This is a genomic window from Bacillus siamensis KCTC 13613, from assembly GCF_000262045.1.
Classification (GTDB): domain Bacteria; phylum Bacillota; class Bacilli; order Bacillales; family Bacillaceae; genus Bacillus; species Bacillus siamensis.
On record NZ_AJVF01000016.1, the window covers coordinates 57,672 to 100,606 of the forward strand.

The 42,935-nt window shown below is 47.0% G+C and carries 44 protein-coding genes and 1 pseudogene; 23 read left to right on the forward strand and 22 right to left on the reverse strand.

All coding sequences use genetic code 11. The features are described from left to right. Positions 1-478: 478 nt before the first annotated feature. Both rlmD and Y79_RS0105305 read right to left on the reverse strand, forming a co-directional pair. Positions 479-1,879, reverse strand: a complete 1,401-nt coding sequence (rlmD, locus tag Y79_RS0105295; RefSeq protein WP_016936752.1) for a 23S rRNA (uracil(1939)-C(5))-methyltransferase RlmD — start codon at positions 1,877-1,879, stop codon at positions 479-481. 144 nt (positions 1,880-2,023) lie between these two features. Next, positions 2,024-2,887 (reverse strand): DNA-3-methyladenine glycosylase family protein, encoded by an 864-nt coding sequence (locus Y79_RS0105305; protein WP_016936754.1) that lies wholly within the window; start codon positions 2,885-2,887, stop codon positions 2,024-2,026. A gap of 106 nt (positions 2,888-2,993) precedes the next feature. Between Y79_RS0105305 and corA the strand changes: the two genes are divergently transcribed. The 3 genes from corA to Y79_RS0105320 all read left to right on the forward strand — a co-directional run bounded on the left by corA (position 2,994) and on the right by Y79_RS0105320 (position 5,575). Next, a complete protein-coding gene (gene corA, locus Y79_RS0105310) occupies positions 2,994-3,953 on the forward strand; it encodes a magnesium/cobalt transporter CorA (protein WP_016936755.1) in 960 nt (319 codons plus the stop codon). A gap of 63 nt (positions 3,954-4,016) precedes the next feature. Continuing rightward, entirely contained in the window at positions 4,017-4,664 is a 648-nt protein-coding gene (locus Y79_RS0105315) for a hypothetical protein (RefSeq protein WP_029575236.1), read from the forward strand. A gap of 50 nt (positions 4,665-4,714) precedes the next feature. Next, positions 4,715-5,575, forward strand: coding sequence for an NAD(P)-dependent oxidoreductase (locus Y79_RS0105320; protein WP_016936757.1), 861 nt, complete (start codon positions 4,715-4,717; stop codon positions 5,573-5,575). 34 nt (positions 5,576-5,609) lie between these two features. On the opposite strand, the gene pdaA is transcribed toward Y79_RS0105320, so the two are convergent. Continuing rightward, positions 5,610-6,401 (reverse strand): delta-lactam-biosynthetic de-N-acetylase, encoded by a 792-nt coding sequence (pdaA, locus tag Y79_RS0105325; RefSeq protein ID WP_016936758.1) that lies wholly within the window; start codon positions 6,399-6,401, stop codon positions 5,610-5,612. A gap of 101 nt (positions 6,402-6,502) precedes the next feature. Then, positions 6,503-6,688, reverse strand: coding sequence for an SE1561 family protein (locus tag Y79_RS0105330; protein WP_003155558.1), 186 nt, complete (start codon positions 6,686-6,688; stop codon positions 6,503-6,505). 145 nt (positions 6,689-6,833) lie between these two features. Here Y79_RS0105330 and yfkAB point away from each other — a divergent pair, with 145 nt between their 5' ends. Together yfkAB and Y79_RS0105340 are read left to right on the forward strand one after the other, a co-directional pair. After that, a complete protein-coding gene (gene yfkAB, locus Y79_RS0105335; RefSeq protein ID WP_016936759.1) occupies positions 6,834-7,955 on the forward strand; it encodes a radical SAM/CxCxxxxC motif protein YfkAB in 1,122 nt (373 codons plus the stop codon). Between the two features lie 6 nt (positions 7,956-7,961). Further along, positions 7,962-8,795, forward strand: coding sequence for a mechanosensitive ion channel family protein (locus tag Y79_RS0105340; RefSeq protein ID WP_016936760.1), 834 nt, complete (start codon positions 7,962-7,964; stop codon positions 8,793-8,795). Between the two features lie 28 nt (positions 8,796-8,823). Here Y79_RS0105340 and Y79_RS0105345 read toward each other — a convergent pair whose 3' ends face one another. Both Y79_RS0105345 and cax read right to left on the reverse strand, forming a co-directional pair. Next, positions 8,824-9,618 (reverse strand): YfkD famly protein, encoded by a 795-nt coding sequence (locus Y79_RS0105345; protein ID WP_095242108.1) that lies wholly within the window; start codon positions 9,616-9,618, stop codon positions 8,824-8,826. Between the two features lie 70 nt (positions 9,619-9,688). Continuing rightward, positions 9,689-10,768 (reverse strand): calcium/proton exchanger, encoded by a 1,080-nt coding sequence (cax, locus tag Y79_RS0105350; RefSeq protein ID WP_255034265.1) that lies wholly within the window; start codon positions 10,766-10,768, stop codon positions 9,689-9,691. A 134-nt stretch (positions 10,769-10,902) separates the two neighbouring features. On the opposite strand from cax, the gene Y79_RS0105355 reads away from it, so the two are divergent. After that, entirely contained in the window at positions 10,903-12,081 is a 1,179-nt protein-coding gene (locus tag Y79_RS0105355; protein WP_016936763.1) for an MFS transporter, read from the forward strand. 185 nt (positions 12,082-12,266) lie between these two features. On the opposite strand, the gene Y79_RS0105365 is transcribed toward Y79_RS0105355, so the two are convergent. Genes Y79_RS0105365 through Y79_RS0105375 form a run of 3 tightly spaced genes read right to left on the reverse strand, consistent with a single transcriptional unit; the run spans position 12,267 to position 13,931 of the window. After that, on the reverse strand, positions 12,267-13,106 hold the full coding sequence (locus tag Y79_RS0105365; RefSeq protein WP_016936765.1) for a YihY family inner membrane protein: 840 nt from the start codon (positions 13,104-13,106) through the stop codon (positions 12,267-12,269). An 11-nt stretch (positions 13,107-13,117) separates the two neighbouring features. Beyond that, entirely contained in the window at positions 13,118-13,444 is a 327-nt protein-coding gene (locus Y79_RS0105370) for a hypothetical protein (protein WP_016936766.1), read from the reverse strand. Between the two features lie 13 nt (positions 13,445-13,457). Beyond that, entirely contained in the window at positions 13,458-13,931 is a 474-nt protein-coding gene (locus Y79_RS0105375; protein ID WP_016936767.1) for a low molecular weight protein-tyrosine-phosphatase, read from the reverse strand. Between the two features lie 155 nt (positions 13,932-14,086). Here Y79_RS0105375 and Y79_RS0105380 point away from each other — a divergent pair, with 155 nt between their 5' ends. The 5 genes from Y79_RS0105380 (at position 14,087) to Y79_RS0105400 (ending at position 18,735) form a co-directional block, all read left to right on the forward strand. Further along, positions 14,087-14,302 carry a DUF1128 domain-containing protein gene (locus tag Y79_RS0105380; RefSeq protein ID WP_003155571.1) on the forward strand — a complete coding sequence of 72 codons (216 nt, stop codon included), beginning with the start codon at positions 14,087-14,089 and terminating at the stop codon, positions 14,300-14,302. Positions 14,303-14,635: 333 nt separating this feature from the next. Then, positions 14,636-15,829, forward strand: coding sequence for an MFS transporter (locus Y79_RS0105385; RefSeq protein ID WP_016936768.1), 1,194 nt, complete (start codon positions 14,636-14,638; stop codon positions 15,827-15,829). Positions 15,830-15,856: 27 nt separating this feature from the next. Beyond that, positions 15,857-16,618, forward strand: coding sequence for a type I 3-dehydroquinate dehydratase (aroD, locus tag Y79_RS0105390; protein ID WP_016936769.1), 762 nt, complete (start codon positions 15,857-15,859; stop codon positions 16,616-16,618). 64 nt (positions 16,619-16,682) lie between these two features. Next, positions 16,683-17,567, forward strand: a complete 885-nt coding sequence (locus tag Y79_RS0105395) for a shikimate dehydrogenase (protein WP_016936770.1) — start codon at positions 16,683-16,685, stop codon at positions 17,565-17,567. Positions 17,568-17,703: 136 nt separating this feature from the next. Next, positions 17,704-18,735, forward strand: coding sequence for a LacI family DNA-binding transcriptional regulator (locus tag Y79_RS0105400; protein WP_016936771.1), 1,032 nt, complete (start codon positions 17,704-17,706; stop codon positions 18,733-18,735). Between the two features lie 20 nt (positions 18,736-18,755). On the opposite strand, the gene Y79_RS0105405 is transcribed toward Y79_RS0105400, so the two are convergent. Next, positions 18,756-19,271, reverse strand: coding sequence for a type 1 glutamine amidotransferase domain-containing protein (locus Y79_RS0105405; protein ID WP_016936772.1), 516 nt, complete (start codon positions 19,269-19,271; stop codon positions 18,756-18,758). A gap of 222 nt (positions 19,272-19,493) precedes the next feature. On the opposite strand from Y79_RS0105405, the gene Y79_RS0105410 reads away from it, so the two are divergent. The 3 genes from Y79_RS0105410 to Y79_RS0105420 all read left to right on the forward strand — a co-directional run bounded on the left by Y79_RS0105410 (position 19,494) and on the right by Y79_RS0105420 (position 25,864). After that, positions 19,494-23,786 carry a multifunctional 2',3'-cyclic-nucleotide 2'-phosphodiesterase/3'-nucleotidase/5'-nucleotidase gene (locus Y79_RS0105410; RefSeq protein ID WP_155816718.1) on the forward strand — a complete coding sequence of 1,431 codons (4,293 nt, stop codon included), beginning with the start codon at positions 19,494-19,496 and terminating at the stop codon, positions 23,784-23,786. A gap of 180 nt (positions 23,787-23,966) precedes the next feature. Beyond that, positions 23,967-25,106 (forward strand): YibE/F family protein, encoded by a 1,140-nt coding sequence (locus tag Y79_RS0105415; protein WP_016936774.1) that lies wholly within the window; start codon positions 23,967-23,969, stop codon positions 25,104-25,106. After that, the gene (locus Y79_RS0105420; protein WP_016936775.1) at positions 25,103-25,864 is read left to right on the forward strand and encodes a YibE/F family protein; all 762 of its coding nucleotides are present in this window, start codon (positions 25,103-25,105) and stop codon (positions 25,862-25,864) included. The genes Y79_RS0105415 and Y79_RS0105420 overlap by 4 nt, the downstream gene beginning before the upstream one ends. Positions 25,865-25,903: 39 nt before the next feature. Here Y79_RS0105420 and Y79_RS0105425 read toward each other — a convergent pair whose 3' ends face one another. Next, positions 25,904-26,569, reverse strand: coding sequence for an NAD(P)H-dependent oxidoreductase (locus Y79_RS0105425; protein WP_016936776.1), 666 nt, complete (start codon positions 26,567-26,569; stop codon positions 25,904-25,906). A 202-nt stretch (positions 26,570-26,771) separates the two neighbouring features. Here Y79_RS0105425 and Y79_RS0105430 point away from each other — a divergent pair, with 202 nt between their 5' ends. Genes Y79_RS0105430 through Y79_RS0105440 form a run of 3 tightly spaced genes read left to right on the forward strand, consistent with a single transcriptional unit; the run spans position 26,772 to position 27,736 of the window. Further along, positions 26,772-27,032: a spore germination protein gene (locus Y79_RS0105430; RefSeq protein ID WP_007408496.1), complete on the forward strand. Its 261-nt coding sequence runs from the start codon at positions 26,772-26,774 to the stop codon at positions 27,030-27,032. 14 nt (positions 27,033-27,046) lie between these two features. Next, on the forward strand, positions 27,047-27,289 hold the full coding sequence (locus Y79_RS0105435) for a spore germination protein (protein WP_003155595.1): 243 nt from the start codon (positions 27,047-27,049) through the stop codon (positions 27,287-27,289). A gap of 15 nt (positions 27,290-27,304) precedes the next feature. Then, positions 27,305-27,736: an Hsp20/alpha crystallin family protein gene (locus Y79_RS0105440; RefSeq protein WP_016936777.1), complete on the forward strand. Its 432-nt coding sequence runs from the start codon at positions 27,305-27,307 to the stop codon at positions 27,734-27,736. Positions 27,737-27,745: 9 nt separating this feature from the next. Here the strand turns inward: Y79_RS0105440 and Y79_RS0105445 are convergent, their stop codons facing one another. Further along, positions 27,746-28,123: a DnaJ family domain-containing protein gene (locus tag Y79_RS0105445; RefSeq protein WP_016936778.1), complete on the reverse strand. Its 378-nt coding sequence runs from the start codon at positions 28,121-28,123 to the stop codon at positions 27,746-27,748. Between the two features lie 247 nt (positions 28,124-28,370). Here Y79_RS0105445 and ltaS point away from each other — a divergent pair, with 247 nt between their 5' ends. Further along, complete coding sequence (ltaS, locus tag Y79_RS0105450; RefSeq protein WP_016936779.1) at positions 28,371-30,308, forward strand: lipoteichoic acid synthase; 1,938 nt, start codon at positions 28,371-28,373, stop codon at positions 30,306-30,308. A gap of 40 nt (positions 30,309-30,348) precedes the next feature. Here ltaS and Y79_RS0105455 read toward each other — a convergent pair whose 3' ends face one another. Beyond that, positions 30,349-30,792, reverse strand: a complete 444-nt coding sequence (locus Y79_RS0105455) for a YfmQ family protein (protein ID WP_016936780.1) — start codon at positions 30,790-30,792, stop codon at positions 30,349-30,351. Between the two features lie 128 nt (positions 30,793-30,920). Continuing rightward, a complete protein-coding gene (gene nagE, locus Y79_RS0105460) occupies positions 30,921-32,297 on the reverse strand; it encodes an N-acetylglucosamine-specific PTS transporter subunit IIBC (RefSeq protein WP_016936781.1) in 1,377 nt (458 codons plus the stop codon). A gap of 165 nt (positions 32,298-32,462) precedes the next feature. Here nagE and map point away from each other — a divergent pair, with 165 nt between their 5' ends. The 4 genes from map to Y79_RS1000000120665 all read left to right on the forward strand — a co-directional run bounded on the left by map (position 32,463) and on the right by Y79_RS1000000120665 (position 34,131). After that, entirely contained in the window at positions 32,463-33,212 is a 750-nt protein-coding gene (map, locus tag Y79_RS0105465; protein ID WP_016936782.1) for a type I methionyl aminopeptidase, read from the forward strand. A 56-nt stretch (positions 33,213-33,268) separates the two neighbouring features. Continuing rightward, positions 33,269-33,580: a DUF3243 domain-containing protein gene (locus tag Y79_RS0105470; RefSeq protein WP_003155607.1), complete on the forward strand. Its 312-nt coding sequence runs from the start codon at positions 33,269-33,271 to the stop codon at positions 33,578-33,580. 81 nt (positions 33,581-33,661) lie between these two features. After that, positions 33,662-33,817 carry a hypothetical protein gene (locus tag Y79_RS1000000121195; RefSeq protein WP_003155608.1) on the forward strand — a complete coding sequence of 52 codons (156 nt, stop codon included), beginning with the start codon at positions 33,662-33,664 and terminating at the stop codon, positions 33,815-33,817. 179 nt (positions 33,818-33,996) lie between these two features. Further along, positions 33,997-34,131 carry a YflJ family protein gene (locus Y79_RS1000000120665; RefSeq protein ID WP_003155609.1) on the forward strand — a complete coding sequence of 45 codons (135 nt, stop codon included), beginning with the start codon at positions 33,997-33,999 and terminating at the stop codon, positions 34,129-34,131. 40 nt (positions 34,132-34,171) lie between these two features. On the opposite strand, the gene Y79_RS0105485 is transcribed toward Y79_RS1000000120665, so the two are convergent. Beyond that, positions 34,172-34,831, reverse strand: coding sequence for an MOSC domain-containing protein (locus tag Y79_RS0105485; protein ID WP_016936783.1), 660 nt, complete (start codon positions 34,829-34,831; stop codon positions 34,172-34,174). Positions 34,832-34,898: 67 nt separating this feature from the next. Between Y79_RS0105485 and Y79_RS0105490 the strand changes: the two genes are divergently transcribed. Beyond that, positions 34,899-35,171 carry an acylphosphatase gene (locus Y79_RS0105490; RefSeq protein WP_016936784.1) on the forward strand — a complete coding sequence of 91 codons (273 nt, stop codon included), beginning with the start codon at positions 34,899-34,901 and terminating at the stop codon, positions 35,169-35,171. Here the strand turns inward: Y79_RS0105490 and nosA are convergent. The 7 genes and pseudogenes from nosA to Y79_RS1000000120670 form a co-directional block, all read right to left on the reverse strand. Continuing rightward, complete coding sequence (gene nosA / locus Y79_RS0105495) at positions 35,165-36,256, reverse strand: nitric oxide synthase (protein WP_016936785.1); 1,092 nt, start codon at positions 36,254-36,256, stop codon at positions 35,165-35,167. The genes Y79_RS0105490 and nosA overlap by 7 nt on opposite strands. Positions 36,257-36,379: 123 nt before the next feature. After that, a complete protein-coding gene (locus tag Y79_RS0105500) occupies positions 36,380-37,174 on the reverse strand; it encodes an MBL fold metallo-hydrolase (protein ID WP_016936786.1) in 795 nt (264 codons plus the stop codon). 51 nt (positions 37,175-37,225) lie between these two features. Beyond that, complete coding sequence (locus Y79_RS0105505; protein WP_016936787.1) at positions 37,226-38,524, reverse strand: Mg(2+)/citrate complex secondary transporter CitM; 1,299 nt, start codon at positions 38,522-38,524, stop codon at positions 37,226-37,228. Between the two features lie 193 nt (positions 38,525-38,717). Further along, positions 38,718-39,680 (reverse strand): tripartite tricarboxylate transporter substrate binding protein, encoded by a 963-nt coding sequence (locus Y79_RS0105510; protein WP_016936788.1) that lies wholly within the window; start codon positions 39,678-39,680, stop codon positions 38,718-38,720. Positions 39,681-39,692: 12 nt separating this feature from the next. Next, positions 39,693-40,373, reverse strand: a complete 681-nt coding sequence (locus tag Y79_RS0105515) for a response regulator (RefSeq protein WP_016936789.1) — start codon at positions 40,371-40,373, stop codon at positions 39,693-39,695. After that, positions 40,370-41,974, reverse strand: a complete 1,605-nt coding sequence (locus tag Y79_RS0105520; RefSeq protein ID WP_049628085.1) for a sensor histidine kinase — start codon at positions 41,972-41,974, stop codon at positions 40,370-40,372. The genes Y79_RS0105515 and Y79_RS0105520 overlap by 4 nt, the downstream gene beginning before the upstream one ends. Positions 41,975-42,400: 426 nt before the next feature. Further along, positions 42,401-42,935: pseudogene (locus tag Y79_RS1000000120670) on the reverse strand (collagen-like protein); the annotation flags it as partial.

Here is a 42,935-nt window from a genome sequence, read left to right on the forward strand (position 1 = left end):
TCAGTTTCCTTTTCTGCAATATTTTTACTGAGTGTCCATCTAAAATCATTATATTATGAAGCAGCAGATGTGCCAACTTCTTTTCTCACCACTTTCATAAGTCTGTATGTGAACTGTTTTAATTCCAACCTTCAATGATTATCATCGAACGATAAGTGTTAGAGTTTTAACTGTTATAAAATTCTTTTTTGAAACGATCAATTTTTATTATTGGCTGCCGATATAACGGATTTGAGAACTGGATAGAGTTATGCCGGCACGTTCGGAGTAGTAAAATCTCTTCCCTCTTACTATGTACTTTTCCTGCCGAACCCTATTCCCATACTTTTATACTCGAAATTAGCTGTTTTCATTCGCTTATCTCACGTTTTTTCAACTCTTTTCGTCAGTTAAAATAATAATCCGCACATGAAAAAGATCCGGAAATCGGCAATGTTCATTCTGCCGAAATCCAGATCTGATGAGAAATTGTTTAATTTTAGTGAGACGATTTCAACACAAGCTTCGCCACAGCTTCCACATGAGCCGTCTGCGGAAACATATCCACAGGCTGAATATATTCGACGCGATAGTCTTTCGACAGCGCCTGCAAGTCTTTGGCCAGTGTGGAAGGATTGCAGGATACGTAGACGAAGCGTTTCGGTTTTACTTTTTTGATGGTGTCTAAAAATGTTCTGTCACAGCCGGTTCTCGGCGGGTCGACGATGACCACGTCAGGGCGGAAGCCTTCTTTCGCCCATTTCGGGAGCCAGTGTTCGGCTGTTCCTGTGACATATGCCGCGTTTTTGATGCCGTGTTTTTTAGCGTTCTTCTTCGCATCATCAATTGATTCTTTAATGACGTCCATGCCGCGGATCTCTTTTGCACCGCTTGAGACCCACATGCCGATCGTACCGACGCCGCAATACGCGTCAACGACTTTCTCTGTTCCGGTCAGCTGCGCCGCTTGTTTCACTTCGTCATACAGCTTGACCGTCTGCTCAGGGTTAAGCTGAAAGAAGGCACGGGCGCTCAGTTCAAATGACACGTCGCCAAGCACTTCTTGAATGGCATGGCTTCCGGCCAGCGCTTTTGTTTTGTCACCGAAAATGACGGATGTGCGCGCGCCGTTGATGTTTTGAATAATCGATTTCACTTCCGGCAGACGATTTTGAATGGCTTTGACGATTTCGTCTTTATTCGGCAGTGTCTCCTTCGCAGTGACAAGCACGACCTGCACTTCGCCTGTTTCAAAACCGACTCTCGTCACGATCGTGCGGACATCGCCTTTTTTGGTCCGTTCGTTATAAACAGATACGTTGTGTTTTTCCAAAATGCGGCGGACGATACCCGTTGTTTTGTTTGTCGCCGGATGCTGGACAATGCATTCCTTGATCGGAACAATTTTATGGGAGTCAAGTCCGTATAAGCCGGCAATGATGCTGCCGCTTTGCGAGCGTCCGACTTGGAACTGGCTTTTGTTCCGGTAATTCCACGGGTTGTCCATTCCGATCGTTTCTTTAATGTTCATTTCTTCGGCATTGAATCTCGTATGACGTTCCAAAGATTGAATGACGATATCGCGTTTTTCGCGAAGCTGCTGGGTGTATGCCAGATGCTGAAGCTGACAGCCGCCGCATTGGTCATAGACCGGACATGGCGGTGTGACGCGGTGTTCAGACGGCTTGCGGATTTTTTTGATGCGTGCTTCTGAAAATTTCGGCTGCACATTTGTCGCTTCGGCAACGACTTCTTCGCCGGGCAGAGCGCCGGGAACGAAGACAACCTTTTTCTTAAAATAACCGACGCCCTCTCCATTAATGCCTAGACGTTTAATGGTCAGCGGAAATGTCTGTCCGATTTTCAATTCGGCAGGCGCCTTTTTTTGATGTTGATTCACGTTTTTTTCTCTCCGTTTCTATATAAAGCCTTCCTCATGGGAAAACGGCTGATTTGAAATACCGCATCTTTTCAGTATAACATGCAGCCGGCGGTTCCTTCATGTTTTTCATTGGAAGTTTCCAAAAAATGATCAAAGCGGTTTTCATTCAATACTTCTCCACAAGTATAAGGACGCATAGCTTAAATACGGCGCCCATTCGCTGCTTACCTGGAGCATCATGTCTTTTGACGGTTTATCCTCAAGGGCGAAGCGGCGTTTGACAGCGTTTTGCAGGCCGATGTCCGCCAAAGGAAACAGATTCGGGCGGCCGAGGCCGAACATGAGGACGTTTTGGACGGTCCACGGCCCTATGCCTCTGATGGTGATCAGCTTTTTCATAATGTCTTCATCCGATAGATGGGAAAGTTCCGCCAGATTGAGCGCCCCGTCTGCAATCATCCGTGAAATGTCAATCGCATATTCCGCTTTTCTCATACTGAACTGGAGCTCCCGCAAGTCCTGATAATCAAGCGCCGCAATCGTTTTCGGCTCGGGATAGCACCAGACGCCGTCTTTTTGTTCGCCGAAGGCATGGACGAACCGTTCCGTTAACGTAAAAGCGAAGGACAGGTTGAGCTGCTGGTGGATGATGCATTTCATAAGACAGTTGTAGACGTCATATTCTAAGACGAGCGGGGTTCCCGCATGCTCCTCAAAAAGCGCCGACAGATTTGTTTTTGAGAAATGATCAAGCACCGGCTGAAGCGGCTGCTCCCACTGAAAAATGTGTTTGATCCGTTCAATCATCTCCTCGCGGTCACTTTCTCCGCTGACGAGAAAAACCGGGTCTGCGGCGGTGCCTTCCGCTTGAACCGTGATGACGGACAGTTTGCCGTCCCGTGTTCTGAGCGGCACTTTGATTGATCTTGCTTTAAGATCGACCGCATTCAGCGGATCGAGTGACAGCCTTTCAAGCACTTTATCAAAATGATACGGCGGCGTGACCGAAACCGTTTCCTCCCACATATGCTCCACCCCTTTTTGTCCAAGTATATCATGAAGCGGCCCGGCGGCAATTCGTATACTTTTCTTCATAACGCCGCATGATATAATGGCAGGCGGAGGGTTGTTTATGATACATATAACCGCAATCACAACACATAATGAGATATTAGATAATATCCCCCTATCACGTACAGAACAACCGGACATCGCATGGTACTGGGTTGATTTTTTCGGCGCCGAGAATGATGAAACCGAGCTGCTGCGGGATTATTTTCATTTTCATCCGCTTGCGATCGAGGATTGCTTTCAGCACATGCAGCGGCCGAAAATCGATCACTATGACGGCTACCGTTTTTATGTGCTCCACGCTTTAAACCCGGACACACTGGAAATGGAAGAGGTGGACATCTTTCAGTCCGACCGTTTCATCGTCAGCTTCCATTTGCACGAATCGCCCGGTGTCTCAAGGGTGAGAGAACGGTTTTTCGCTTCTCCGGGATTAGCCAAAAAAGGGCCCGGACATATCACTTATATGATTATGGATCAGCTTGTCGATGAATATTTCCCTGTGCTGTACAAAATTGAAGACCGGCTGAATGAGATTGAAGACAGCAGAACACATAAATCTTACGGCACTTTAATGAATGAAGTGTTTGAATTGCGGACTGATCTTTTGAACCTGAGACGGACGATCATTCCGATGCGCGATTTAATGTACCGGATTTTGAGCCTTGACCATGTAAAAGAAAGCCGTGAAACGAAGGCGTATTTCAGCGATATTTATGACCACCTGTTAAAACTGGCTGAGCTGATCGAGTCAAACCGTGATATGACGTCAGATCTGCGGGACAGTTACGTAACGCTGAATTCAAACCGGATGAACGCCATTATGATGACATTAACCATCGTCTCGACCATCTTTATACCGCTGACGTTCATCGCGGGGGTGTACGGTATGAATTTTGATAACATGCCCGAGCTTCACTGGAAATACGGATATTTTATCGTTTTGGGCGTCATGGCCGTTCTTGTGGCCGCCATGCTGTTTTGGTTCGCCCGCAAAGGCTGGTTTAATATTTTCAAGTAAGAACGGCTGCCGGCTGTTCTTTTTTTTGAGAAAACATGATATGTTGGAAAAAAACGTAAAGAGGTGTGCGCCGTTATCATGCTTTCTCACAAAACCATTTCTTCTGTCCTCCTGCTTTTTTGTGTCATGTCCATTGCCCCGCTGTATAACGGCTGTACGATGTCTGATTACATCTTTGAATCGCTCGGCTTTTCTCCCTGGTCTGAAGACGGAGCCCATATCTCCGTCATTCCCGGGGTCGTCCTTTACTTTGCGGCGTTAATCTGGTGTGCCGCCGCGTTCAGACGGACGCTTCCCGCGGCGGGGCTGTTTTTGATGTTTCTCAGTATGGGGGTCGCTTCCGGTATCAGTCCCGCCACCGAATATGCCGCTTTTTCCTTAAAACAATTCGCGCCCAAAAAAGAGGCTGTCGAATATTTGAAGCACCGCAGCGAATGCAGCCATTTCATTGAGGGAAAAAGAGCGAGCATGAGCTGTACGCTTTATGTCAATCACTACGGAAAAGGGGAACAAGCCATTTCTGTCACGCCGGACTTATCTGAGGACATAAAAGGCGTCACATTCAAATCAAAAACGTTCACTGTAAAGCCCCGTTCAAAAACAATCATCAAGACGCGGTTTACCGGATTTCATAAGGGGAAAGCCGCATCAGATTCCGGCTGGTCATCAGACCCAGAACTGAAAGTGGCAAGCCTGTACACAGCACAATAAACATTTTGCATGTATAATAGCGGAAAACATTACATTGGAGGGACTGTCAAATGAAGATCGCCATCGCGGGACTCGGCAATATGGGCCGCCCCATCGCCGAAAATATCATGAAAGCCGGATACAGCCTGACTGTATATAACCGGACGAAGGAAAAAGCGGCTGATCTGCTGGAAAAAGGGGCTGAATATGCCGAAACGCCCCGCCAGGCAGCTGAACATGCGGACATTGTGCTTTCAATGCTGTCAGACGATGAAGCCGTAACAGGCGTGACGTTCGGAGCTTGCGGCATTATTGCCGGGTTATCTGAAAACGGCATTCATATTTCAATGAGCACCATCAGTACGGCGCTGTCAGAACAGCTTTCCGCTGCACATTCGGGCAGAGGCCAATCCTTTATTGCCGCTCCCGTCCTCGGCCGGCCCGATGCCGCTGAGAAGGCCGAGCTTCGCATCATCACAGCCGGACCGGCAGAAGCGAAGAAAAAGGCCGAGCCTTTGCTAAAAAGCCTGAGCCAGCAGATATTTGACGTCGGTGAAGAAACAAAGACCGCCAATGCCGCGAAAATCAGCATCAATTTCTTGCTCGTTTCTATGCTGGAGGCGCTATCAGAATCATTCTTAATGATGGAGAAGTACGGTTTAGAACGGAAACAATTTTTAGAAATCGCCAGCGCGCTCTTTGGCTCTCCTGTCTATCAAAATTACGGTACCATTATGGCTGAGCAGGCATTTGAGCCGGCCGGCTTCAAAATGTCTTTAGGGCTGAAGGATACCAATCTGGCGCTCACCGCCGCGGAACAGGTTTCCTCAAAACTTCCTCTTGCCGAGCTGGCCAAGAGCCATTTTGAAAGCGGGATCGAACAAGGCTTCGGGGATCTGGATTGGGCCGCTTTGATTAAATGTCTGAAATAACAAAACACCTCTCCTTATAACGGAGAGGTGTTTTTTACAGACGCGGCAGCTTCATTTCTTTCTCAAACATCAGATCATCGATGCTTTTAAACGTGTATCCTTCTTTTTTCAAATCGGTAATCGCATCGTCCAAAGCTTCTGAATTGTCCTTGGAAACAGTATGGAGAAGATAGATCGCGCCGGGATGCGCCTGTTTTATCATGTGATCATAGGCGTATTTTTTCCCTTTCTGCTCGTTAACCTTCCAATCGACAAATGCGACGGACCAGAAAACGGTTTGGTAGCCGAGGCGCTTCGTTTCTTTCAGGACATATTCGCTGAACACGCCGCGCGGCGGACGGAGATACAGATTGTCCCGCTTTCCGGTAATGTTGTAAACAGCTTCCGTGACGGAATCGAGTTCATCTTGAATCTGATCGCCCGTTTTTGTCGTCAGATCAGGATGATGAAAAGAATGATTGCCGATAATATGGCCTTCCTTTGACATCCGTTTAATCAAATCAGGCTGCTCTTTCACAAAATGGCCTGTGACAAAAAAAGTGCCTGTGACATGATGTTTCTTTAAAACATCAAGCACTTTCGGGGTATACCCATTTTCGTATCCGTTATCAAACGTTAAGTAAATGGTCTTTTCTTTCGTATTGCCTAAATAAAAGGCATCGTATTTTTTGACAAGATTGTCCAGCTGTCTGCCGGCATCCGGCGGCTGATGATTGACGCTGCGTTTAAATCCCCAGTTTATCCGTTCATTCGGCACGGCCTCTGCACTGTTTATGCCTCCCGCAAGTAAAACAGCCATGCAGCAAATTGAACAAAACCATTTCATGCCCAGCACTCCTTCTGCATTTTTCCTTATTTTGCAGTAGGCTCACCCCTTTTATACAGCCGCATTATGGAAAGAGAAAAACCCCGGCGGGCTGCCGGGGTTTATTCCCAATCCTTTTTGAAGCGTTCGTATTTTGCTTCCAGATCATCAAGCATGCCGATGAGCCGGTCTATATCTTCAACGTCCGTTGATTCAGGGTCTAATGAATCAATGACATTCATAAACATATCGAGTCTGTTCTTTAAGTAATCGAGCTGCTGATCTTTGCTGTTTACTGCATTCCCCATACTTCCACTCCATTCATTTTTTATAATGGTAGCGTATTTTTTGCCGTTTTTCAATGGTTCCGCTACTTGCGATCTTGGCAGATCAGGTCTAAAATTAACACTTGGCAGACGTTAGTATGCCCATTTATAAAGGAGTTAGATAGTCATGACACAAAACACAGCACTGCGTCCGATCACACCGGAGTACGATCCTTGGGAAGCGTACATGGATGTCGACCAGTATGGAGATATGAAACTGACGAACGTTGAATTCACAACGACGACCTTGTGCAATATGAGATGCGAGCACTGCGCCGTCGGGTACACGCTTCAGCCGAAAGATCCGAATGCGCTGCCGATTGACCTTTTATTAAAGCGGCTTGAAGAAATTCCGCTGTTACGCTCGATCAGCATTACGGGCGGCGAACCGATGCTTTCGCTGAAATCGGTAAAGGAATATGTCGTCCCGCTTTTGAAATATGCGCATGAACGCGGCGTGCGCACACAGATCAATTCAAACCTGACGCTTGATATCGGCCGCTACGAACGGATTATTCCTTATTTAGACGTTCTTCACATTTCCCACAACTGGGGAACGGTCGAGGACTTTGCCGATATCGGATTTGCGATGATGGAGAAGAAACCGACATTTGAACAGCGGGCGCGCTATTTTGACAAAATGATTGAAAACAGCCGCACGCTGGTCGAAGCGGGCGTGATGGTTTCAGCGGAAACGATGCTGAATAAACGCACGCTTCCGCATATTGAACATATTCACCGGCAGATTACGGAAGAAATGAAATGTCAGCGCCACGAAGTCCATCCGATGTATCCGAGTGATTTCGCCAGCGCGCTTGAATCACTCAGCCTGAAGGACATGAGACAGGCCATTCATCATCTGCTCGATATTCGCGATGAAGAAACATGGATGCTGTTCGGCACGCTCCCGTTTTACGCATGCAGCCCTGATGAAGAAGATCAGAAGCTCCTCCGCCGCCTGCGGGAAGCGAAAAACGTTACGGTGCGAAACGATCCTGACGGCCGCTCCCGCCTGAATGTCAACATCTTTGACGGAAATATCATTGTCACGGATTTCGGTGATACACCGCCGCTCGGCAATATTAAAACTGACAGCCTTCCTGAAGCGTATGACAAGTGGAGACAGACGAAGCTGAGCAAAGAGCTGAACTGCCGCTGTACAAACGTCCGATGCCTCGGACCGAACGTCCTTGTCAAAAACAGTTATTATCAGGAGACAGATTTTTCATTACGAAAAGCCAGAGGATAACAGAAGATGGAAACGACAATTACGGATATTTTGAAAAGCAAAGTGGTTGAGATCATCATCGTCGCTCTCGTGCTTTACGCCGGTGTCTTTCTGATCAACCGCTTTGTACAGGTGTTATTTAAACGCACAGATTTCTTGGAGGAACGGAAAGGGAAAACGATTGAGAGCCTCGTCCGATCCATCACCCAGTATACGGCGACGATCGGATTTATCTTTTACGTCATTTCTTTATTCGTTCATGATTTCGGCAGAATTTTAGCCGGAGCGGGCGTTGCCGGTATCGTCATCGGTTTCGGCGCCCAGTCTTTAATCAAGGACATTTTGGCCGGTGTCTTTTTAATATACGAACGCCAGCTGCATAAAGGCGATTACGTGACGATTAATAATCTCTTCAACGGCACAGTCGAAGAAATCGGGCTCCGTTCCATGCAGATCCGTGAGTTCTCCGGCAAGCTGCTTACCATTTCAAATGGTGAGGTGAGACAGCTTCAAAACTATAACATTGATTTTATGAGGATTACCGAGTCTGTCGTGATCAGTTACAAGGAAGATCCTGAGCGGGTATACGCCGTCTTAGAAAAAGCCTGTGACATGCTCAATGATGAACTTCGCGATTCACTGAAGCGGGATGAATTTCTCAATGCTGCGGAACCGTTTCAAGTGCATGGAATCATGAGCCTGAACAAATTGACGAGAGGCATTGAATTTACCGTCAAAGGCATGGTTCAAGACACAGAATACTTCTCGGCGAGCCTTGCGGTGAGACGCGTTCTTGCCCGGGAACTGTACAACAACAATGTGCAATTGCTTGAGGAAATGAATCATACACAAAAAAGCTGATTCCCAAACCGGAATCAGCTTTTTTTATTTATCTCGGCTGCGCTGTCATTTGAAAACCGAATGTGACATGATCCTGCACCGGAATCCAAGCGCCGATTCCTTGCGAGGTCACATTTTTGACGACAAGTTTCCGCTTGCTGCCTTTCAGCACCAAATACACTTCGCCGTATGTTACTTTTCCTTTCTCATTAACGGCCGGGGCATAGGCGTGCAGGTAGCCGAGCCGCTGCGGAGAAATTTTATAAATCTGATCGCGTTTTGTGCCGGCGCCGATGACCGTTTCAAACGCGAGCGGCAGTTTTGTTTTCTTCATCGCTTTTTGCATCATCATGCTTTTCACGTCTTCTGCGTTCGGCACTTTCGCTGTGAGCCCGCCTTTGATTTTGTATTGCTGTTCTTGGGCGTATGAGATTTCCGCGGCTTGCTGCCCGCCCCGGTTATCCGCTCTGTTCGTGTTGATTTTTTTATATTCCCAGTTGGCGACCGTTTCGTTCGATTGATAACCGAGCGCCCATTTCCCGAGAAATATTGTCGCCCGGTATCCGATGGCAAGCGGTGAACCGGAAACCGAGGATTCATTCAGCATCTTTATCAGATGCGGATTTTCGATGTTGATCTCTGATGTATCTAACAATTCCTTTGCCAGTTTGCTCGGCTGAAGCATCGGCTGGTCCTGTGAAGCATTCGGATACGTATTTTCCTTGGAAATGCTGACGACAGAGTTGGGAACCTTAAACGGTTTCTTTGCACCGGCAGACGGAGCTGCAAAAAAACTAAAGGATAACAGCAGAATCAATGTGGCATGAAACAGCTTTTTCATCATATCACTCTTTCTATAGCATTTTCCTTTAGTCTTTTCCTCCGTAATCGTTGTTATCCGCATTTTTTACAGGTTAAAGCAGGAAAAATCCGATCGCCATGATGACATAAGCGGCAAGGAGAGTAGCCCCCTCAAACCAGTTCGAATCACCGTCATTTGAAATCATCGTCATCAAAAGGACGGATGATATCATCGCGACAAGCTCAGGCAATGTGAATACCAGCGGCATATTCACCGGGAAAAAGATGGAACAGATCACAAGAACCGGGGCTACAAACATGGCGATCTGCAAAGTCGAGCCGACCGCGATTTCAACGGCGACATCCATCTTGTCTTTGTACGCCATAATAATCGCCGACGCATGCTCTGCGGCATTTCCGACGATTGCGACGATAATCACCCCGATAAACAATTCGCTCCAGCCGAACTGTTCAGCCACCGCATGAAACGTATGAACAAGGTTTTCAGATATGTAGGCGACAATAATGGTTGCGATAAATAAGACGGCTGTCGCCCTTTTCCCCGACCACTCAGGCTGCTCCTCTTCTTCCTTGGCCTCCGGCTGGTTCGGCTGATAAACGCCGCGGTGGGTGACGAGCTTGAAGTAAAGAGCCGCCACGTATAAAAGGATCATGATGATGCTGATGCCGACACTCAAATCAAGTTTGCTTTTTTCCCCCATATCCATGGAAAACACTTCGGGAATGACAAAAGCTACGATAATGGCAAATATCAGCAGGCCTGAATTATGGCGGGCATCATGAATATTGAATTCCTGCCGCTTGTATTTCAAACCGCCGATAAAAAACGACAATCCCGCGACAAGCAGAAGGTTGCCGAGCACCGAACCGGTCAGTGAAGCAAGCACGATGCCCGTCAGCCCTTCCTTTAAGGCAAATAGCGATATAATCAGCTCTACCGCATTGCCGAAAGTGGCATTCAGCAGACCGCCGATCCGCGGTCCCGCGATAATGGCAAGAGATTCAGTCGCTCTCCCCATATAACTTGCAAGCGCAATAATCGTCAAGCAATAAATAATAAACAAAACCGCTGACGGCCAGTGCATCAGGCCGCCGATGACTGAAAGCGGCACTCCCGCCGCAGCCGTAAAGAAAAAAATCCGATTCATATCTGCCTGGCTCCTTTTTCGAATGAGTCTTTTTTTATCCTTCTCAAAAACTCCCTCAATTACACTTCCGAGTCAGCCCGAATTGGCATTTTCAGGTTGCCGGACGCGGAAAATCCGTGTACGATCAAGAAAGATACTGAAGAAGGAGAAAATACGCGATGTCACGACTGCACTTCTTTATTTTGGTTCTGCTTGTTTCCATCTCCGGTTTTTCCCAAGGCATGCTTTTGCCGGTGATTTCCGTCATTTTTGAAACGAACGGAGAATCAGCCGCCATAAACGGCCTTCACGCAACAGGCTTGTATATCGGCGTGCTTCTCGCGTCGCCATTTATGGAAGCGCCGCTGAGAAAGCTCGGATTCAAACCTCTGATGGTCGCGGGCGGATTTCTTGTCATCATCAGCTTATTCAGTTTTATTTGGCTTCAATCCATATGGTTATGGTTTTTTCTTCGGCTGCTGATCGGAATCGGGGATCATATGCTGCATTTTTCCACCCAAACGTGGGTGACTTCCAAGTCAACGCCCCAAAACAGAGGAAGAAACATTTCGCTGTACGGACTGTCCTTCGGGCTTGGATTCGCTGTCGGCCCGTTCATGGTCCCTCTTGTGAAAACAAGTCCGTCCCTTCCGTTTATCGTATCCGGCTGTATCAGTCTTGCCGCCTGGCTGTTTGTGTTTGCCTTACGTAACGAGTACCCGGCGCAAGGTCCGGATGAAACATCCGGGGACAACAGCGCAAAACGGTTTTACCGCGCCCTTCTTTTCGGCTGGGTCGCTTTTCTCCCGGCTTTCGGCTACGGTTTTTTAGAAACGGCGCTGAACGGGAGTTTTCCCGTGTACGCCCTGCGCTTAGGCATATCCGTTGATGCCGTCGCGCTGATATTGCCCGCTTTCGCCATCGGAGGTATTGTATTCCAGTTCCCTCTCGGTTTATTAAGCGATCGATTCGGGAGAAAACGTGTCCTGCTCGTCATCTTATTAACGGGTGCCCTTTGCTTTTTGACGGCCGGATTGTTTCCGTCGCCTTCTGTCATCGGCGGCTGCTTTTTCATGGCAGGGATGGCGGTCGGCAGTATGTTTTCCCTCGGCATCAGCTATATGAGCGACCTGCTGCCGTCCCATCTTCTTCCGGCGGGCAATCTGCTCTGCGGGATTTCGTTCAGCCTCGGCAGCATGATCGGGCCGGTGGCGGGCGGCTGGTATATGCAGCGGTTTGAAAGCGCCAATTTGTTTTACTTTATTACGGTGATTCTGGTCTGTATTTGGCTTGCGCTCGTCTTCGGGAAAACAAAGCACAGCGCCGCATCCGAATCCCATTCTTTTCCCGCCTCATAAAAAGCCGCCTGATTTAGGCCAGGCGGCTTCTTTCTAGTGGTATCCGTTCTGCCCGTTGGCGCTTCCGCTTGTTTTATTCTTCGGGCCGTTTTTTGAGTTTTGTTTATTATGGCTTCCGCCTTTTTTCGTATGCTTGGTCATAGCCGATTCCCCTCCGTTTTTCAGCTTGAACGTCATCCGTTCCTCTATAGCTTGCTCCCGCGATACGGATTTTCATCAGGAAGCTTTTTACGTTTATGTAAAAGCGCGTTGATTTCTCCTCCTAAAATCAGCAGGGTTCCCGTAAGGTAAAACCAGATCATAAGGACGATAATTCCCCCGATGCTCCCGTATGTGGCGCTGTAGTTGGCAAAGGTGCCGACGTAAAATGAGAACAGCATACTGACGATAATCCAGCCGGCTGCCGCAAATACGGCTCCCGGCAGCACAAAACGGAGGGAAAGCCTTTTATTCGGCGCGAAAATGTAAAGCGCGGTAAAGACGATTAAAAGGATAAGCGGACTGATACCCCAGCGGACAACCGACCACACCTGCAAAAACAAGCCGGGGGCGCCGATAAAATCTGCGGCCAGCAGTCCGATTTCTCTGCCGAATACCGGCAGAAGCAGTGCGATTAAAATCGTAACCACCATCGCGATGGTTAAAAAAATTGAGGTCAGGCGAATGATGATAAATGAGCGGTTTTCCTCGACTTCGTAGGCATGGTTAAATGCTCTGACAATCGCGTTCATACCGTTAGAAGCCGACCAGATGACGGCGATAATCCCGAATGACAAAAGTCCGCCGCTGCGCTTGTTCAGCGTTTGCTCCGTAATGGATTTTACCATGGACATGGCGCTGTCGGGCGCGTATTGATCGACTGCGCCGAGCACGTCTTCTGCCGATATGGGAAGATAGGCGGTGAGCGTCAGCATGAAAATCATTAACGGAAACAATGACAGAAGAAAAAAATACGCCAGCTCCGCCGATTTACTTTGTCCTTCATGCAGAGAAAATCTTGCAAACAGCTCCTTTATAAAACTCATGACATCCCACCTCAATGATCGTTTTTCGAAAAATGCTCCTTCGTCTCTTTTAACAGGTCAATGACCTGCGGCGTCGTCTGCTTCAGCTTGGTGATCTGTCCGTTTAAAAAACTCAGATCGTCCGATACGGTATTGGCGATGCTTTTCACTTGATCCAGTTTTGCAGAAGCCTCCTGTTTCAAGGCTTCGGGATTATTCCGGTAAAATGCCGCACGCCGCCTGCACGCGTCCATGTTCCGGAAACATGCCTCTCTTGTCGGCTTATGTAATAAAGAAAGTGCTCCGCCGGCGGCAGCGCCGATCAGAATCGCTTTTGCCATGATGCGTGTCTGCTTCATCGGTCAATCCCCCTTATAAATGATGGTCTTTCTTTATTGTCTCCAGCAAATGACGGCACCCGGACTCGATCAGAGCGTACACTTCGCTGAAATTTCCGGTATAATACGGATCAGGCACGTCCGCAAGATCCGACTCCGGTACATAATCAAGCAGCCTTGCGATACGCGGCGCCGCTTTTTTATAACCGGCCATGCTGCGCAGATGCCCTATATTTTCAGCATCCATCGCAATGACGTAATCAAAATCGGTCAGATCAGACTCACGGACCTGTCTCGCCGTGATACCGCTTGTGCTGATCCCTTTCTCTTTAAGGATCTGCTCCGTTCCCTCATGCGGCGGATTTCCCGCATGCCAGGCGCCGATTCCCGCTGAATCAATGTTAATCTGCCCGTTCAGCCCGTTTTTCTTCACCATATCAGAAAATACCGCCTCTGCCATAGGCGAACGGCAAATATTTCCCAGACAGACAAACAGCACATGTATCATATCGATAACCTCCCTATTCTTTCCCCGCATTTTGAGGATCAAAAACCTTATCATCATCTTAGCAATTTTTCTGCGGCTGTGGAAATAAGCTTTTATTCTAAATGAATTCTGTTAGAATAAAGGGTACGAAAACGGTCATGAAAGGATGCATGAATTTGCCGAGCCAACAAACAGAAACGTTAAACAAAATGATTGAAGACATTTCGCAGAAGCTCAACATGCTCAATGTCGGCGTCATCAGAGCGGAAGATTTCAGTGATGAAAAAATAGAAGATCTTACATACCTTCATCAAATGGTCATGAAAAAAGCATCATTCAGTCCGAGTGAAATGCAGGCCATTGCTGAGGAGCTCGCCTCTCTCAGAAAATAAACCCGTGTCAGCCCCGCCGAAAAACAGCGGGGCTTTTTTGATTTAAAAAAGTAAAAAATAAAAGTTCATCGGTTTGACACAATTAAAAAGAAGGCGTATAGTAACTGTGAACTTGGTAGAACGATATACTAAATGAGCGGTCCGCTAATTTGTTTTTTTATTTAGTAGAACGATATACTTGCTGTCTTATCAGCGTTAATCAAGTATACCTGCAGCCGTTTTATCAAACCATTTTTTAAAGAAAGGCAGTGGTTCAATAAAGGGGAATGGTTCTGTGCGTTTATCAATTTAAAAAATAATTTAACTTTAATAACCGCATTAGGGGATGTCATCATGAAAAACATATACACCAAAATGGCAGCGGGTCTTTATATCAACTATTTCCTGCTGGGCATGATCAATATTATTATCGCATCGAATATGGAAGCATTATCAAAACAGCTTCATACATCAGCAGCCGGAGTCAGCTATTTGGTCTCCGCCATCGGCATCGGGAAGCTGATCTCGCTTCTGTTTGCCGGAAAGCTCTCGGATACATTCGGGAGACGGCCGTTTATCGTGGCGGGCGCATTTCTGTATCTGATTTTCTTAATCGGAATTCCGCTTTCGACAAACTATACGGAAGCGTTTATCTTTGCTATTTTCGCAGGGATCGCCAATTCATTTTTGGATTCCGGCACATATCCGGCGCTTATTGAAGGATTTCCGAAAAACGCAAGCTCTGCAACCGTGTTAATCAAAGCGTTTGTATCCATCGGCGCGACGGTGCTTCCGTTTTTTATCGCATTTATTGCGGACAGGCATTTGTTTTACGGGTGGACGTTTTTCGTGCCCGGCATCATTTTCTTCCTGAACGGCTTTTTCCTGTTGAAAGTTCCGTTCCCGAATCATAAACAAAAAGATGACGGCGGCCGGACGGAAGCTTCCCCGTCTGATGACACGTTCAGATCACAGCCGTCGATATGGCGCGAAGGCCTTGCCATTATTTTGTTAGGCTTTTCATCAACGGCGCTGTTTATGCTCGTTCAAGTATGGCTTCCTAAGTTCGGTCAATCCGTTTTGGGTATGCCCGAAGTGCAGGCCGTCAAATTGTTGAGCTATTACAGCATCGGGGCGCTTGTGTCCGTGTTATTGCTGGCTGTGCTGTTAAACAGAGTGATTCAGCCGATTACGGTTATGGTGCTGTACCCGGTGATCGCGGCCATCGCGCTGCTTGCTCTGATTTTCATTCAGCAGCCGGCCGTATCGGTCATCAGTTCCTTCGTCATCGGACTTTCAACCGCGGGCATTCTGCAATTGGCGATGACGGTTATGGCTGTTTTATTCCCTAAAAATAAAGGGACCATCACATCTTTTGTTAATATAGCATCAAGCTTATCTTTTATTGTCATTCCGCTTATAACGGGAGCGATATCCAAAACGGCCGGCCTGACCCCTGTTTTTCTGCTTGATATCGGAATTGCGGCCGTCAGCGCCCTCCTCGCATTGTTTATCGGTATCCGTTTTAAGCAAGTGATGAAAGCCTGACTATTTTTTAAAGGGAGAGAACGTATCATGCAATCTATTACAATCAGAAACACGGTCATCGGCGAAGGACTTCCGAAGATCATTGTGCCGCTGATGGCAGCCCGAGAGAAAGAACTCCTTGAAGAAATTGAAGCCGTCAACAGGCTTAACCCGGATATCATTGAGTGGCGGGCGGATGTATACGAGCACGTTGAGAGCCCGGACGCCGTAAAAGGCATGCTTGAAAAGGTGCGGAAAGCCGCAGGCGCAACACCGCTGCTTTTTACATTCAGAACCCATAAAGAAGGCGGGAATAAAGTTATTGACGTCCGCCTTTACATTGAATTGCTTAAAACCGTAATCGAAACAACACACATTGATCTTGTAGACGTTGAATTATTTACGGGAGAAGCGGAAGTCAAATCAATTGTGAAAACTGCTGAAGACAACGGCGTATATGTCGTCATGTCCAATCATGATTTTCATCAGACACCAAAAAAAGAAGAAATCATCTCCCGGCTGCGGAAAATGCAGGCGTACGGCGCGCACATTCCGAAAATCGCGGTGATGCCGCAAAGCACTGAAGATGTTTTCGTCTTATTGGATGCCACGCATACGATGAAAACACAATACGCAGACCGGCCGATCATCACGATGTCAATGGCGGGAACGGGCCTGATCAGCCGGCTGGCCGGGGAAGTCTTCGGCTCGGCGTGTACGTTCGGCGCGGGCAAAGAAGCATCTGCGCCCGGACAGATTCCCGTTGCTGAATTGCGAAATGTACTCAGCATTTTAAATAAAAATATGTAACCAGCGTTTTTCTTCCCTCAAGCGGAATGAAAAACAAATGAATGGACTAACGGAGGAATACATCATGAAGAAAGATTTAGGACGGATTAACGGAAAAACTCAGCTTATCGGATTATTCGCGACACCGATCGGACACTCTTTATCTCCGACGATGCACAACCTGGCGTTTAAAAAATTAGGGCTGAACTACGCTTACCTCGCATTTGAAGTCGGCAATGAACAGCTTGAAGATGTGGTGACGGGAATGCGCGCCTTAAACGTCAGAGGTTTCAATGTCTCGATGCCGAATAAGATGAACATTCTCCCTTACCTCGATGAACTCGCGGATTCAGCGAAATTCACCGGCGCGGTGAATACAGTGGTGAATGAGAACGGAAAATTGATCGGACACTCCACTGACGGTATGGGATACGTCCGCAACCTAAAAGAACACGGCATCGACATCACAGGCAAAAAAATGACGCTGGTCGGTTCCGGCGGAGCCGCTACTCCGATTGCGATTCAATCCGCATTGGAAGGCCTCGGCGAAATCTCAATTTTCGCCCGCAATGACGCGTTTTTCGAAAAAGCGGAAGAGAATGTCCGCATCATCAATGAAGAAATGAAGGGCTCTTCTTGTAAAGCGAATCTTTTCCCGCTCGAAGATCAAGATGCGCTGCGTGCTGAAATCGCTTCAAGCGATATTTTCACAAACGGAACGGGTGTCGGCATGAAACCGCTTGAAGGCTTGAGCGTCATTGAAGACACATCCATGCTCCGTCCGGATTTGATTGTGACAGACGTCGTTTACAACCCCGTTACGTCGAAATTGCTTGAACAGGCTCAAGCGGCCGGCTGCCAGACCATTAACGGCCTCGGCATGATGCTTTGGCAGGGCGCCATGGCGTTTGAATATTGGACAGGCCGTGAAATGCCGGTTCAGTATATTAAAGAGCAGATGTTTGAATAATCTATTGTGACAGAAGCGCCGAAGGACAATCCGTCTTCCGGCGCTTTATCTTTTTCTCCCCCTCTCTCTTTCTTCTCACGCGCCAAAACGCTTATAATGGAGGTAACGAATAATAACCAAGTGAGGAATGCGACGTATGAAACAGCAAAAAAAACGCCGGGTGACATTGCAGCAGGTCGCTGAGCATGCCGGCGTCTCAACATCCACCGCCTCATTAATCGTCCGCAATAATCCGCGAATTTCCGAAGCGACCCGTGAGAAAGTGCTTCAATCCATGCAGGAGCTTGGGTACGTATATGATCGGGTCGCCGCGAATTTACGATCACAGACGTCCACAACGGTAGGATTGATTATCACTGACATTTCCAATACGTTTTTCTCAGAGTTTCTGATCGGCGTGCAGAATACACTCGAGGAAGTCGGATTAACAGTGCTCTTAGGCACGACTTTTGATTCCGTCGCCAAGCAGGAGCAGCTGATCTCGACCATGCTGGAACACAGGGTCGGCGGATTGATTTTATGCCCGGTTTCAGGCGCGGCTGAGGAAACCCTTTCCCGCCTTGAGCAGCTTGATATTCCGGTCGTGCTCGCCGTCAGGGAGATTGCCGATGCGGACTGTGATTTTGTCGGAGCTGACTATGAGGAAGGCACCTATAAGGCAGTGCGCCACCTCATTGAGAAAGGGCACCAGGAGATTGCGTTTCTGGGCGGCGTGAAGCACTCATCAACATGGACGAAACGGATGAAAGGTTTTCAAAAAGCGCTCCGTGAAGCGGATCTTGAAGTGAAAAATGAATTTGTGATTGACAGCGCGCCGACCCGCGAGGCAGGCTATGAGGCAGTGATGGAGCTGCTCCGCCGGCCTGAGCGCCCGGCCGCGATTTTCTGTTTCAGTGATTTGGTCGCGTTCGGCGTCATGCAAGGGATCAGAAAAGCAGGACTCATCCCGGGCGAAGATATTGACATTGTCGGCTTTGATAACGTGCCGGAAGCTGAAATTTCTTATCCTCCGCTTACAACCGTTTCTTCTTTTCCGCGGCAGTCGGGAAAAGAAGCGGCTCAATTGCTGCATCATAAAATCACCAATTCCCAGCACCAAAAACAGCGCATTATTCTGGCGCCTGAGCTGGTCATTCGTGAATCTTCACAAAAAAAGCGGAACGCCTGATACGGCGCTCCGCTTTTATATTATGCAAGCAGTTTTAATGATTCGCGGTTGAATGCCGGAATGTCATCCGGTGTGCGGCTTGTGACCAGCTGATTCTGACAGACGACGACTTCTTCATCCACCACATTTGCGCCCGCGTTTTCCATGTCAATACGGATGGATGTAAACCCTGTCGCTTTGCGCCCGTCCAATGCTTTCGCGTTGATGAGAAGCTGAGGGCCGTGACAGATGGCGAAAACCGGTTTTTTATCATCCATAAACGCTTTGGCAAATTTGACGAAACGGTCATCCGCACGCAGCATGTCAGGTGAGAATCCGCCCGGGATCAGCAATGCGTCAAAGTCTTTCGGATTCACATCATCGATGGACGCATCCACTTTCACTTCCGCTTCCCCTTGTTTGCCTTTGACTGTTTTTCCTTTTTCCTGTTCAATCACTGTTAATTCATGACCCGCATCTTTAAAAGCTTTCGCAGGTTCCGTATATTCGACGTCCTCAAAATAATCCGTTAATACAACTGCAATTTTTTTACCCATAGTTACTACCTCCTGCTTGATGAAGTCTACATAAATCCATGTACCCCAGCCACACTAACATCAAACATAAAAGACTCATTTGCCGCCCATTCGTTTTTTACATAGGTCATTATCCTCATTTTTCTTCTTTTTACAAGAATCATCATGAAATCTATATAAACTTTCACAAAATATTCTTACAATGGTACTGCATGACAAAATTTGTTGAAAGGTGGAGAACAGGTGAGAATACAGAAAAGACGATGCAGCGTCAATAAGACACTCCGTATTCTGCTGCCCCTAGTTATGATACTTAGTCTAATCCTCCCAATAACACCCATTAAAGCAGAAGAAAACAAATCCTCCAGTGTGAATCTCAGCATTTTAGCGACAACTGACGTTCACGCCAATATGATGGACTACGATTACTACAGCGACAAACCGACAACGGAATTCGGGCTGGCCCGAACGGCTCAGCTCATTGCGAAACACAGAAGCGAAAATCCGAATACGCTGCTTGTCGATAACGGAGACCTGATTCAAGGAAATCCCCTCGGAGAATACGCTGTAAAATATCAGAAAAACGATATCATTTCAGGCGCAAAGACCCATCCGATTATTGAAGTGATGAATAGTCTGCACTATGACGCAGGAACACTCGGCAATCATGAATTTAATTACGGGCTGGATTTTCTGGACGGGACGATGAAAGGCGCTGATTATCCGATCGTCAACGCCAATGTGAAAACATTGAGCGGTGAAAACCGTTATACGCCTTATGTCATAAAAGACAAAACCGTTACGGATGAAAACGGCGGAAAACACCAGCTAAAAGTCGGCTACATCGGCTTTGTCCCTCCCCAAATCATGACGTGGGATAAAAAAAATCTTGAAGGACGCGTTCAAGTCGAGGACATTGTGGAATCCGCGAAGAAAACCGTCCCGAAAATGAAAGCTGAAGGTGCCGATATCGTCATCGCCCTCGCCCACAGCGGCATCGAAAAAAAAGCACAGTCCTCCGGTGCGGAAAATGCCGTTTTTGATCTGGCAACGAAAGTCAGCGGAATTGACGCGATCGTATCAGGCCATCAGCACGGTCTGTTCCCCGATGCTGAATACAAAGGCGCTGATCAATTCGACGTCGATAAAGGCACGATTAACGGCATCCCCGTTGTCATGTCAAGCAGCTGGGGCAAATATGCGGGCGTCATCGACCTCCGGCTTGCAAAAACAGACGGCGCATGGCATGTGGAAGATGGGAAAGGCAGGATCGAGCCGATTGCCGGCAATGTGACTTCGGAAAACGAAACCGTCGTCAATACCGTCAAAAAAGCGCATGAAAGCACACTGCAATACATCAGAGAACCCGTCGGCCAGACAAAAGCCGATATCAACAGTTTTTTCGCCCAAGTCAAAGATGATCCGTCCATTCAAATCGTGACGGATGCGCAAAAATGGTACGCCGAAAATAAGATGAAAGATACGGAATATAAAGATCTGCCAATCCTCTCGGCGGGCGCTCCGTTTAAAGCCGGCGGGCGGAACGGTTCAAACTACTATACAAACATTTCCGCAGGTGACCTCGCCATCAAAAATATCGGCGATTTATACCTGTATGACAACACAGTTCAGATCGTCAAGCTGAACGGCAGCGAAGTGAAAGACTGGCTTGAAATGTCCGCAGGGCAATTTAATCAGATCGATCAGGCAAAAGGCGGCAGCCAAGCGCTTTTAAATGACGCCTACCGCTCATACAATTTTGATGTCATTGACGGCGTCACCTATCAGGTCGATGTCACAAAACCGGCGAAATACAACGAAAACGGAACAGTCATTCATCCCGATGCAAGCCGGATCGTCAACCTTTCTTATCAAGGAAAGCCCGTCAGCGCCAAGCAGGAATTTCTGATTGTCACAAATAATTACCGCGCTTCAGGAGGCGGAGGATTTCCTCACTTAAGCAATGATAAAATCGTATACTCATCAGCCGATGAAAACAGGCAGGTCTTAATGGATTACATCATCCAGCAGAAAACAATTAATCCGCAGGCTGATCATAACTGGTCCATCCTTCCGGTCAAAGGGACGAACCTGACATTTGAATCCTCCTTGGCCGCAAAGCCGTTTGCCGACCGCGCAGATGACGTCGCCTATATCGGAAAATCACAAAACGCCGGCTACGGACAGTACAAGCTCCAGTTCAAAGATGATGAACCGGGCACAGATCCGCCGAAAGATGACGCATGGAAGCTCACCGTTATGCATACAAACGACACGCACGCCCACCTTGATAACGCGGCGAGGCGAATGACGAAAATCAAAGAAATCAGAGGCGAAACCGACCGCAGCATTCTGCTTGATGCGGGAGACGTTTTCTCAGGCGATCTCTATTTTACGAAGTGGCAGGGGCTTGCTGATTTAAAATTGATGAACAGCATGGGCTACGACGCAATGACCTTCGGAAATCATGAATTTGATAAAGGCCCGGGTACTCTCGCCAGCTTCCTGAGCGGGAACGGGAGCGCGGCTGACCCGTCCGGAAAATACAATTTCCAAGCGCCTGACTTTCCGCTCGTCAGCTCCAATGTCGATGTGTCCAAAGAGTCAAAACTCAGACCATTCATGAAAAAAGCAGACACCTTTACAGCAGGGAAAAAGAAAAAAGCAGGCATCTATCCATACATTCTGCTTGATGTAAACGGAGAAAAAGTCGCCGTATTCGGCTTAACGACGGAAGATACGTCCGTCACATCAAGCCCGGGTAAAAGCATTGTCTTTAATGATGCCTTCCAATCCGCACAAGATACGGTAAAAGAGATACAGAACAAGGAACATGTCAATAAAATTATCGCCCTGACCCATATCGGGCATCAGCGTGATCTCGATCTCGCCAAAAAAGTAAAAGGCATCGACTTAATCGTCGGCGGACATACGCATACGCTTGTAGATAAAATGGAGATTGTCAAAAACGAAGAGCCGACCATCGTCGCCCAGGCAAAAGAATACGGCGAATATTTAGGCCGGGTGGATGTCGCATTTGACAAAAACGGGGTCGTCCTGCCGGAACAATCCTCTCTTCAAGCGCTGCCGGTGAATGAGCAGACGAAAGAAGATCCGGATCTGAAAACAGAGCTTGATCCATTTAAAAAAGAGCTCGTCTCCGTCAAAAATGAAAAAGTCGGCTCAACGAAAGTCGCGCTTGACGGCCGGCGCGAGCATGTCCGCTCTAAAGAAACCAATCTCGGAAACTTCATCGCGGACGGCATGCTGCAAAAAGCGAAGGAAGCTGCCGGAGCCCAAATCGCGATCACAAACGGGGGCGGCATCCGCGCGGGCATTGATAAAGGAGACATCACACTCGGCGATGTGCTGAATGTGATGCCGTTCGGCAACACGCTTTACGTCGCGGATTTAACCGGAAAACAGATCAAACAAGCCCTGGAACAAGGGTTAAGCGGAATCGAGGCTCAAGGGGGCGCCTTCCCTCAAGTTGCCGGTTTAACATACACGTTTACACTGAATAAAAAGCCGGGACACCGCGTTCTTCAAGCTGCGGCCGTGCAGGATGACGGCAGCGTAAAGCCGATTTCTGATAAGAAAACATACAGAGTCGCCACCAGTAACTTTGTCGGCGAAGGCGGAGACGGATATTCCGTCTTTAACGAAGCGTCCCATAAAGAAGACCTTGGCTTTGTCGACTATGAGGTCTTTATCGAGCAGCTTGAAAAAGCGGGAAAAGCGGTGGAACCGAAAGTTGACGGCCGCGCGCAAGAAGTGTACCTGCCGACGAAGCAAAAAAACGGCTCGTGGACGCTTGAAGATGACAGCGCATTTGCGGTCTATGCCAAAAACGCCAATACACCGATCGTATACTACGACAAGAATGACGGCGCCAAAAAGCAGATTGATCTCAGCGTAACCAAAAAACAGATCGGCCTGTTAAAGGACAGAACATCTGATTCTTCCCTTACGATCCTGCATGACAAGTTCAGCATGAAAATGCCGATGGCAAACGCTGCAGCTGATGACACACGGTTCGGCGTGACGCCGAAAAAGAAAGTTAGCGGCGCGCTTTCAAACGTATACGACTTTACAATGAAGCAGAAAAACAAAGACATCAAAACATTCAAAGCGCCTGTAAAGCTTACCATGCGCATTGAGAATACGAAAAAGGCGAAACAGCCGGGCATTTATCACATAGACCGGAAAAAGAACGCCTATACAAAAACAGACAACGGATCGGTTTCACACGATCTCGTCACGGGCTATACCAATCATTTCAGTGAATACGCGATATTAAACGCAAACACGAAGAGCTCGCCGCCGACAAGCGGAGATCACGGCTCCGGAAAGCAGCCAAACGGCCAAAACCCTTCATCCGGCCAAGCGCAGGACGGAGTATCGCCGGGCGGCCTGCTTCCTGATACAGCCACAGCGATGTATTCCATCCTCCTTGCCGGGTTTCTCATCAGCGCGCTCGGAACGGCACTGTATCTGTATCAAAGAAGAAAAGCAAAAAAAGTGAACGAAGCATAAAAAAGCCGCTTTGCTCAGGCGGTTCTCCCAAAAGCTCTCCTGATCTGATGTCAGGGGAGCTTTTCTCGGTCCGCCTTCTGAATCGACAGCGGTACGGCCGAATGATAAAATATGAGCGTTATTTATGCAGCAGCTGCATAGCTTGACACTTCACGGCGGGGCCTGTTTGGAGGACTTTTTTTGAAAATAACAAAAAACAAACGCAACAGCATGACTTACAAAATAAAGCTGTTTTACGTGATAACAGCGCTTTGCTGTATCAGCTCGCTCATTTTCGTCAATTACAACGCTTCTTTTTATGAGCGCCCGATTGCCAAAGTGACGAAAACAACATTGGAACACCAGTCTGATGTGCAGGACATGCACAAAAACAAAGATAAGATTTTCAGTCAGACAATCACAGCCAAACTTGAAAACGGCAGTCAAAAAGGAAAGCTCATTCATTTGTCCAATCAGTATTCCTCATCCGGAGCGAATGATCAAAAGTATCAGCCCGGCGATGAAGTATTCGTGTCAATTGATAAAGGGAAAACATCAAGTAAGGATATATCCGGAAGCATTATAGATAAAAAACGGGATAAACAGCTTTTGCTGATTTCTTGGATTTTCATATTCACCTTACTGATCGTCGGCAAAAAACAAGGCTTCTTTTCGATCATCAGCCTGATGTTTAACGCTGTTTTATTGTCTTATGCATTAGATTTATACCGAAAGCACCCGAATATCGGGCTGATTTTCATCTGCGGTATCTGTATTCTCATCTTTACTGTCATTTCATTGCTGCTTGTCAGCGGTTTTCACGCGAAAACATATGCCGCCATAGCTGCGACGCTCGCAGGCACTTTTGTCTCCCTGCTCATTACGTATTTGGTGATGGCGGCAACCGGAGAAAAAGGTCTCAGATATGAAGAAATGCAGTATTTAACCCGCCCTTATCACACGGTGTTCATGGCCGGCGTATTTATCGGATCACTGGGAGCGGTCATGGATGTGGCCATTACCATGACGTCATCTGTCTTTGGATTATATGAAGAAAACAAGAGTATCTCATTACAAGCACTCAAACGTTCCGGAATGGAGATCGGTAAAGACATCATGGGGGCGATGACCAACATTCTGTTTTTTGCTTATATCAGCGGCTCTATACCGATGATGCTTTTGTATTTGAAAAATGATTCCCCGATAGGATTCACTCTTTCTATGAACATTTCCTTGGAAATAGCCAGAGCATTGGCGGGGGGAATCGGAATTGTATTAACCATCCCCGCCAGTCTGTATGCTTCTGTCTTTTTTATTAAACGAAAGAAGGCAAGCTCATGAATGTCATCGTAATTCTTGCGGCGATTTTATTTCTATTGATGGTTCTCATCGGCGGTAAAAAGGGAGCGAGGTCTTTTATTGCGCTATTTTTAAATTTCGGCGTTCTCTTTCTCACCATCATTTTAATGACAGACCCGCACATCAATCCGATTGTTTTAACATTGCTCTCTTCCGCCGCGATTTGCAGCATTACACTTTTTTATATTAACGGAGGTAACGTCAAAACCGTAACCGCCTTTATTTCTGCCATGCTGACGATCGTATTGATGCTGTTTTTTATTCTGGCCGTCACGAAACAGACTTCGATTCAAGGGTTTGGTGAAGAAGAACTGGGTGATATCGGCATATTCACACTTTTTGTCGGGGTGGATTTTGTGAAGGTTACCGCGGCTATGATCATTATGGGCACGATAGGGGCAATTACCGATGTGGCGATCTCCATTACATCACCGATGAGAGAGATTTACAGCTATAATCCGTCCATGAGCCGAAAAGATCTGTACAAATTTGGTTTAAGCATCGGGAGAGATATTTTAGGAACGAATACGAATACGTTATTCTTTGCTTTTTTCGGCAGCTACTTGGCTTTAATTATCTGGTTTAAAGACTTATCATACTCTGCTGAAAAAATAGTGAACTCAAAAGTCTTCAGCGTGGAAGCCGTCACCATTCTTTGCGCCGGCGTCGGGATCGGCATCATCATTCCCGTTACGTCCTGGATCACCGCCTGTTTTTTAGCGAAACAGACGAAACGTTAAAAGCTGCCGGGAAAATCCCGGCAGCTTTTTTTATTGATCTTATACCCACTTTACAACGTCTTTTGCGGCAGATCTTGTTTTCGGACGCGGTTCTCTGACACGGTAACCGAATGCGGCCATGACAGAGATGTCGAAACTTCCGTTTTCCAGAAGTCCTTCTTCTTCAAGAATCCGGTGGATTTCTTTGTAGTTGAAGCCTTCTACAGGGCAAGAGTCGATTCCGATCTGCGCCGCGGCTGTCATCATATTGCCAAGTGCGATGTATGTCTGTTTTGAAGCCCAGTCAAACAGCGCTCGATCTGATTCAAGCAGATTGAAATCATTTTTCTGGAAATCTTCTGTTTTGCTGATATAGCCTTCATACATATCTTCCGGCATTTTTTTGACTTCCTTCAAGTGGTTTTTGACATAATCGGCGTCAAAACGGATATCCTTTGCCGTCCGGGCAAGCAGAAGTACGAAGTGGCTTGCAGTCGGCAGCTGCTTTTGCGCGCCCCATGTGAACTCGCGGAGTTTTTCACGAAGCTCCGGGTTTTGAACAACGACAAATTTCCAAGGCTCCAATCCGAGTGAGCTTGGGGACAGTCTTCCCGTTTCTAAAATGAATTCAAAATCGCTTTCTGAAATTTTTTTCTCAGGATCAAATTCCTTTGTGGCGTGTCTGAATTGATACGCTTCGATGATCTGCTGTTTTTTATCTGACATCATGATCTCTCCTTTTTATCTCGTTATGTACTATTGTAGCCATTATTTTTGAAAGTACCAGTACGCACATTTTTGTTGGATAGTATTCATTTTGATACTGACAAAAAAACGGACTGCCATATGGCTGAATCCGGGCGAAATTCACAACAGGAGCGCAAAAAGCATACAGTACTGTACAACTAAGTTAAAGAGGTGTGAAGAGATGCCATCCACTGTTATCAACCTGTACTATCTGAAGATTAACAGTATTTCTGGCAACGGATCTATTACGATTGGGGAAGCGGCATACAACAGTCCCACCACAAACAACAAATCACAAGGACTGAACTCTTCATTCGGCGATACGTCACCTATAGAATCGATGATGGAGAACTTGTTAAATGATCCTGATGTAAACGACCAGACAGCCATCGGAACCGCAGATACCGCAAATATTACGCCGGTGCCGCCCATTATAGATTAAAGGGGTTTTTATGAATGCCTTACCAAATTAACGTCGTCAATATAAAAGTAAACGGAGCCACCCAAAACGGAAACGTCGATATCGGTCAGACCGTACAAAACAGCCACACCGCCAACAGCAAATTTGTCGGCGCGAACTTTTCTTTAGGAGACTTTTCACCGGCCGCCGGATGTTTGAATTCGGGCCATCTTGACCCTGATGTGAGCGACCAGGATCAGATCGCCAACCCGTCAATGCCGATCGCAAATCAAATATAAGGGGGGTTTGCTGAAGTGGATATCGAAAAAATGAGAAAGTGGCTTGAGATTACGAACGAGCACAAGCCCAGCGACTTTTGGACCAATGTCCTGAAACGGAAATCTCCCGAAGAATTTTTCTCCTTACAAAAAAACACCTTGGTTTATGATATCTATCAGGATGAACAGCACACATTTGTCATTGTGGAAATGCCCGGCGTTTACGAAGAAGAATTGACATTGAGGCTGGTGTCAAGAACGCGGCTGCATATAAAAGGAAACATCACGCCCCTTTTTCCAAAGGACATGGGGATCTGCCAAAACCGGTATTACGGAGAAATTGATGAGACGATTGAACTTCCTGAACCGGCTGAGCCCCATCTGCTGCAGGCGCAGTGCATGAACGGCCTGCTCCACATTTCCTATCCGCGCCTTATGGAGTACATTCCTTTTCAGCAGAAAATATAAGGAACCGGTTTACGGACGGTTCAGGCGTCTGTACACTTTCTCCTTATAATGAGAAGATGCGGGTTCTGAGAACATGTCTCTCTCCTCCGTCAGCTTGTCGAGTCTGACTTGTTTTTCCGTCCGTTTGTTCCGCAGGTGATCCAGCTCCGTTTCATTGCGGCACTTGGCGATCAAATAATCGAGCGTCATCAGCTCTTTCTTCAGCGCGCCCTCATCCTCGGCGATCCCGGCATTTTTCAACATGCGGTAGCCCATTCTGAGCGACTCCGGAAGATGTGCGGCATCGTCTTTCGGCAGGGGCTTTCCCATGCCTTTGATGCCGGCGAATTCTCCATCCTTAATGGCGCGCTTGATTTTATCTTCAGCCACGATATGGGCAATATCCATCACTTGTTACCTCCTTTTTTCAATTAGACCGGATCATATCCATACAAAAATCCTGATCCCATTTTGTTCCATTCGGATTTTTCTTAGGCGGCATTCATCAGATAAACCGCCGTTGCGACAGCGTTTTTCGCCCTTTTTTCGATGAGCCTTTTCCACCTTTTCTATTTGCTGGTTTCATGGTATATTGATTACGTTCGTTTTTTCTATCGTTCCGTGTAAACCGTGATCGGAAAAAAGGAGTGTAACAATGAAAACATTTATAAAAGAAAGAGGACTTGCCTTCTTCTTGATAGCGGTCGTGTTATTGTGGGTGAAAACATATGCTGCTTATATTTTAAACTTTAACCTCGGCATAGACAACACGATCCAGAAAATATTGCTTTTTGTGAATCCGCTGAGCTCCGGCCTGTTCTTTCTTGGATTTGGACTTCTTTTCAAGAAAAAACTACAGCAGACAGCCATTATTGTGATTCATTTTTTATTGTCTTTTTTGCTTTATGCAAACATCGTCTATTATAGATTCTTTAATGATTTCATTACCATCCCGGTCATGATGCAGGCAAAAACAAACGGCGGCCAGCTCGGAGACAGCGCGTTCTCATTAATGAGATGGACAGACGTCTTCTACTTCCTGGATACCGTCATTTTGATTATTTTGGCCCTTAAGATGAAAAAACCGGCTGAAAAACCGGCGAAGAAATCATTCAGAATCGTTTTGGCTTCCGCCGTGCTTGTGTTCCTGATCAACCTCGCCGTAGCGGAAACCGACCGTCCTGAGCTTTTGACACGCTCATTTGACCGTAACTATCTGGTGAAATACTTGGGCACGTACAACTTTACGATTTACGATGCCGTGCAGAATGTGAAGTCAAACAGCCAGCGCGCGCTTGCCGATTCAAGCGATGTTACGGATGTGGAAAACTATATGAAGGCCAACTATGACGTGCCGAACAACGTCTACTTCGGAAAAGCCGAAGGAAAAAACGTCATCTACGTCTCATTAGAGTCTCTGCAGTCCTTCATCATTGATTACAAAATTAACGGCAAGGAAGTGACGCCGTTTTTAAACAAACTGGCGCATGACAATCAAACATTCTACTTTGATAACTTTTTCCACCAAACGGGACAAGGTAAAACATCAGATGCGGAATTTATGATGGAGAACTCTCTGTACCCGCTCTCGCAAGGTTCGGTTTTCGTCAATAAAGCGCAAAACACGCTGCAGTCCGTTCCTGCGATTTTAAAAGGCAAAAACTACACGTCTGCCGCTTTCCACGGAAATACGCAGACTTTCTGGAACCGTAACGAAATGTACAAAGCGGAAGGCATCGATAAGTTTTTCGATTCTGCTTATTATGACATGAGCGAAGAGAATACGAAAAACTACGGCATGAAAGACAAACCGTATTTCAAAGAATCCATGCCGCTCTTAAAGAGCCTGCCGCAGCCGTTCTATACGAAGTTCATTACGCTGTCAAACCACTTCCCGTTCGGGATGGATAAAGAAGACACGGACTTCCCAGCGGGAGACTTTGGCGATTCGGTCGTCAATAACTACTTCCAGTCCGCGAACTATCTGGATGAATCAATCGAACAGTTCTTTAATGACCTGAAAAAAGACGGCCTGTATGATAAATCGATTATTGTGATGTACGGAGACCACTACGGCATCTCTGAAAACCATAATAAAGCGATGGCGAAAGTGCTTGGCAAAGATGAGATCAATGAATACGACAATGCCCAACTTCAGCGGGTTCCGCTCTTTATCCACGCTCCTGGCGTGAAAGGCGGCCGTAACCATAAATTTGCCGGCGATGTCGATGTCGCGCCGACTGTTCTCCATCTGCTCGGCGTCGATACGAAAGATTATCTCATGTCAGGTTCAGATATCTTATCGAAAGAGCACAGAGAAGTGATTCCGTTCCGTAACGGCGACTTCATCTCACCGAACTACACGAAAGTATCCGGCAAGTATTACGATACGAAAACCGGAAGACTTTTAGATGATTCAGAAGTCGACAAAAAAGAAGACTCACTCGTCAAGACTGAGCTTGAAATGTCTGATAAGATCATCAACGGAGATCTGCTTCGCTTCTATCAGCCGAAAGGCTTCAAGAAAGTGGATCCTTCAAAAATCGATTATACAAAGCGTGAAGATTCTTCAGCAGATGATCAAAAAGAATAAACAAAAGCCAGATCATATCAATGATCTGGCTTTTTTATGTTCAGCTCCCGGCAGCAGCCATAGAGCGCTTTTGCAGGCTGTCGGAAAGAACCGAATAAGCGACGACTTTCTTTTTCTGCTGTTTGACGACATCTACATGATCTTCGTAGCTGTATACAAATACCGTCATATCTTTTTTCCCTTTTCTCGTCTTAATGACAAGCGGGTCGACTCCGTTCTGCGGATGAAGATACCGCTCTTCATCACCTGGGTATATATAATGCCGTTCGATAAATACGGCTTCGTTAAAATCATCAATCACCCGGCGTTTGTCTTCGCCTTCCAGACGTTTTCCGCCGAGGGATACGGCAGCGGACGCGTCACTGAGCTTCGAATGGGTTTCAAATTTTCGGAGAATCCATTCCACCGCTCCGGTAGGAAGGCATGTCAGCACAATCTTAATCAGGCTTATGACAACAATTGAAACAACTGCAATCCACGTCACCTTACATCATCTCCATACTTGTTCTACATGAATCTTACCACAGGAGGAAACGTTGTTTTTTGTCCATTATGTGAAACTTGATATATGTTCAAAAAAACCCGGATCACATAGATGATTCGTGCTTCGGTCTACTTCTGACCGTCATGGCGGACGGCCTCTCTCAACTCTTCTGCGACAAATTCGACGTTCGGCCCGATAATGACCTGCGCCGTTTTATTCCCCGTTTTGATAACCCCTTTTGCTCCCGCTTTTTTAAGTGCCGTCTCATTAATCAGGGATGTATCCTGAACGGTCAGTCTGAGACGGGTCGCACAGTGGTCAATCGTTTGGAGATTTTGTCTGCCGCCGAGCCCCTTGAGCATGGCATGTTCTTCAACCGAACCGGCCGTATCCTCACTAAACACTTCTTCCTCTTCCTCATCATCTTCCCGTCCCGGCGTCTTCAAGTTTAACGATTTGATGAGCACGTAGAAGACGGCAAAATAGATCACCGCATAACAAAGCCCGACAACGAGCAGCAAAAGCGGTTTTTCCGCAATACCGTAGCTGAGAAGATAATCGATCGCCCCCGCTGAGAACGAAAAGCCTGACCTGATGCCGAGAATATTGACGATAAATAAAGAGAACCCGGTTAATAAAGCATGAACCCCGTACAGAAGCGGTGATAAAAACATAAATGCAAATTCAATCGGTTCTGTAATTCCGGTAATAAATGCCGTCAGCGCAAGGCCGATCATCATTCCGGCCGTCGCTTTGCGCTTGCTTGGCTTAGCTGCGGCAATCATTGCCAGACAAGCGGCCGGAAGCCCGAACATCATAATCGGAAAGAATCCTGTCATATAAGTCCCGGCCGTCGGATCCTTCGCAAAGAAGCGGGCCAGATCTCCCGTTTTTCCGTGAAAATCGCCAAACTGGAACCAAAAAATATTATTCAGCACATGATGAAGACCGAATGGAATTAAAAGCCGGTTAAAAATCCCGTAAATCCCGGCGCCGATGCCTCCGAGCCCGATCATCCATTCCCCGAATGACGTAATCACCGACTGAATCGGCGGCCACACAAAGCCGAAAATCCCGGCCAAAATAATGGTAATCAGCGCTGTTACAATCGGAACGAGCCTGCGTCCGCTGAAAAATCCGAGATATTCAGGCAGCTTCGTATCCTTAAAGCGATTATACGTGTATCCCGCAATTAACCCTGCGATAATCCCTCCGAAAACGGCCATATTATTTGTCGAATTGATCGATTTTACAGCAGCGTCCAGCATAATATAGGAAATTGCTCCCGACAGAGCGGCGGCCCCATTGCTGTCTTTTGAAATCCCAATCGCGATTCCGATCGCAAAAATCAGCGGCAAATGATCAAATACCGCTGTCCCCGCCGCATAAATGAACGGAATATTTAATAAATCCTCTCTGCCGATGGCCAAAATAATACCCACGGCGGGCAGAACGGCAATCGGAAGCATAAAGGATTTTCCGAGTTTTTGCAAAAATTGAAGCATTTTACCCATCCCCCTTCTTTTTTCTTAAATATATCACATAAGTTATCTAGTGATCTATACCAATTTTCCCTTCATTTATGCACATAAGGCTTGTTGGTTTTCTATTTATAAAGCAGTTGTGGTAAGCTTGAATCAGATGATTAAACATAGAAAGCGGGAATGACAATGATTGTAACGAACGATCAAGAATTAGAAGGTCTTAAAAAAATTGGCAGAATCGTCGCCCTGGCGCGTGAAGAAATGAAGAAAAAGGCAGAGCCCGGCATGAGCACGAAAGATCTTGACCTGATCGGAAAGGCGGTGCTTGACGAACACGGAGCCGCTTCCGCTCCGGAGAAGGAATACGATTTCCCCGGCGTGACATGCATCAGCGTAAATGACGAAGTCGCTCACGGCATTCCGAGCGCCTCTAAAATCTTAAAAGCCGGGGATCTTGTAAATATCGATATTTCGGCGGAGTTCGGCGGTTTTTATTCCGATACGGGAATTTCATTCGTGCTCGGAGAAGGCGATGAACGTCTGCAAAAGCTTTGCAACTGCGCACAATCCGCATTTCAAAAAGGACTGGAGCAGGCAAAAGCCGGAAAACGCCAAAATCAGATCGGCAGAGCCGTCTACCATGAAGCCCGCTCCAACGGATTTACCGTCATTAAAACGCTGACGGGCCACGGAATCGGCAGAAACCTCCATGAAGCGCCGAACCACATCATGAATTACTACGATCCGTTTGATAACGCGCTGTTTAAAAACGGCACCGTGATCGCGCTTGAGCCGTTTATTTCCACGAAGGCTGAAACCATTGTTGAAGCGGGAGACGGCTGGACATATAAAACACCGGATAAAAGCCTTGTCGCCCAAGTGGAGCACACCATCGTCATCACAAAAGACAAACCGATTATTTTAACGGCATTGTAATGTTTCATCTCCCTTCCAAACAGGTATACAACAACTAACCCGAAGGAGGGAGACGCATGAAAAAAGATAAAGAAAAAATCAAAATCGAAAACGAAATACACGCCATGCACGGCGTTACGAAACAGCAGATTTTAGAGGATTTCGAGGAATTTAAAGCGTACCTTCACCAGAAAATTTCCGCCGGAAAGAAACTAGGCCTGGATGACAGCAAAATCATCAAAAGCGCCGCCATCCTCGGGGACTATCTCGCCAAGCACGAGGAGCCCCGCAATGCGGAAGAAAAACTTTTACAAGAGCTGTGGGATATTGCGGATGACAATGAAAAACAGCATTTGGCCCAGCTTCTCGTCAAACTTGCCGGACACTGATACAGTGCCCGGCTTTTTATGTTTCGTGACAAGAGATGTGCTACACTGGACATATGTCTGTGAAAGGAGCCATTTTTCAACATGTGGTTTATTATCTTCGGGTTTATTTTCTTTATTGAAAGCATCATTCTGACCGTTTACGGGGTGAAGAAAAAGAAGGGGATGCTGATTTATTTCGGCGTCGTATTCGGAATTATGACACTCGGCACGGTGCTGTTAAAATTAACCGGCCATTAAGCATGAACAGACCGCCCTTTACATATATATGTAAGAAAGCTTTACATCTCTGAATCGAAAGGCTCAGTTTTTGCTTTCCCCCTTTTCAGCGTCTTTTTATAGATGTTACAATGCCAAAAGTTTGGCAAAAACTGAAGAAACCCTCCCCTGCGGGAGAACGGAGAAAGGAGTTTTCTGACATGCATTATGGCAGTAAAGGCTGGTATGTAGAAGAATTAAAGAAAAAAGGAATTACCCACTATGAAGGAAGAAAGCTTCAAAGCTTCAAAAAGTATTTCCTTGCCAATCTGCTGGAAACAAAGAAACAAGCATAACGTCAATCAGCCGTGCTGTCAGTGCAGCGCGGCTTTTTTTCTATACATTCAAGAGCCTGTCTCTTTTTTTAAGGAAGGACTCCCTCCAGCTTTCTGACAGCGCTTCTTCCCGCAGCACTTCTTCAATGGCCGGCAGATTGCCTGAATCATGGTATTTCACTTCATTCGCATACCAGACGGAAATGCTTTCTTTGCCTCTCGACAAACGCTTCAGGACCGGATGCGGATCGACATATCCTTCTTCAATCACCCTGAAATAAAAGCCGGTAAATCCCGTCTGCTGTACACGGAGCACCATATCTTTGATGCCGTATTTGAGGGCGAGTTTGACGCAGGGCTGGCGCGGCTGGCTTACTTGCACGACGGCTTCGCCCAGCTGAAACACGTCTCCGAGCCATACGTCCTGTTCGGCCAGCCCTTTGACTGTTACATTCTCTCCGAACGCTGCGGCGGGCAGTTTTCTTGCAAGCGTTGTTTCCCAATATGAATAATGCTCGGCGGGATACACGCACACCGCTTTATCAGGGCCGCCGTGATTCTTCAAATCGGCTTGTCCGTCCCCCGCAAAATGGGTTTTATACAGCATGACGGGAGAATCCGCAGGCCGCTTGACGATGCCGGAATTGATTTGTCTGCCGGCAAATTCATGAATTGCCGGCATTCCGAGATTGATAGATAAGACAGAATAGTCTTGCGTCATCCCGTTCACATCCTTTGCGAAATATCATATCTTTCCTTTATCATAGTAGGAAAAAGGTGGTTTTTCCATGCTTCAATATCATATGTTTGCAGACGGCCGGGTTCAAGGCGTCGGTTTTCGCTACTTCGTCCAGATGGAAGCAGACAGACATAAGATTACCGGCTGGGTCAAAAACCGCGATGACGGCCGGGTTGAAATCCTTGCCGAAGGCCCTGAAGAGTCGTTAAAACACTTTGCCGAAGCCGTCAGAAAAGGCAGCCCCTTCTCAAATGTAACAGGCGTAACCATCGAAGAATCACGCCATTTGAAAGGGTACCGCACCTTTTCCATCAGTTACTGATAAGGCTTGTCCTGATAAAAATAATTCGGCTTCACAATCGTATTGTCGTATGATTTATGGAAAATGTGGGTGGAAGCCGGCGAGATCGGCGGAATCAGCCAGGTCCAGTCTCCCGTCAGCTTTCTGCCCGCGTCTTGTTCCTGCTCTTCAAAACGCTTAAACTGATTTGCCGCCGTATGATGATCGACAATGCTGACACCGTGTTTTTTGTATGAATAGAGCACTGCCTTATTCAGTTCTACAAGCACCTGATCTTTCCACAGGTCGGTATTCAGGCTGGATGAAATCCCTATGGCCGACGCGATTTTTTTGAGCAGATCATACCGTTTCTCATCAGCAAGATTCCTTGCGCCGATTTCGGTTCCCATATACCAGCCGTTAAAAGGCGCCGCGTTGTACGACAGTCCGCCGATTTCAAGCCTCATATCGGCGATAATCGGAACCCCGTACCATTTGATATTCAAATCGGCAAACTCTTCTATATCAGGATGAGAGATCGGCACCTCTTTCACGAGAGCCTGAGGCAGGTCGTACCAAACGGGCTGCTCGTCCCCTTTCATCCGGAACAGCAGCGGCAAAATATCAAAATCGGTCCGCTTTCCGCGCCAGCCGAGTTTTTCGCAGACAGCCGTCAGCTCATACGATGCCGGATCGCCGATTCTTCCTTTTTCAGTCTCATATCCCGCATAGCGGATGAGCTGATGATTCCAGATTTCGACCTGTTTCTCCCCATTCTTCTCAGGAGGGAAAATCGTAATTGTCGGTTTAATTTTTCCGTCGTTCGTCGCGATTTCGATATGTTCAAATAAAGCGTCGCGCACCTCTTCTTTTGTATTCACGCCGCGCCGGTCAATGACGTTCAGCGATTGCCAGAACAGACGCCCGATACAGCGGTTGCTGTTGCGCCATGCCATTTTTGCCCCGTGTTCAAGCTCTTCCGCCGTATGGACATAACTGCCCGTCCGATCTATCTCATCTTTTATCGAGTGAAGACGCGCATTGATTTGCGATTCCATGCCGAGTTCCTGATAGCAGACCTCAATAAAATCCTTCGCCTCATCCCAGAGTAATTCCGTATGTTTCAAAAAACTCTCTCCTTCAATTTACATCTGCTTCTCATTGTATCGTTTTTAAGGGTGAACACAATGGTTTTTTTGTCTCATACTGGAAAGTGCAAAGAAAAAACACCTGTGATTTTCGCAGGTGTTTCACAAAACGGAATGCAGTTTTTCAGCCAGTGTAAGCAAATCATCACGGTAGTTTTTTCCTGACATCGGAATCCCGTGACCCGTCAAAAGCGCTTCCGGCTCCAGTTCGGCAAGTTTTTGAACGGATGCTGCCGCCGTCTGTGTATCCGCTGTGAAATAGGCGGGCGGCCCGTGAAGCTCTTGCTTTTGAATGACAACGTCCGCAAGGGATTCCTGCTCAACAGTGATCACGGCATCACCGGCAATCAAAACGCGGTCTTTCTCCCGGAATAATGAAATATGGCCGGGGGTGTGGCCGGGCGTATGAATCCATTTCCAATCTTCAAGCAATGGAACGGCGCCGTCTGAAGGCAGCGCCTGAACGGACGGAATGCGGATCGTATGGCGGGGAAACAGCGGTGAAAGCTTTGCGACAAGCCCTTTTTTCGCATCCGGCCTGGCAGGCGGATAATCAGCTTTTCCCGTGACATACGGGAGCTCCTGTTCATGAATATAAACCGGTACATCCCAATGCTTAAGCAGCTCTTCCATCGCACCGACATGGTCAAAATGGCCGTGCGTCAAAATGACGGCCTTCAGCTGATACCCCTGCCCGAACCGGTGTTTCATTTCATCTGTAATCATTTCCGCCGATTGCGGCATTCCCGCGTCAACAAGAATGATTTCCCCCGGAACTGAGGGATTTTCGATAAAGTAAACATTCGCAATCTGCACGGTCAGTCCGTAAACGCCGTCCGCCGCTTTAAAACCGACGCCGCTTTTAACCGAAAAAAGCGGCATAAACGGATCACTCATCATGGCACCTCCTCTGATGCCTTTAGTGTGCGACGAACAGTCTGTTTTATGTTAAAAAATCGTGATCGCGCCGATAAGGAGTGCAAAGGCAGTCATGACGATAACGGCGAGAACCGCCCATTTCATCGCAAATTTCTGATGCTCATCAATGGTTACCCCGGCAAGCCCGACTAATAAATGCGTCGACGGCACGAGCGGGCTTAACATATGAATCGGCTGGCCGATAATCGAAGCGCGGGCGATTTCCACCTTATCAACACCATACGCCACGGCGGTTTCGGACAAAATGGGCAGCACGCCGTAAAAATAGGCGTCATTGGGCATCAGAAATGTAAAAATACCGCTCGTTAAGGCAACAATCGCCGGAATAAATCCCCCCAGCTGCTCCGGAATAAGCGAAACGAGAGATATGGCCATTTCATCAACCATCTTCGTCCCCGTTAAAATTCCGGTAAACACGCCTGCGGCAAAAATCATCGACCCGATCGCAAGCACATTGCTCGAATGGGCTGAAATGCGCTCCCTTTGATCGTTAAGCTTCGGATAATTGACAATCAGCGCGATACAAAACGCGATGATGAACAGCACGGTTAAATTCACTTTTCCTGATACTAAAAACCCGACTAAAGAAAGCGTTAACAGTAAATTGAACCACCACAGTTTCGGCCGCTTCCATTCATCTTCCGCAGCCGCAGCCGTTTCATTTGTATGGGACGGCTGCTTTAATTCGATCACCCCGAGCCGTTTCCTTTCCATCCTTCCGAGTACATAAGCGACCGCAATCATACACACCATGCCGCTCGCAATAACAGGCAGCATCGGTCCCGTCAGCTCCGCCGGGTCCACGCCGAGCGCGCTCGCCGCACGCGGCGTCGCGCCGCCCCATGGGATCGTGTTCATAATCCCCATGCCGACCCCGGCGATTCCCGCTAAAATAATCGGACGGATTCCGAGCATAATATATAAAGGCAGCATTGCGCTAGTCGTAATCATATACGTCGTCGAACCGTCTCCGTCCAGCGCGACAAGCATGGTCAGCACGGCTGTTCCGACAACAATTTTGAGCGGATCGCCTTTGACCAGCTTTAAAATACGCGCAACCATCGGATCGAATAAACCGGTATCAATCATAATGCCGAAATAAAGAATCGCAAACATAATCATGACTGCAATCGGCGCCACCTGTTCAATACCGGAGATCATCATCCCGCCGACCCGGTTAAATGAAAAGCCGGCAATCAGCGCAAATACGATCGGCGTCAATACGAGCGCCGTTAACACCGAAAGCCGTTTTGTCATAATCAGCACCATAAAAACAACCATCATAAGAAAGCCTAAGATTGCTAACACAGTATGTCCCCCTTATTATGAATACGCTTACATTTTAAAGGCCCGATTCCCCTTCATCCGCCTTTTTGCTATATTATGAGAATTGCATATTGAAGTAAATATTTTGGATTTTAAAGATTTTTAATTTTTTATAACCTTTTCGTTCATTTTGTTCATTTATAAATAAAAAGGATTCCGCATGTCTGCGGAATCTTTATTTTTCGCTGCTCATCATTTCTTTATAAAACTCGGTCTGCTCTTCTAAAAAGTGTTTTGCGCCGCTGCTGTTTTTATAAAAGCTCTCCCAATCCTGTTTTTTCATCATTTGTTTCCACTCAGCAGATGAGGTAATCTGTTTCAAAGCCTGATCCCAATAAGCGATTTCGCCTTCGGTCATGTCTTTCGGTCCCATGATGCCTCTCCAGTGGGCAAAGACAAACGGCACTCCCTGTTCTTTCCATGTCGGGACATCGCTGAAGCCCGAAAGCCTTTTGTCAGAAGTAACGGCCGCTAATGTGATTTTCCCTTTTTGATAGGTGTCTCTCGCTTCTGAAATGGTCATCGAGGCGGCATCTATATCATGATTGATAAGAGCTTCAATGACTTCATTGCTGCTCCCGTATTGAAAAAAGCGGATATCAAACGGCGAAATTCCCGCCATTTCCGCGGCTCTCGCAAAGGAGAGCTGGTCATCATTTCCGAGACCGGGCGCAAATCCGATCTTTATGCCGCCCGGATGTGTTTTAATATCGCCGAGCAGCTGCTTTCCGCTTTTTATCTTTGAATCTTTCGGAAGAGCGACAGTCTGCCACTCTTTTGCAATAATGGCCAAAGGCGTAAAATCATCTGCCTTCAGCCGGCTTTGTCCTAAAATTTCATTGCTTAACAGCAGGCTTGAATTCATACTGATGACATCCGTTTTGCGTTCATTTACATATTTCCAGCCGCTGTCTCCGCCTCCGCCGGGCTTATAGACAATCTTTACGAGCCGGTCTAATATATGCTTCCGCTCTATTACCGATTGCAAGGCTTTTGCCGTTACATCCCAGCCCCCTTGAGGCGCTGCGGGTACAACGATTTCAATCGGTCCTCCGGCTGAGCGGATGCCCGCCATCTGCCGTCCGTCAAATGAAACCAGCGCCGCCAGCAAAACAAGGAGCACTCCCAACCGCTTCATTTCTCCCATCCCTTATTCATGTGCTAAATAATATTTCCGTTCCGGCCTGCCGATAATGCCGTACTCTAATTCAGCGAGCGCTTCTTCCTGAGAAACGAGAAACTCGGCGTAGCGCCGCGCCGTTGTTCTGGAGGCCCCCATTTTTTCACCCAGTTCTTCAGCCGTCATCCCTTTTTCTGCAGTCCTGAGCGCGTTTTTGATTTTTTGAAGTGTAATAGAATTAATGCCTTTGGGCAGATCATTGAGCTGTTTTTGTTCTTTCTGGCCGCTTCCGAAAAACATATCGATGACGGACTGGCTCAGCTCCGGCTGTGAGTGCAGCCAATCTCTTTTTTCACGGTACTGCAAAAGCACTTCTGTAAATTTATGTGCCGAAACCGGCTTTATGACATAGTGGGAAACGCCTGATCTGAGCGCTTCCTGCAGCAATCTTGTTTCGGCAGAAGCCGTAATAATGATGATATCAACAGAAGGAAAACGGCAGCGGATGAGCGGCAACAAATCTGTCCCCAGCTCATCCGGCATATAAATATCCAAAAGCAGCAGATCAGGCTGCCGGTTCTCAAGCAGCGATATGGTGTCTTTGGCATTGATTGCTTTGCCGATGACATTGAATCCATCAAGATGTTCGATGAATTTTTCATGGATTTGCGCGATTCGAAAGTCGTCCTCTGCAATCGCGATATTAATCACACGGATTCCCCCTTTGGCCTTTCTTTCGGTATAAACACCGTAAATACGGCACCGCCGCTCTTTTGCTGTGAAATCTCTATCCATCCCTGCAATTCACTGACGGCTTCCTTCAGATTGGCTAAGCCGTATCCTCTCCTTGTCCCCTTTGAAGAGTATCCCTTTTCAAATATCGTTTCTGTTTTTTCCTGAGGCACCCCATCTCCCGAGTCCGCCACTTCTATGACAATATCCCTTCCGATATCAGTCATAAAAAAGGATACCTCTTTTTTCTCTTTTTCGGCGACGGCTTCGAAAGCGTTATCAATAAGATTTCCGATGATTGTAATGAGCTGGGATGAGCCCACATGCGCCGGCAGCGATTCTAAAAAGCTGTTTTCATCTATTGAAAGCTTCACTTTCTTCTCAGATGCCTTTCCCATTTTTCCTAATAGTATGGCCTGAACCCGCTGTGAATGAATGTTTTGAAAGAGGATTTCGTGCTGTTCATTCTGGATGGCGTACTCTTCTTTAATCAGTTCAATGGCTTCATCGTATTCTCCCAGTTCTAACAGACCGAGTATCGCGTAAAGCTTGTTTGAGAATTCATGCGTTTGCGCACGGAGATCTTCCGAGTATTTTTTTATTTCAGTCAGCTCGTTAATCAGCTTCTTGAGCTCCGTTTTTTCGCGGAAGCTTATGACCGCTCCGTATACTTGCCCGGCCTGTCTCATCTCTTTTACGTTTAAGATAAACACTTTATCCCCGGCTCGCACCTCCACGTTCGGCGGTAATTCTCCGCCTGCAAAAACGGGCATGAGCCTTGCGCCCGGCATGATTTCTTTTATATGCCTTCCGATCATCGGTTCCGGAAGATGCAGCATATCAGCCGCAGACAAATTCATCATGGTCACCGCACCTTCTTTGTTTACGGCGATAATCCCTTCTTTAATCGCAAGGAGCATCGCATTTCGCTCCCGGTACAGCGCCGCAATTTCATGCGGTTCAAGGCCGAGTGTATCTTTACGGATGCTTTTTGCAAGCGCCGCCGCTCCCCCGATGCCGATAAGGAACACCAAACATGCAAAATAGCTTAAGTGCCGCAGATGCGCTTTCATATCTTTTTCTATCTCATCTTGCAGAAACTCGACTGTCACCGTTCCGACGACTTCGTTATGATTTTTTTCCTCCAGAATAACCGGTGCGCTTCCCCGGACGGCCTTCATTCCGTCAGAAACCGGAGCCCCGCCGAACATGACGGCTTTGTTTTTCAGATTTTGATTGTCTTTCGGAATGCTGCTGCGATCCGAATGAAACACGGCACGCCCTTTTTGATCGGTAATGTAGACGGCGTGCGCACCTGCCTGTTCTTTCATTTGTTCAATGACGTCTAACTTTTTAAAAGCATTTTGATCCGCAAGCCGGAATGCCTCTTTTACAGGCGGCATGTATGATATGGTTTTTGCCGTCTGCACCGCCAGCTGTTCCGCCTGCTTCTGGCCTTCCTTTAATTGCTGAAAGGCAAATATAACGGTGAGCGTTCCGATGACAAGTATTAATAAAGCCGTAATTAATCCGGCAATTTTCATTTGCAGAGAGACATAAAACCGTTTCTCTTCCAACACAGCACCAGCCGTCCTTTCCTCCTAAAATCATACCACTTTTTATATCCTTATTTTTTATTTTTAAGAATTTTCGTGATATTTTTCTCTTGCCGATTTCCAAAAAGGATGATAGGCATATTTTCACTTTTGAGGATTTATGTAACAAAAATTGATCGCGCCTGCTCCGGTTAGCCCTGTTGCTCAGTCAACCCCGTTCATTTATTCTGGCAATGACAGCCTCATAACAATACCCACAGCAGCCACCCCAAGACTCGTATCTGTTATACCATGTATCTCCTTTTCTCACTACACTATCTCTTCTTACAATATTTTCAGAATACAACTGTGTTTCAAAACCCCATTTAAAGGATTAATTTACAGAAAAAAAGGACCTAACCGTATATCAGTCAGGTCTTTCATCTTTAAAATATCAGTCAGGTCTTTTCATTATGATGTCGGAAAAACAATGCTGTTAAAATCGATATTCAGAGCAGTTGCTGTCGTTAAATTATTAGCAGTTGTGAAAATAACCCTGAGCTGGTAAGTGTTTGTTCCTGCGGTCGGCGCAGTATCCACTGTTGTGTCAGTAATCGAAAAACTATCCGTAGCTGCGGTTGGACTAGTTCGCGACAGAGTTCTTGTATGAATTTGCGCTGCTCCCCTATATAATCTCACTTCAAAAACAAAGTTTGAATTTGCTGCAGTTGTTAACGCGACACTGAGTGCATAATCCAGCTTTACATTCTGCAAAGCATTAACTGGGATTGCCAGCGTAGCAACGGGAACTTCAGTATTTAACGGCGGAAAAACAGTGAGCGGCCCATTAGTTCTTGTGAAGAGCAAGGTTGGTGTACTGCCTGTGGCTCCGGTTGACCCGGTTGCTCCAGTTACACCAGTGGCTCCGGTTACTCCAGTCGCGCCCGTTACTCCGGTTGATCCTGTTGAGCCAGTTGCTCCCGTTACTCCGGTTACTCCGGTTGGA

Bases quoted from the DNA above. Each gene is read 5' to 3' on its own strand.
- Y79_RS0105305 (WP_016936754.1), bottom strand. From the start codon at position 2,887: ATGTGGGAGGAAACGGTTTCGGTCACGCCGCCGTATCATTTTGATAAA.
- corA (WP_016936755.1), top strand. From the start codon at position 2,994: ATGATACATATAACCGCAATCACAACACATAATGAGATATTAGATAAT.
- Y79_RS0105320 (WP_016936757.1), top strand. From the start codon at position 4,715: ATGAAGATCGCCATCGCGGGACTCGGCAATATGGGCCGCCCCATCGCC.
- pdaA (WP_016936758.1), bottom strand. From the start codon at position 6,401: ATGAAATGGTTTTGTTCAATTTGCTGCATGGCTGTTTTACTTGCGGGA.
- Y79_RS0105330 (WP_003155558.1), bottom strand. From the start codon at position 6,688: ATGGGGAATGCAGTAAACAGCAAAGATCAGCAGCTCGATTACTTAAAG.
- yfkAB (WP_016936759.1), top strand. From the start codon at position 6,834: ATGACACAAAACACAGCACTGCGTCCGATCACACCGGAGTACGATCCT.
- Y79_RS0105340 (WP_016936760.1), top strand. From the start codon at position 7,962: ATGGAAACGACAATTACGGATATTTTGAAAAGCAAAGTGGTTGAGATC.
- Y79_RS0105345 (WP_095242108.1), bottom strand. From the start codon at position 9,618: ATGATGAAAAAGCTGTTTCATGCCACATTGATTCTGCTGTTATCCTTT.
- Y79_RS0105355 (WP_016936763.1), top strand. From the start codon at position 10,903: ATGTCACGACTGCACTTCTTTATTTTGGTTCTGCTTGTTTCCATCTCC.
- Y79_RS0105365 (WP_016936765.1), bottom strand. From the start codon at position 13,106: ATGAGTTTTATAAAGGAGCTGTTTGCAAGATTTTCTCTGCATGAAGGA.
- Y79_RS0105370 (WP_016936766.1), bottom strand. From the start codon at position 13,444: ATGAAGCAGACACGCATCATGGCAAAAGCGATTCTGATCGGCGCTGCC.
- Y79_RS0105375 (WP_016936767.1), bottom strand. From the start codon at position 13,931: ATGATACATGTGCTGTTTGTCTGTCTGGGAAATATTTGCCGTTCGCCT.
- Y79_RS0105385 (WP_016936768.1), top strand. From the start codon at position 14,636: ATGAAAAACATATACACCAAAATGGCAGCGGGTCTTTATATCAACTAT.
- aroD (WP_016936769.1), top strand. From the start codon at position 15,857: ATGCAATCTATTACAATCAGAAACACGGTCATCGGCGAAGGACTTCCG.
- Y79_RS0105395 (WP_016936770.1), top strand. From the start codon at position 16,683: ATGAAGAAAGATTTAGGACGGATTAACGGAAAAACTCAGCTTATCGGA.
- Y79_RS0105400 (WP_016936771.1), top strand. From the start codon at position 17,704: ATGAAACAGCAAAAAAAACGCCGGGTGACATTGCAGCAGGTCGCTGAG.
- Y79_RS0105405 (WP_016936772.1), bottom strand. From the start codon at position 19,271: ATGGGTAAAAAAATTGCAGTTGTATTAACGGATTATTTTGAGGACGTC.
- Y79_RS0105420 (WP_016936775.1), top strand. From the start codon at position 25,103: ATGAATGTCATCGTAATTCTTGCGGCGATTTTATTTCTATTGATGGTT.
- Y79_RS0105425 (WP_016936776.1), bottom strand. From the start codon at position 26,569: ATGTCAGATAAAAAACAGCAGATCATCGAAGCGTATCAATTCAGACAC.
- Y79_RS0105430 (WP_007408496.1), top strand. From the start codon at position 26,772: ATGCCATCCACTGTTATCAACCTGTACTATCTGAAGATTAACAGTATT.
- Y79_RS0105435 (WP_003155595.1), top strand. From the start codon at position 27,047: ATGCCTTACCAAATTAACGTCGTCAATATAAAAGTAAACGGAGCCACC.
- Y79_RS0105445 (WP_016936778.1), bottom strand. From the start codon at position 28,123: ATGGATATTGCCCATATCGTGGCTGAAGATAAAATCAAGCGCGCCATT.
- ltaS (WP_016936779.1), top strand. From the start codon at position 28,371: ATGAAAACATTTATAAAAGAAAGAGGACTTGCCTTCTTCTTGATAGCG.
- nagE (WP_016936781.1), bottom strand. From the start codon at position 32,297: ATGCTTCAATTTTTGCAAAAACTCGGAAAATCCTTTATGCTTCCGATT.
- map (WP_016936782.1), top strand. From the start codon at position 32,463: ATGATTGTAACGAACGATCAAGAATTAGAAGGTCTTAAAAAAATTGGC.
- Y79_RS0105470 (WP_003155607.1), top strand. From the start codon at position 33,269: ATGAAAAAAGATAAAGAAAAAATCAAAATCGAAAACGAAATACACGCC.
- Y79_RS1000000121195 (WP_003155608.1), top strand. From the start codon at position 33,662: ATGTGGTTTATTATCTTCGGGTTTATTTTCTTTATTGAAAGCATCATT.
- Y79_RS1000000120665 (WP_003155609.1), top strand. From the start codon at position 33,997: ATGCATTATGGCAGTAAAGGCTGGTATGTAGAAGAATTAAAGAAAAAA.
- Y79_RS0105485 (WP_016936783.1), bottom strand. From the start codon at position 34,831: ATGACGCAAGACTATTCTGTCTTATCTATCAATCTCGGAATGCCGGCA.
- Y79_RS0105490 (WP_016936784.1), top strand. From the start codon at position 34,899: ATGCTTCAATATCATATGTTTGCAGACGGCCGGGTTCAAGGCGTCGGT.
- Y79_RS0105500 (WP_016936786.1), bottom strand. From the start codon at position 37,174: ATGAGTGATCCGTTTATGCCGCTTTTTTCGGTTAAAAGCGGCGTCGGT.
- Y79_RS0105510 (WP_016936788.1), bottom strand. From the start codon at position 39,680: ATGAAGCGGTTGGGAGTGCTCCTTGTTTTGCTGGCGGCGCTGGTTTCA.